Here is a 57,671-nt window from a genome sequence, read left to right as displayed (position 1 = left end):
GTCGTGCCCGCCGACGCGCTGGTCGACGCCATCTGGGGCGCGGAACCGCCCGACACGGCGCGGGCACTGGTGCAGTCGTACGTCTCGGCGCTGCGGCGCGCCCTGCCCGAGGGCGCCGGAGAGGCGATCGAGACCAGGGCGCCCGGGTACGTGCTGCGGCCAGGGGCCGGCCGGGTCGATCTCGTACGGTTCGAGGAACTGACCGCCGAGGGACGGCGGGCCGCCGCCGGGGGTGACCACCGCGCGGCCGCCCGCGCGCTGCGTGAGGCGCTGGCCCTGTGGCGCGGCCCGGCGCTCGGTGGCGTCGGGGGCGCGCTGCGCGGCGAGGCCGTACGCCTTGAGGAGGCCCGGCAGACGGCGCTGGAGGAGCGGATCGCGGCGGAGCTGGAGATCGCGGGGCAGGAGGCCGACCTCGCGACCGAGCTCACCGCGCTGGTCGCGGCCCACCCCACGCGGGAGCGGCTGCGCGGCCAGCTCATGCTCGCGCTCTACCGGCTGGGGCGCCAGGCCGACGCCCTCGCGGTGTACGGCGAGGGGCGCGCCGTGCTCGCCGACGAACTGGGCATCGACCCCGGGCCGGAGCTGAACCGGATGCACCAGGCCGTGCTGCGGGCCGACCCCGGGCTGCTGCCCGGCAGACGGACCCCGGCCGGCGCCCCGCCCGCCCGCACGGGCGCCGCGCCGCCACGGACCGTGTCGCTGCTGCCGCCCGCCCTCAGTGACTTCACCGGGCGGGAGACGGAATCGGCGGAGGTCGCCGCGTGGCTGACCGGGCCGCGCGCGGCGACACCCGTGGTGGTGGTGTCGGGGCCCGCGGGGGTCGGGAAGTCCACCCTCGCCGTGCAGGCGGCCCACCGGGTGGCGGACCGGTACCCCGACGGCCAGCTCTACGCCGAACTGCACGGCTTCAGTGAGCCCGTGCCGCCGGGGGAGATCCTCGGGCGGCTGCTGCGGGCGCTGGGCGCGGACCCGCCCGAGGACCCGGCCGAGCGCGGCGACCTCTTCCGCAGCCTCGTCGCGGGGCGCCGCATCCTGCTGGTCCTCGATGACGCGGGCAGCGAGTCGCAGGTGCGTCCGCTGCTGCCGGGCAGCGCGGCCTGCGGGGTGCTGGTGACCTCACGGACGCGGCTCGGCGGGCTGGTCGGCGCCCGGCGGACCGACCTCGACGTCCTGGACGGCGTACGCGGCCTTCAGCTGCTGACCCGTGTCATAGGCGCCTCGTGGGGGGACCCACGCGAGGAGGCCGCCGCGCGGCGGATCGTCGAGCTGTGCGGCGGGCTGCCGCTGGCCCTGCGGATCGCCGGGGCGCGGCTGGCGACCCGCAGGCACTGGACGCCCAGCATGCTCGCCGACCGCCTCGCCGACGAGCACCGCCGCCTCGACGAGCTGTCCGTGGGCGACCTGGAGGTACGGGCCGGCCTCGGCCTGAGCTACCGGGCGCTGGACCCGAGCGCCCGCCTCGTGCTGCGCCGCCTCGCGACGCTGGGCTCGGCCGACGTGGCCGCCTGGACGGTGGCCGCCCTCGCCGACGTACCGGAGGACGAGGCGGAGGAGGCGCTGGAACGGCTCGTGGACGCCCAGCTGCTGGACTGCCCCGGCACGGACCAGGTCGGCCAGCCCCGCTACCGGCTCCACGACCTGGTCCGCGTCTACGCCGCCGAACGCGCCGAGACCGAGGACCCCGTCGCCGACCGCACCGCCGCCGTGGGCCGCGCCCTGACCGCCGGCCTGTGGCTGATGGACCGCGTCACAGAGGCGGCACCCCCGGGAGCGGTGATACTGCGCCAGCGCCGCGCGGCCACCGGGACCCCGGGCGACACCTCCGGGGCACCGGAGGACGGCACCGGCGGCACCGGGAACGATCCGCGGCCGCCCGCCTCCTCCGGCCCGTACACCGCCGTCAGCGCCCGCACCACCCGGCGAGCCCTCGCCGATCCGTTCACCTGGTTCGACGCCGAGGCCGGCGCCCTGACCACGGCCGTCGAACGGGCCGCCGCGCTGGGGCTGCACACACCGGCCTGCGAGGCCGCGGCGGCGTTGTGCTCCTCGTCGTTCGCCATCAGCAACCGCTTCGACGCCTGGTGGCGCAGCCACGACGCCGCCCTCGCCGCCGCCCGGCGCGCCGAGGACCTCTCCGGCGAGGCCCTGCTGCTCATAGGCCTGGGCCAGCTCCGCTACGAACAGGACCGCTGTGCCGAGGCACTGGACTACTTCCAGCAGGCGGAGCGGATCTGCGCGGACCTCGGTGACGTACACGGCCGCTCCGCCGCCCTCTCCGGCGTCGGCAGCGCCTTCCGCGAACTGGGCGAACTACGCGCCGCCGAACGGGCTCTGGCCGACGCGGTCGACGGCTTCCGGAGGCTCGGCGACGACACCGGCGTGGGTGTCGCCTGCCGGTACGCCGGTTCCGTACGGCTGGAACTCGGCGACCACGACACGGCGCTCGTCCTCCTCGACGAGTCGCTGGCGGCGTACCGGCGGCAGGGCAGCCGCCGTGGGGAGGCCATGGCGCTGCGCACGCTCAGCCTCATCCACCGGTCGCTCGGCGAGTACGAGGCGGCGGCGCGCGTGGCCGGGCAGGCGCGGGAGATCCTGAGTGCCCTCGGGGATCCGTTGATGGCCGCGTACAGCGGGCGGGCGCTGGCCAAGGCGTGGCTGCGGATGGGCCGTACACGGGAGGCCGAGTCCGAGCTGCACCGGGCGCTCGGGGTCTGCCGGGCCCACCAGGACCGCTTCGGCGAGGCGATGACCGTGCGCACCCTCGGCGAGTGCGCGCTCGCCGACGGCCGCTTCGCCGAGGCGGCCCGGCTGCTGACCGCGTCGGTCGCCGGCTGGGAGGAGATGGGCCTGCGCCTCCCGCGCGCCCGCGCCCTGCGGGACCTGGCCACGGCGCGCGAGGCACTGGGCGACGGGACGGGGGCGGCGGCGCTGCGCGCCGAGGCGATGGCCGTGTTCACGGCGTGCGAGGCCCGCGAACGGAACGAGCCCTGGCCGGGGCGGTCGTAGGCCGGCCGTGCCCGTAACGCCTTGCCGTGGACTTGCAGAGAACTTGCAGCGCCCTGCGCCAAGCTCGTGGGTGTCGGGGGACAAATGGTCGGCCGGGCGATCCTCACCGCTCGGCCGGCCAAGTGAAGGGCACCATCAGCCAGGGGAAGCCAGGCACATGCCGGGGGAGTTCCGGGGCAGGGGCGTCGGGTACGACCGCCCCTGTCCCGGGGCGTCGCCGCACGACCGTACATCGCCTCGACCCGCCAGCATCGCCGTACGCCCGTACGCCCGAACCGCCGCGAGAGACGACGCATGCCCCCGATCATCCTCATGAACGACCCCTCGGTCGCAGGTGTCCCCGTCCAGGACTGTGGTGAGCCCCTGGTCGATCTGCGGGAGCTGGCCTTCGTGGTCGTGGACTCCCGGCAGGCCGACCCGGAGGGTTCCTACGCGCTGATCCGCGAGGGCGTCGCCTGGCGGCTGGCCCGCGCGGCACGGCTGCTCCCCGACGGCCTGCGGCTGCTGGTCACCGAGGGGTACCGCCCGCTCACTCTCCAGATCAGCTACTTCGAGGCGTACGCGGCCGAGCTGCGCCGTGCCAACCCGGACTGGTCCGAGGAGTACCTGCGTACCCAGACCAGCCGGTCCCTGTCCCCGCCGGAGATCGGTCCGCACGTCGCCGGCGCCGCGGTGGACCTCACCCTGTGCACCGCCTCGGGCGAGGAGCTCGATCTCGGTACCCCGGTCGACGCGAGCCCCGAGGAGAGCGCGGGCGCCTGCTACACCGACGCCCCGAACATCTCCGACGAGGCCCGCCGCAACCGCCGTTTCCTCTCCGCCGCGCTCACCACGGCCGGCCTGGTCAACTACCCCACGGAGTGGTGGCACTGGTCGTACGGCGACCGCTACTGGGCCCTCATGACCGGGGCCGCGGCGGCCTGTTACGGCCCGGTGGACGGCGCCCGGGATATTCAGCCGAGGCCAGGCACCCCCAGCCCGTCCGGCGTTTGAGGACGAGGCCGTTCAGGCCGGCAAGCGGGGGTCTGGGGGGCGGCAGCCCCCAGGTGACGGCGAGAACCCGCGAACCGCTCAACCGCCGGAGGCCCCCGCACAGTCGGCGCACGTGCCGAAGATCTCCACCGTGTGCGCCACGTTCACGAAACCGTGCTCCGCCGCGATCGCGTCCGCCCACTTCTCCACCGCGGGCCCCTCGACCTCGACGGCCTTGCCGCAGATCCGGCAGACGAGATGGTGGTGGTGCTCGCCCGTGGAGCACCGGCGGTACACCGACTCGCCGTCGGAGGTGCGCAGCACGTCCACCTCGCCCGCGTCGGCGAGGGACTGCAACGTGCGGTACACGGTGGTCAGCCCGACCGAGTCGCCCTTGTGCTTGAGCATGTCGTGGAGTTCCTGCGCGCTGCGGAACTCGTCGACCTCGTCGAGCGCCGCCGCCACGGCCGCACGCTGCCGAGTGGACCGACCCTTTACGGGTCCAGCGGTCGTCACCGTTGCCTCCTCACGTCTGCGCCTTGCCGGGCCATTGTGCCAGCCCGGACGGAAGGGAGTCAGGTGCCGACCCCCTCCGCCCCGCCCGTGGAACCGCGGCCGGCCGGGACCGTCGCCCGCCCCAACTCCTCGTCCGCGGCGGGGATCACACACTCCGCGGGGTCGCCCCCGGCATGCTCCCGTACCCGCGCCCGCCGCCGTGCCAGCGGCGCCGCCAGTGCCGTGAGCAGCAGGAACGCGGCGATGGTCAGCAGCACGATCGTCGCCCCCGGCGGCACGTCCTGGTAGTACGAGGTCACCGTGCCGCTGATGGTCACCGTGACCCCGATGGCCACCGCGATGGCGAACGTCGCCGCGAAGCTCCGGCTGAGCTGCTGGGCCGCCGCCACGGGCACCACCATCAACGCCGAGACCAGCAGCAGTCCGACGACCCGCATCGCCACGGTCACCGTCACGGCCGCCGTGACCGCCGTGAGCAGGTTCAGCGCCCGTACCGGCAGGCCCGTGACCCGGGCGAACTCCTCGTCCTGGCTGACGGCGAACAGCTGGCGGCGCAGGCCGATCGTCACCAGCACCACGAACGCCGCCAGCAGGCAGATCGCCGTCACGTCCGACGGCGACACCGTCGACAGCGAGCCGAAGAGGTACGACGTCAGGTTGGCGTTGGAGCCCGTGGGCGCGAGGTTGATGAACATCACGCCGCCCGCCATGCCTCCGTAGAAGAGCATCGCCAGCGCGATGTCGCCGCGCGTCCTGCCGTACCAGCGGATGAGTTCCATCAGCACCGAGCCCACGACGGACACGAGCGTCGCCATCCACACCGGGGACCACGACAGCAGGAAGCCGAGGCCGACGCCCGTCATCGCCACGTGGCCGATGCCGTCGCCCATCAGGGCCTGGCGGCGCTGGACGAGGTAGATGCCGATGGCGGGCGCGGTGACGCCGACGAGGACGGCGGCGAGCAGGGCCCGTTGCATGAAGGCGTAGTTCAGGAGATCCATGATGCGGTGCCTTCTCAGCTCAGCAGGCCCGTACGGACCGGTTCCGCACCGGGGGCCGCGTGCGGGTGGACGTGGTCGTGGCCGGGCAGGGCATGCTGGCCGACCGCCTTCGGGGGCGGGCCGTCGTGGAGGACGCAGCCGTCGCGGAGGACGACCGCGCGGTCGATCAGGGGCTCCAGGGGGCCGAGTTCGTGCAGGACGAGGAGGACGGTCGTGCCCTCGCCCACCTGCTTGCGCAGGGTGTCCGCGAGCACCTCCTGGCTGGCGAGGTCGACGCCCGCCATCGGCTCGTCCATGATCAGCAGCTCGGGTTCACCGGCGAGGGCGCGGGCTATCAGGACGCGCTGGTGCTGGCCCCCGGACAGGGCGTTCACGGAGTCCTTCGCCCGGTCCGTCAGGCCGACCAGCGCGAGAGCCCTGTGCACGGCCTCGTGGTCGGCCTTGCGGAGGATGCCGAAGCGGGCGCGGGAGAGGCGGCCGGAGGCGACGACCTCGGTCACCGTGGCCGGGACGCCGCCCGCGGCCGTGGTGCGCTGGGGCACGTACCCGACCCGCTTCCAGTCGGAGAAGCGTGCCCCTGGCGTGCCGAAGAGTTCGATCGTGCCCTTGCTGACCGGCACCTGGCCGATGACGCTGCGTACGGCCGTGGACTTGCCGGAGCCGTTGGCGCCGAGCAGCGCGACGACCTCACCGCGGTGCACGGTGAGGTCGATGCCGCGCAGGACGGTGCGCGAGCCCAACTCCGCGCGGACACCGCGCAGGGATATGACGGGCTCGGCGGGTTCGGTGACGGGTGCGTCGCTCATGCCGCGTCCTCCACAGGGGTCACCGGGCGCCCAGTGCGGTCTGCAGCGCCTTGAGGTTGGCTTCCATGACCTGGATGTAGTCGTCGCCCCGGGACCTGGACGTGATGCCCTCGATGGGATCGAGCACGTCCGTCTTCAGGTTCGAGTCCTTCGCGAGGGTCTTCGCGGTCTTGTCGCTGACAAGGGTCTCGTAGAAGACGGTGGAGACGCCGTCGGCCTTCGCCATCTTCTCAAGATCCTTCACACGGGCGGCGCTGGGCTCCGACTCCGGGTCGAGGCCGGCGATGGCCTCCTCGGTCAGGCCGTAGCGCTCGGCGAGATAGCCGAAGGCGGCGTGGGTGGTGATGAAGACCCTGGTCCTGGTGTTCTTCAGGCCGCTCTCGAACTGCGAGTCCAGGGCGCCGAGCTTCTCGACCAGGGCCTCGGTGTTCGTCTTGTAGGTGTCCGCGTGGTCCGGGTCGGCCTTCGCGAAGGCGGCACCGACGCCCTTGGCGACCTCGGCGTATCTCACCGGGTCGAGCCAGATGTGGGGGTCCTTGCCGTCCGCCTCCTCGCCGTGCTCGTGGTCGTGTTCGGCCGCGTGGCCGCCGACCTCGTTGCCGTGCTTCTCCAGGGAGGTCAGCGTGGCGGCGTCGATCTTGGTCTTGACCGGGGACTGGGCGACGGCGTCGTCGACGGAGGGCTGGAGGCCCTTGAGGTAGAGGACGGCGTCCGACTCCTGGAGCTGCGCGGTCTGCCGGGCGCTGATCTCCAGGTCGTGCGGCTCCTGGCCGGGTTCGGTGAGGGTGGTGACGTGTACGTGCTTCCCGCCGATCTGCTCGGCGAGGTAGGCCATGGGGTAGAACGACGTCACGACGTCGAACTTGTCCGTGTTGCCCGAGGTGGCGGACGTGTCCGAGCATGCGGTGAGGGTGCCGAGGCCGAGGGCGGTGGCCGCCGCGACCGCGGCCCCGGATATGAGGGGTCGCCGGTGTCGCCGGTGTCGCCGATGCGGCCGCTGTCGGCGGTGTGGTCGTACTACGTTCATGACAGTCATTTTCAGCAAAGTTGGAAATGATTGTCAACAAGCCCTGGGTGGGGCGTGCGGTGAGACCCCGGTGAGGGTGGGTGACCGTTTTGTGCTGTCTCCTGACCGAACCGATTTGATTGGAGGGGAGCCCCCGCCGGTAACCTGAAGCATTCGCTCTGAGGCGCATCGCTTCCCTCCAGGAGCGCATCCGCTTCGTCGCCCGTCGTCGTAATGAAGAGAGCACCGTGGCCGCCGACAAGATCGACACCATCGTCAGCCTGAGCAAGCGCCGTGGCTTCGTATTCCCGTGCAGCGAGATCTACGGTGGTCAGCGCGCCGCCTGGGACTACGGACCGCTGGGTGTCGAGCTCAAGGAGAACATCAAGCGCCAGTGGTGGCGCTACATGGTCACGTCGCGCGAGGACGTCGTCGGTATCGACTCGTCCGTGATCCTGGCCACCGAGGTCTGGGTGGCCTCCGGCCACGTCGCCACCTTCACCGACCCCCTCACCGAGTGCACCTCCTGCCACAAGCGGTTCCGCGCGGACCACCTGGAGGAGGCGTACGAGGCGAAGCACGGCCGCATGCCCGAGAGCCTCGCCGAGGTCAACTGCCCGAACTGCGGCAACAAGGGTCAGTTCACCGAGCCCAAGCAGTTCTCCGGTCTGCTCTCCACGCACCTCGGCCCGACGCAGGACAGCGGCTCCGTCGCCTATCTGCGCCCCGAGACCGCCCAGGGCATCTTCACCAACTTCGCCCAGGTGCAGACCTCCTCGCGCCGCAAGCCGCCGTTCGGCATCGCGCAGATGGGCAAGTCGTTCCGCAACGAGATCACGCCGGGCAACTTCATCTTCCGTACCCGTGAGTTCGAGCAGATGGAGATGGAGTTCTTCGTCAAGCCGGGCGAGGACGAGAAGTGGCAGGAGTACTGGATGCAGGAGCGGTGGAACTGGTACACCGGCCTGGGTCTGCGCGAAGAGAACATGCGCTGGTACGAGCACCCGCAGGAGAAGCTCTCCCACTACTCCAAGCGCACCGCCGACATCGAGTACCGCTTCCGCTTCGGCGGCAGCGAGTGGGGCGAGCTGGAGGGTGTCGCCAACCGCACCGACTACGACCTCTCCGCCCACTCCAAGGCCTCCGGCCAGGACCTCTCCTACTTCGACCAGGAGGCGGGTGAGCGCTGGACCCCGTACGTGATCGAGCCGGCGGCGGGTGTCGGGCGCACGATGCTGGCCTTCCTGCTGGACGCCTACGTCGAGGACGAGGCCCCCAACGCCAAGGGCAAGATGGAGAAGCGCACGGTGCTGCGCCTCGACCCGCGCCTGTCCCCGGTCAAGGTCGCCGTCCTGCCGCTCTCCCGTAACCCGGAGCTGTCCCCGAAGGCGAAGGGACTCGCCCAGGCGCTGCGCCAGCACTGGAACATCGAGTTCGACGACGCGGGCGCGATCGGGCGCCGCTACCGCCGCCAGGACGAGATCGGTACGCCGTTCTGTGTGACGGTCGACTTCGACACGCTGGACGACAACGCGGTGACGGTGCGTGAGCGTGACTCGATGAAGCAGGAGCGCGTGTCGCTGGACCAGATCGAGGCGTACCTGGCCGGGCGCCTGATCGGTTGCTAGCGGGCCACGCCATGTCACAGCCCCGCGCCCCCTTCCGGGGGTGCGGGGCTGTGTCGTTCGGTGAGGCGTTCCATGGGCAAGGTGACTGACGCATGACAGATGACAGATATTGAAATCTGTCAGCTGTCATGTCAGGGTGGGTACACGGCACCGTGTGCGCGCCCGCGCGCACGACCCCTCACGACATCCCAAGGAGTCCTCATGGAAACCCGCCCCCTCGGCACCACCGGCCCCCAGGTGTCCGCCCTCGGCCTCGGCTGCATGGGCATGTCCGCCCTGTACGGCACCGCGGACCGGGCCGAGTCCATCGCGACCATCCACGCCGCGCTCGAAGCGGGCGTGACCCTGCTCGACACCGGCGACTTCTACGGCATGGGCCACAACGAGATGTTGATCGGCGAGGCCCTGCGGTCCGCTCCGGCGGCGCGACGCGAACAGGCCCTCACCAGCGTCAAGTTCGGGGCGCTGCGGGGCCCGGACGGTGAGTGGGGTGGTGTCGACGGACGACCCGCCGCGGTGAAGAACTTCGCCGCCTACTCGCTCCAGCGCCTCGGCGTGGACCACATCGACGTCTACCGGATCGCCCGGGTCGACCCCGGCGTGCCGATCGAGGAGACGGTCGGCGCCATCGCGGAGCTGGTGGAGAAGGGATACGTGCGGCACATCGGGCTGAGCGAGGCCGGCGCCGATACCATCCGGCGGGCCGCCGCCACCGCTCCCGTCGTGGACCTCCAGATCGAGTACTCGCTCATCTCGCGGAGCCTGGAGCAGAGCATCCTTCCCACCACCCGTGAACTGGGCATCTCCATCACGGCGTACGGCGTGCTGTCCCGCGGCCTGATCTCCGGGCACTACACCCGCGACCGCCGGCTGGCCGCGAACGACTTCCGCTCCCACTCCCCCCGGTTCCAGGGCGAGAACCTCGACCACAACCTCGCCCTCGTCGACTCCCTGCGGAAGATCGCCGAGCAGAAGGGCGTCAGCGTCGCGCAGATCGCCATCGCCTGGGTGCTCTCACGAGGCGAGGACATCGTGCCGCTGATCGGCGCCCGCACCCGGGAGCGGCTGACCGAGTCGCTGGGCGCGCTCGACGTCACGCTGGACGACGCGGACCTGACGGCCATCGAAGCCGCGGTACCGGCCGACGCGGCGGCGGGCGAGCGCTACGCGCCCGCGCAGATGGCGACGCTCGACAGCGAGCGCTGACCGGCCCTCCCGGTACGGTCTCCCTCATGACACCGACCCCGCAGACCCTGACCGCCGAGCGCATCCTCGAAGCGACCGAGGAGGTGCTGCGCCGCCACGGCCCCGCCAAGGCGACCGTGGTGGACGTGGCCCGTGCGCTCGGAGTCAGCCACGGCAGTGTCTACCGGCACTTCCGTACGAAGGCGGCGCTGCGGGAGGCGGTGACGAAGCGCTGGCTGGACCGTACGTCCGACTCCCTCTCCGGCATCGTCGCCGAGGACCGCGACCCGGAGGCCCGGCTGCGCGCCTGGTTCTCCGCTCTGTTCGCGGCCAAGCGCCGCAAGGCCGGTGACGACCCCGAGCTCTTCGCCACGTACATGGTCCTCACCGAGGAGAACGGCGAGGCGGTGGGCGAGCACATCGCCGAACTGATCAGCCAGTTGAGGCGGATCGTCCGGGCGGGCGTCGACGCCGGCACCTTCACCGCCGACGACCCGTCCGCCACCGCCCGCGCCCTCTTCCACGCCTCGCGCCGCTTCCACGACCCGCGCTATGCCGTGGAGTGGGAACAGCCCGGCACCGAGGCCGACTTCGACGCCGTGGTGGATCTGCTGCTGCGGGGCCTGAGGGCCTGACCCCCGCGGAAGGACCGACTCCCGCGCTTGCGCGTCCGCCACGGCGGTCGGCGCCCGCCCGTCACGCCACGCAGAACTCGTTGCCCTCGGGGTCCCGCATCAGCCACCAGTGGCCCGCGGGGCCCTTGTTCACCTCGCGGACACGGGTCGCGCCCAGGGATTCCAGGCGGGAGACCAGCTCGTCGCGGCCACCGGCTTCCGCGTGGACGTCGATGTGCAGGCGGTTCTTCACCGTCTTCGGCTCGGGGACGTCCTGGAACAGCAGCCGACGGCCCTTGCCGATGCCGGTGAACGGGTCGTACGGGTCCTCGGGATGGCGTACGGCCGCGTATCCCCGGAAGGCGCGCCGGCCGTGGTGCTCGGCGACCGCCGCCTCGGGCAGGCCACCCGTCGACAGGAGGTGGTCGACGAGCGCGGTCGCGTCCTCCACCTCGTACTCCAGTGCCGCGGCCCAGAAGTCCGCCATGGTCCGGGCGTCGTGGGTGTCGATGACCAGCTTCCAGTGCAGAGCGTTTCTCATGTAACTGGTTATATTGGTTACAAGGGCTTGTCGTCCACAGGTCGTCCACACGTCGGGGGAGTCGCTTGTGTCCGGGATGGTGCTGCGGTCCCCCTCCGGGGCCTCGTATCGGTTCGACCCCGGCGCACTCTGCCTCGAACTGCTCACCACCGGAGGGCCGGGTGCCTTCCGCAGGTACGAGGTGCTCCACGCGCCCGCCGATCTGGTCGCCTGGGCCGAGCGGTCCCGGCTCACCCCCACGCCCGCACTGGAGGTCACGGAGCAGGACGTGGCGTACGCGCGGCAGGTCCGGGACGCACTGTTCCGTGTCGTCGTGGCGCGGATCTGCGGCGGGCTGCCCGAGTTCGGTGTGGCGGGCGGGGGCCGTGAGGATCTCGATGTCCTCAACGAGGCGGCCGCTCATCCGCCGCTGGTCCCCGCGATCGGGGGCGACGGCGACCGGCGCGTATGGGCGGGAGCGGCAGCCGGGGCCCAGCTCGTCTCCAGCGTCGCCCGCGACGCCGTCGAGCTGCTGACCGGCCCGTACGCCGAGCGCGTCCGCATGTGCGCCGGCGAGCGCTGCTACCTCGTCTACGTCGACACCTCGCGGCCCGGACGGCGCCGCTGGTGCTCCATGGAACACTGCGGCAACCGCCACAAGGTGCGGGCCCTGCGCGCCCGCCGCGCCGAGGAAGAACGGTGAGCGACAGGGCCTACGCCGTCTTGGGGTCCACCGTCGCCTGGTGTTCCTCGGCCAGGTGTTCCTCCGCCTTCAGCCACGGCAGGAACTGGGCGCCCTTCCGCCAGCCGCACGTGTCGCATTCGATCGTGCGCTGCACGCCCGCGCGTTCGACCCGGACGGTGTGTGGGCGCCCGTGCTGGTCCCAGCGGGTCACCTTGCTCGTGTTGATCTCCAGCATCACGTCTCCACGTCTCCACGTCTCCACGCCTCCTGGCGAGGCTCGGCATTCCAGGGGGTCGTTGAGTCTTCTGCTTCCCCGTGCGACGAGTTCGAACGCTTTCCCTAGCGGATCGTTCGCGGCAGCCGCAGGCTCAGCGCCACCGTCAGGGCGATTCCCGCCAGTTGGACCAGGAGTGTCGTCACCAGGGCGTCGCCCATGCCCATCCCCGGGACCAGTGAGAGGAAGAGGGAGCCCAGGGTGGCCACGCCCAGGGCGAGGGCCGACTGCTGGGTGGTGACCATGACGCCGCTGCCGACGCCGGCCCGGACGGGCGGGACCTCGGAGAGGACGAGCCGGAGCAGGATGGGGAGTTGGAGCGCCTGACCGGCACCCGCGATCGCCGCGCCGGGCAGGAATGTCAGCCAGGTCAGGTCCGGCCAGCTCCGCCACACGGTGAGGGCCATCAGGGCCACGCCCACCGCCTGGACCATCCCGCCCGCGGTCACCACGCGGGTGCCGTACCGGGCGACCAGCCGCGGACCCGCCAGCGCCACGAGGAAGAACGCCACCGCCATCGGGGACAGCGCGAGACCGGCCTGGACCGGACCGAGCCGCGCGCCCTGCTGCAACGCCACCGCGATCACGAACATGAATCCGCTGAAGCCGATCGAGAACGGCACGATCATGACCAGTCCCCGGCGGAGTGAGGTGAGCGCGAAGAGGCTGGGCGGTACGAGGGGCGTACGGCCCAGGCGGTCCTGCCGGCGCTCGACCAGGAAGAAGGCGAGTGCCGCGAACGGGAACGCGGCCAGCGCCAGCCACGTCCACAGCGGCCAGCCCGCCGCCCGCCCCTCGGTGAGCGGCACGAGGAGGGTCAGCAGGGACACGGCCAGCAGGACGGTGCCGGGACCGTCCACGGGCTCCGGGTGCGACGAGCGGGTCTCGGGCACGGCACGCGCGGCCAGGACCAGTCCGACCGCGACGACCGGCACGTTGACAAGGAACACGGCTCGCCAGTCGGTGCCCGCGATGTCGACCGCCACCAGGACGCCGCCGAGGATCTGCCCGGCCACCATGGAGAGCCCGGCCGTCGCGCCGTACAGGCTCATCGCCCGGGCGCGGTGCGTGCCGGAGGTCGTCGCCTGGATGGTGGCGAGCACCTGCGGGAGCATCGCGGCCGCCGCCGCGCCCTGCGCGACCCGCGCCGCCACCAGCGTCCAGGCGTCCGGGGCGAGCCCGCACGCCAGCGAGGTCACCCCGAAGGCGGCCATGCCCCACAGGAAGAACCGGCGCCGGCCGAAGAGGTCGCCGAGCCGCCCGCCGAGGACGAGCAGGACGGCGTACGCGAGTCCGTACCCGGCGACGACGAGTTCGAGGACCGTCTCGCTCGCGGCGAGGTCGCGGCCGATCGTCGGCAGGGCCACGTTCACGATGAAGAAGTCGATGAGCGGGAGCGCCGCGCCGAGCAGGACCGTGAAGAGCCCGAGGCCGCCGAGTCCGGACGGCGGCGCGGTGGGGGCGCGGACGGGGGTGGTGGTGAGGGAATCCGTAGAGGTCACACCAAGCAGGTTCCTGCCTGGCTCAGCCTGGTACCAGAGTCTCCTTATCCTGGTAGAAGCGCTACCTGGACAACGGGTGCAACAGGTCCCGCGGGGCCCCAGGCTGGAGGCATGACGACCATGGCGGTACGGGCGACCGAGGCACAACGACGCCAGGCACCACCACCCGAGGCACGCCCATCTGAGGCACGCCCACCCGAGCCGATGACGGCACGGCCGCGTGCGGCGCAGGAGTCGGTGGTGCGCCGGCACGAGCTCGCCGCGTTCCTGCGCCACCGCCGCGAGCACATCACGCCGGAGCAGGTCGGCCTGCCCCGCGGCCGGCGCCGGCGTACGCCCGGACTGCGCCGAGAGGAGGTCGCACAGCTCTCCGCGGTCGGTGTCACCTGGTACACCTGGCTCGAACAGGCCCGGGACATCCAGGTCTCCGTGCAGGTCCTGGACGCCCTCGCCCGCACCCTGCTCCTCGACTCCAGCGAGCGCGAGCACCTGTTCAACCTGGCCGGGGCCGTCGATCCCTCGCCCGGCAAGAACTGCTCGTCGGTGACCCGGGCGCAGCGGGCCATCCTGGAACAGATGGAGCCGTTCCCGGCCTGCCTGCAGAACAGCCGGTACGACATCCTCGCCTACAACCGCACGTACGGCCTGCTGCTCTGCGACCTCACCTCGGTGCCGCCGGAGGACCTGAACTGCATGGTCCTCGCCTACACCCACGAGGAGTGGCGCTCGTCGATCGTGCACCTGGAGGAGACCACCCGGCTCATGGCCGCCAAGCTGCGCGCCGCGATGGCCGGTCATCTCGCCGACCCCGCCTGGAAGGCGCTGCTGAACCGGCTGCGCACGGAGTCCGCGGAGTTCCGCGAGGCGTGGGACCGCCACGAGGTCGTCGGTTCCCGCAGCAAGCGCAAGGAGTTCGTCAACGCCCATGTCGGCCCGCTCACCCTCGACCACACCGACCTCTGGCTCGGTCCGAGCAGTGGACCGCGGATGGTGACGTACGCCCCGGTCGACGAGGAGTCGCGCGAGCGGCTGGAGAAGCTGCACGCCCTCGCGCTGGAGCGGGAGGCGGCCGCCCGCTCGTCCGGTGTGGCGGTCGGGCGCGTCTGAGCGAACGTTGCCTGTTGGGGTACTCGGGCGTGTTTCGAAAGTCCCGTCGTCCGCCCGAAGGGGGGCAGGCGGGACTTTCGAAGCACGCCCTAGGTCCGGTCGGCCTTCGCCCCGGCCACCACTCCCGCCGCGTCCCGGACCTCGGCCGCCTCCAGGCGTTCGGCCGTGCGCTCGGCCGTCCGGCGGCCCCACCGCCCCGTCGTGAGCGCACCCAGGGCCAGTACCGCGAGGCCGCAGCCGACGATGATCCACCAGCCGGGCCGGGCGGCGGCCACGAACGTGTCCCGGTACGCCGACGAGCTCACGCCCGCCGCCAGCACCGCACCGATCACCGCGACGCCCAGCGTCTGGCCGATCTGGCGGCTGGTGGAGGCGACGGCGGCGGCGACCCCGGCCTGGGCGCGGGGCATGCCGGAGACGGCGGTGTTGGTGATGGGGGAGTTGACGAAGCCGAAGCCCACACCGAACAGGACGAACCCGAGGAAGAGCATGGTGTTCGACGTCTCGGCGTGGAAGACGGCGAAGAGCACACCGCTCGCGGTCATCGCGCACCCGGCCAGCAGCAGCGGCAGCCGTGGCCCCCGGCTGCCGACCAGCCGGCCGGACAGCGGCGCACAGGCGAAGGTCGGCACCGCCATCGGCAGCATCCACAGGCCCGCGTGCAGGGCGTCCAGACCGCGCACGTTCTGCAGGTACAGCGTCGACAGGAAGAGGAAGCCCCCGAGCGCCGCGAACGCGCCGATCGCGATCAGGGTCGCCCCGCTGAACGGTGCGGACCGGAAGAACCGCAGCTCGATGAGGGGTTCGGCGCGGCGCGGCTCGTACCAGAGGATGCCGAGCAGGGCGACGAGCGCGAGGACCGCGAAGGGCAGGACGTGGGCGATCCCGGAGTTCGGCGCCTCGATGATCGCGTACGTCAGGGAGCCGAACAGGGCGATCACCAGGACCTGCCCCACCGGGTCCGGACGGCGCGCCTTCGGGGCGCGGGACTCGGGGACGTAGCGCAGGGTGAGCAGGAGCGCGGCCAGCCCGACGGGCAGATTGATCCAGAAGATCGAGCGCCAGCCCACCGACTCCACGAGCAGCCCGCCGACCAGCGGACCGGCGGCCATCGATATGCCGACGACGGCGCCCCACGCACCGATCGCGCGGGCACGCTCACGCGGGTCGGTGAAGGTGTTGGTGATGATCGACATCGCGACCGGGTTCAGCATCGAACCGCCCACCGCCTGCACCATCCGGAAGACGACGAGCGCCTCCAGGTTCGGGGCGAGGGAGCACAGCGCCGAGCCGATGGTGAAGACGACCAGACCGGCCATGAAGACGCGCTTGCGGCCGATGCGGTCCGCGGTCGCTCCCGAGAACATCAGCAGCGAGGCGAGCACGAGCGTGTACGCGTCGATCGTCCACTGGAGCCCTGACACGCTCGCGTTCAGTTCCCGCTGCATCGACGGCAGGGCGACGTTCAGGACCGTGTTGTCGAGGCTCACGATCAGCAGGCTCATACAGCAGATCGCGAGCACCAGCAGACGCCGGCGGTGGCTGAGCTCGGGCATGCGTGCCATCGTACGCCAAAATCAATAGTGCGCCTAACTAATGACTGAGGGTGGTGGCCGGAGTACGCGACAACCGGAGTACGTGACAATGGGGGAATGTCCACGTCCACCGTTGCCCCTACGGGTCCCCTCCGGATCGGCCCGCACACCGTCCAGCCGCCCGTCGTGCTCGCCCCCATGGCCGGCATCACGAACGCGCCCTTCCGCACGCTGTGCCGGGAATTCGCCGAAGGCGACGGCTGGGGGCTCGGGGGTTGTCCCCCGAAGGATGCAGCCAGTGAGGGTAAGGGGCTGTACGTCAGCGAGATGATCACGACCCGGGCCCTGGTCGAGCGCAATGACAAGACCATGCAGCTGATCAGGTTCGACGCGTCGGAGACCCCGCGCTCGATCCAGCTGTACGGCGTGGACCCGGTGACCGTCGGCAAGGCCGTCCGCATGATCGCGGAGGAGGACCTCGCCGACCACATCGACCTCAACTTCGGCTGCCCCGTCCCGAAGGTGACCCGCAAGGGCGGCGGCTCGGCCCTCCCGTACAAGCGCAACCTCCTCCGCGCGATCCTCCGCGAGGCCGTGACCGGGGCCGGTGACCTTCCCGTCACGATGAAGATGCGCAAGGGCATCGACGACGACCACATCACCTACCTCGACGCCGGCCGCATCGCCGTCGAGGAGGGGGTGACGTCCATCGCCCTCCACGGCCGCACGGCCGCCCAGCACTACGGCGGCACGGCCGACTGGGACGCCATCGCCCGCCTCAAGGAGCACGTGCCCGAGATCCCCGTCCTCGGCAACGGCGACATCTGGTCGGCCGGGGACGCGCTGCGGATGGTGCGGGAGACGGGCTGCGACGGGGTGGTGGTCGGGCGCGGCTGCCTGGGGCGCCCATGGCTGTTCGCGGACCTGGTGGCGGCGTTCGAAGGCCGTACGACGTTCGCCCGCCCGACGCTCCGCGAGGTGGCCGACGTCATGGTCCGCCACGCCACCCTCCTCGGCGAGTGGATCGGCGACGAGTCCCGCGGCGTCATCGACTTCCGCAAGCACGTGGCCTGGTACCTCAAGGGCTTCGCGGTCGGCTCCGAGATGCGTAAACGCCTCGCGATCACGTCCTCGCTGGACGAACTCCGGGCCGGCCTCGACGAACTGGACCTCGACCAGCCCTGGCCGGCGGGCGCGGACGGCCCCCGCGGCCGCACCTCCGGCAACAACCGCGTGGTCCTCCCGGACGGCTGGCTCAAGGACCCGTACGACTGCACGGGAGTGACGGAGGAAGCAGAACTGGACACGTCAGGGGGGTAAGACGAGCAGGGGCGCGGGGAACTGCGCGACCAGCCACACACAGCCCGCAGCCGCAAACCGACAGTCAGTCCCGAGCTCTGATCCGCCAACCCAGCGGAGCGCTCACGCACCCCCAACAGCCGTGAGCAACGCAAGCGGCGCCGCAGCCGCCCGAGCCTCCCGCACACACGCATGCGGGTACGGCACGGGCTCCGGGTGGGTGTCCCGCCCGTACCCGGCCAGGACTTCGGGCAACCGGTGCCCGGTTGCCGTCGCCGCGTCCACCAGCCCGTGCGCGACCGTCCGCGCCTCGTCGTGCAGCCCGTACCGCGCGAGCCCCAGCGCGATGAGCGCGTTGTCGTGCGGCCACACGGAACCCAGGTGGTAGGACAGCGGGTGATACGCGGGCTGCCCGGCCGCGACCGTCCGTACGCCCCACCCCGAGAAGAAGTCGGGCTCCAGCAACCGCCGCCCCACCTGCTCGCCGTACTCCTTGTCCAGCAGTCCCGACCACAGCAGATGCCCCGCGTCCGAAGCCAGCGCATCGACCTGGTTGCCCTCACCGTCAAGAGCCAGCGCGGCGAACCCGTGGTCGGCCATCCAGAAGTCCCGCTGGAAGCGGTCGCGCAGATCGGCCGCCGCCTGCTCCAGCAGCGCCCCGTAGACCTCGTCCTCCCACACCGTGCGGGCGAGGTGGGCCGTGCGGCGCAGCGCGTCGTACGCGTAGCCCTGCGCGCCGGCCGCCATCACCGGCCCGGAGGGGCGGCTGCCGTCGGCCGAGCAGATCGCGCCCGGGGAGTCCTTCCAGTTCTGGTTCGCGAGGCCGCCCTGGTCCGCGCGGTACACCAGGTAGCCGCGGGAGGTGAGGCCGCCGTGGTCGAGCATCCAGCCGATCGCGGCACGGGCGTGGGGCTCCAGACGGCGGGCCAGGCTCACGTCGCCGGTCTGCTCGACGTACGCGCCGAGGAGGACGAGGAACAGCGGGGTCGCGTCCACCGAGCCGTAGTACCGCCCGAACGGCACCTGTCCGAAGTGGGCCAGCTCGCCGTGCCGTACCTCGTGCACGATCTTGCCCGGCTGGGCCACCGCGTCGAGGCCGACCTCGGTGGCCTGGACGGCGGCCAGCGCGGGGAGGGTGGCGGCCGCGAGCTCCGGGCGGTAGGGGAGGGCGAAGAGCGAGGTGAGGAGCGCGTCGCGGCCCAACAGGGTGAGGAACCAGGGGACTCCGGCCGCCGGGACACGCAGTTCCTCCCCGTCCGGGCCCGTCGCGGGGACCTGGAGCACGGCGAGGTCACTGAGCCCGCGCGCACAGGCCGCCGCCAGCTCCGGCCAGCCCGTCGGGAAGGGCACGCCCTCCGCGAACTCGCCCTCCAGCACGAGGAGTTGTTCGGTGGCGACGGCGGGGGAGGACGGAACCTCGGGTGCGCGGGGTGCGCCGTGCGGGCGTGCGGCCACCTGGAGGGTCAGCTCCGCCGAGCCGTGGGGCTCCAGGTCGAGGGCCCAGACGAGGCGGCGGGCGCCCGTGCCCGTCTCCTCCACGGCGTCGGGCGCCGGCTCGGACGTCACCCTCGTACAGGAGCGCCACTCGCCGCGCCGGTAGCCGAACTCCACGCCGTCGTCGAGGACCGTGCGGGAGCGCACGGCGCCGATCTTGGTGTACGTGCGGTGGTCGGAGCGCAGTTCGAACTGGTCGGTGAAGTCGGCGTCCGCGGTGACCTCGACATGGACCGTCGTCGGCACCGGGCGGTTGCTGGTGACGCGCAGCGACTCCACTAAAGCGCCGTCGGTGACGGCCTGTTCGCGGAAGAGCGTGTACGCCGGAGGCTCCTGGCGGCCGCCGCGCGGCACGAGGACGCAGCGGGCGGTGTCGCCGTCGGCGACCGGAGTGAGCGTCTCGGGTACGGCGCCGTCGACGGTGAGCTGCCAGCGGCTGAGGTGGCGGGCGTCCCGCACGAACAGCCCGTCCGGGGCGTTGCCGCCGCGCACCCCGCTGATGTCGCCGCCGTCGCCCACGGCCGCGAACGTCCCGCCGCGTACGAGCAGATGCTGCCGCTCCGTCATCCCCGGTCCCCTCGCTTGTCCCTCATGTCCCTCGTGTCCCTCTTGCCGTCCATGCCGCCCACGTCGTCCATGCCCTCCACATCGCGCATGTCGAACGGGCCGGTGCCCTCGGGGGTCACGCCGTGCCCCGGGGCCTGGTGGAGCAGGTCGAGTGTCAGTGCGGCGGTCCAGCTGAAGTCGCCCGCCCCGCAGGCCTCGCCGGTGTACGGGTCGACGTACTCCGCGAACCCGGATGTGGCCGCGGTGCTCAGGAAGGCTTCCCGCAGCGCGTCGGCCCGCTCCCGCTCACCGTGCAGCCGCAGCCCGCGCTCGATCAGCCAGGCCGTGTTGAACCAGGCCGGCCCGCGCCAGTACCGGTGCGGGGCGAAGGCCTCACCGGTGAGGTCGTAACTCGGTACGAGACGGGCGGCGCCGCCGAGCCCGAAGTGCGGTCCGCCCGCCGTGCGGAGCAGGGCGTCGGTGAGGTCACGCGGCAGGGTCGGCAGCAGCAGCGGGATCAGCCCGGAGACACCGCGCTCGGGGATCAGCCCGCCGCCGCGCACGTCCCGGCAGAAGAACATGCCCTCCGCCGGGTCCCACAGCCGGTCCACCAGGGCGGCCGTCAGCCGCTCCGCGCGCGCGTGGCGGGCCGTGCCCGTGGCGCCGAGTTCCTTCGCGATCCGGGCGAGCGCGTGCTCGGAGGCGATCAGCAGCGCGTTGAACGCCGGGTCCTCGACGGCGAAGTCACCGTAGCCGTCCGCGTAGTCCCTGTCCCGGTAGTCCGTCGCCAGGCGTACGTACCGCCCGTAGTCGAGGTCCGTCGGCCGGTCCTCGGGTGCGCCGTGGTCGAGGTCGGCGCGGCGGAAGGAGCGGGCCGGGGCCGGGGTGACGCGGGCGAGCGGGGCGTCCCAGCAGGGGGAGTTGTCCATGCCCTGCTCCCAGGGGTGGACGACCGAGGCCAGTCCGCCGCCGCCGAGGTCACGGCGGTGCAGCAGATAGCGGTGCCAGGCGGCCAGGCGCGGGTACAGCCGGGGCAGGAAGTCGCGTGCCCGGGACAGCCCGGGGTCGGCCCGGTGGACCAGCCACGCGGCGAGCGCGTGCACCGGTGGCTGCACGATGCCCGAGGTCTGTACGGTGCGCGGGGCGCCCGCGGCGCGCCCCGCGGTCGAGGAGCGCCAGAAGTCGGGGCTCGGGAAGTACGCGTCGAGCGGCACGGAGGGGTTGAAGACGATGTGCGGGACCCGGCCGTCGCCCCACTGGGCGTCGAGCAGCGTCTCCAGCTCCGTCTGGGCCCGGAGCGGCGACAGGTGCCGCAGACCGATCGCGATGAACGCCGAGTCCCACGACCACTGGTGCGGATACAGCCCCCGCGACGGCACGGTGGACGTCCCCGTCCAGTTGTCCTCCAGGACTCGGGCGGCCCGGCCGTGCAGGGAACCAGCCATCGCCGCAGGATCGTATACATCGGCCACAACGGCTCCGACGTGCGTGAATCCGTCCCGACCGGACCTGATTTCGCCTCGCTCCGCCACCGGAGGCGAGCCCGGGGCGCGGGGCGGGCCCGTGCGGCCGCGATGGTGGGCATGGCGGGCGGTGAGCTGGGTTGTGCGGTCCACGCAGGGCCCCCGAGGACGTCGAGCCGACCGGTTCGGCAGTGGCTACCGTAGAGTTACGTCTATTTAACACGCAAAACTCAATATGTAATGCAGGGTTGGTGAACGCAAGGGGGTGCGCATGAACGGAAGGGTCCTGAGGGCGGGCGGTCATGCCGGTGCCGGAGATCTGCTCGCACTGGTCCGCAGCGGGCGGGCCACCACCCGCGGCGCGCTCCAGCAGGCCACGGGCCTGTCCCGGGCCACGGTGGGCCAGCGCCTGGACCGGCTGTTCCGGGCGGGCTGGCTCCGCGAGGGAGCCGGTGGTCCGGTGGACTCCCCGCTCGGCGGGCGCCCCTCCATCACCCTGGAGTTCGACGACTCCCATGCCGTCGTGCTCGCCGCCGACCTCGACACCCGTCACGCCCGCGCCGCGGTGCTCTCGCTCACCGGCGAGATCCAGGCCGAGCACACGGGCACCCTGGTGATCGAGGACGGCCCCGAGGCCGTACTGGACGAACTCGGCCGCTGGTTCGCCGAGTTGCTGCAGAAGGCGGGGCAGCCGGCGGACGCGGTGTGCGGCATCGGGCTGGCGGTCCCCGGGCCGGTCGACAGCGACACCGGCCGCGTCGTCCAGCCGCCGATCATGCCGGGCTGGGACGGCCACGACATCAGAGGCCGCCTGGCCCGTGCCTTCGCCGAGCACGCGGGCGGCGGAGCGGACACGGTCGTCCTCGTCGACAACGACGCCAACCTCATGGCGTACGGCGAACAGCGCGCCGGGTACCCGGACTGCACGGCCTTCGCCCTCGTCAAGGTGTCCACGGGCATCGGCGCGGGGGTGGTCGTCCGGGGGGAGATCTACCGGGGGATCGACGGCGGCGCCGGGGACATAGGGCACATACGGGTTCCGGAGGGTGCGGACGCGCTGTGCAGGTGCGGTGCGTACGGCTGTCTGGCGGCCCTGGCGAGTGGTGGAGCCGTGGCCCGGAAGCTGGCCGAGGCGGGTGTTCCGGCGGCCTCGGGTTCGGACGTGCGGGATCTGCTGGTCTCGGGTCACCCCGAGGCGATGGCGCTGGCACGGGAGGCCGGGCGCCGCGTCGGAGACGTGCTGGCGACGGTGGTGACGCTGCTGAACCCCGGCGTCCTGATGATCGCCGGGGATCTGGCCGGAACCCCCTTCCTCACCGGGGTGCGTGAACTGCTGTACCAGCGGGCGCTGCCCCGCTCCACCGCCCACCTCGACGTGGTGACCTCGCGGCTGGGGGAGCGGGCGGGGCTGGTGGGGGCGGGCGCGCTGGTCGTGGAGCACCTGTACGCGCCGGAGCGCGTGGAGGAGCGGCTGGCTGCGCTGGGCGTGTGACGGGCGAGTTTCCGGGCTGTGTCCGGGGCTGTCCGCCGGTCCGCATGCTGATATCCGCGTTCCCCGAACGGCGTGATTCTCGCCACCCCTGATAGGGGTCGCGCTCAGATGAGCGAATCATGGGCGAATTCTGCCTCTTCAAAGGGTGGCACTGAGTGCCACCCTTTGATCGTTCATCGGGTAAACTCAGACGTATGGATAGCCGCTCATCTGAGCGAAAAGTGGGAGGGTGGAAGCGTCGCCCGTTCAAGAACTGAACACATGGCGTCGCCTTTCCTTGCCAAGCCTTGACTTTCGATCCAGTGGCGGACGGGTGGTTACGGGCTCATGACGCGCAAGTGGACGTACCCAGGTACCTTCGATCTGGGTATGTTCCTCGCCGTCAGGGCAGCCACCGCGTCCTCGGAGGAGTTGGGACCCGTGTCGGAAAACAAAGATCCCCACGCAGGCCTCGCCGCTCAGAGCGTTGAGGGCGTGAATGGAGTGAAGTTCGTCTACGACTTCACCGAGGGCAACAAGGACCTCAAGGACCTCCTCGGTGGCAAGGGTGCGAACCTCGCCGAGATGACCAACCTCGGCCTCCCCGTTCCTCCCGGATTCACCATCACCACCGAGGCCTGCAAGGTCTACCTCGACAGCGGCGAGGAGCCGGTGGCACTGCGTGACGAGGTCAGTGCGCACCTCGCGGCCCTCGAAAAGACGATGGACAAGAAGCTCGGCCAGCCCGACAACCCCCTCCTCGTGTCGGTCCGTTCCGGGGCGAAGTTCTCCATGCCCGGCATGATGGACACCGTCCTCAACATCGGCCTCTCCGACAAGTCCGTCCAGGGCCTGGCCAAACAGGCAGGCGACGAGCGCTTCGCGTGGGACTCCTACCGCCGCCTCATCCAGATGTTCGGCAAGACGGTCCTCGGCGTCGACGGCGACCTCTTCGAGGACGCGCTGGAGGAGGCCAAGAAGGCCAAGAAGGTCGCGGTCGACACCGAGTTGGAGGCCGCGGACCTGAAGAAGCTGGTCACGAAGTTCAAGAAGATCGTCAAGGCCGAGGCCGGCCGGGACTTCCCGCAGGACCCGCGCGAGCAGATGGACCTCGCCATCAAGGCGGTCTTCGACTCGTGGAACGGCGAACGTGCCAAGCTCTACCGCCGCCAGGAACGCATCCCGCACGACCTCGGCACGGCCGTCAACGTCTGCTCCATGGTCTTCGGCAACCTGGGCCCGGACTCGGGCACGGGCGTGGCGTTCACCCGCGACCCCGCGAGCGGCCACCAGGGCGTGTACGGCGACTACCTGCAGAACGCGCAGGGCGAGGACGTGGTCGCGGGCATCCGCAACACCGTCGCGCTGGGCGAGCTGGAACAGATCGACAAGAAGTCGTACGACCAGCTCATGCAGATCATGGAGACCCTGGAGAACCACTACAAGGATCTCTGCGACATCGAGTTCACCATCGAACGCGGCCAGCTCTGGATGCTCCAGACACGCGTCGGCAAGCGCACCGCGGGTGCCGCCTTCCGGATCGCGACCCAACTGGTCGACCAGGGCCTGATCGACGAGGCGGAGGCACTCCAGCGCGTCAACGGCGCCCAGCTCGCGCAGTTGATGTTCCCGCGCTTCGACGAGCAGGCCAAGGTCGAGCAGGTCGGCCGCGGGATCGCCGCCTCTCCGGGCGCGGCGGTCGGCAAGGCGGTCTTCGACTCGTACACCGCCGTGAAGTGGTCCCGCTCCGGTGAGAAGGTCATCCTGATCCGCCGCGAGACGAACCCCGACGACCTGGACGGCATGATCGCGGCCGAGGGCATCCTCACCAGCCGCGGCGGCAAGACCTCCCACGCCGCCGTCGTGGCCCGCGGCATGGGCAAGACGTGCGTGTGCGGCGCCGAGGAGCTGGAGGTCGACACCAAGCGCCGCCGGATGACGGTGCCGGGCGGCCATGTCGTCGAGGAAGGCGACCTGGTCTCCATCGACGGTTCGTCCGGCAAGGTGTACCTGGGCGAGGTACCGGTCGTCCCGTCCCCCGTCGTCGAGTACTTCGAGGGCCGGATGCACGCGGGCGCCGACGACGCCGACGAACTGGTGGAGGCCGTCCACCGCATCATGGCCTTCGCCGACCGCAAGCGGCGCCTGCGCGTCCGTGCCAACGCGGACAACGCCGAGGACGCGCTGCGGGCCCGCCGCTTCGGCGCCCAGGGCATCGGTCTGTGCCGTACCGAGCACATGTTCCTCGGCGACCGCCGCGAACTCGTCGAACGCCTGATCCTGGCGGACACCGACGTGGAGCGCGAGGAGTCCCTGAAGCAGCTGCTCCCGCTCCAGAAGCAGGACTTCGTGGAACTCTTCGAGGCGATGGACGGCCTGCCGGTCACGGTCCGTCTCCTGGACCCGCCGCTGCACGAGTTCCTGCCCGACATCACGGAGCTGTCGGTACGGGTGGCGCTGGCGGAGTCGCGCAAGGAACCGCACGAGAACGAACTGCGCCTGCTCCAGGCCGTGCACCGCCTGCACGAGCAGAACCCGATGCTGGGCCTGCGCGGGGTGCGACTCGGCCTGGTCATCCCCGGCCTGTTCACCATGCAGGTACGGGCGATCGCCGAGGCGGCGGCCGAGCGCCGGGCGGCCAAGGGCGATCCGCGCGCCGAGATCATGATCCCGCTGGTGGGCACCGTCCAGGAGCTGGAGATCGTCCGCGACGAGGCCGACCACGTCGTCGCGGAGGTCGAGGCGGCGACCGGCACGGAACTGAAGCTCGCCATCGGCACGATGATCGAGCTGCCACGGGCCGCCCTGACAGCGGGCCAGATCGCGGAGGCGGCGGAGTTCTTCAGCTTCGGCACCAACGACCTGACGCAGACGGTGTGGGGCTTCAGCCGCGACGACGTCGAGGCCTCGTTCTTCACGGCGTACCTGGAGAAGGGCATCTTCGGGGTCTCGCCGTTCGAGACCATCGACAAGGACGGCGTGGGCTCCCTGGTGAAGGCCGCCGCCCAGGCCGGCCGCGAGACCCGTCCCGACCTCAAGCTCGGCGTCTGCGGCGAACACGGCGGCGACCCCGAGTCGGTCCACTTCTTCCACGAGGCGGGACTGGACTACGTCTCCTGCTCGCCGTTCCGCATCCCGGTGGCGCGGCTGGAGGCGGGCCGGGCGGCTTCACAGTCGGCGGGCAGCGACCACCGGTGACGCGGCGCGGCGACCACCGCTGAGGCGGGCACGGCGACAGTCCCGCCCACCTCCCCCGACCCCGGAGCCGCCGTCGGTCCCCGACCCTCACCGATCGCGGCGGCTCCGGTTCACCAGAAGAGGGCGGCATCCTGTGCGGGGGTGCCGCCCTCTCGTGCCGCCAGGGAGTGCCCAGTGCGCCGACCGCCCGTAGGCTGGGTGCCCACCCGTACGCGGAGGGAGCCCGAGCCATGGCCGGCTGGAGCGCGACCGACATCCCGGGCCAGACGGGCCGTACGGCCGTCGTCACCGGGGCGAACAGTGGGATCGGCTACGTCACCGCACGCGAACTGGCCCGGCGGGGTGCGCGGGTCGTGCTGGCCTGCCGGAGTGAGGCGCGGGGCACGGCGGCCGTCGAGCGGCTGGTGGGCGAAGTGCCGGGCACCGAAGTGGAGTTCGTGCGGCTCGACCTCGGGGACCTGGCGTCCGTACGGCAGTTCGCGGCCACGTACGAGCAAGCGCACCGGCAGCTGGACCTGCTGATCAACAACGCGGGTGTGATGGCGCTGCCGCGGGGACGAACCGTGGACGGCTTCGAGACGCAGTTCGGGGTCAACCACCTCGGGCACTTCGCGCTCACCGGGCTGTTGCTGCCGAGACTGCTCGGCACGGCCGGCGCACGTGTGGTGACCGTGTCCAGCGGGATGCACGCGGTGTCCAACATCGACATCACGGATCTCAACAGCGAGCGCCGGTACGGACGTTGGACCGCGTACGCCCGCTCCAAGACCGCCAACCTCCTCTTCACCCACGAACTGGCGCGCCGGCTCGCCACCATCGGCTCCGATGTCGTGGCGGCGGCCGCGCACCCCGGCTACGCCGCCACCAACCTCCAGACCGCGGGCGCGAAAGCGGAGGGCCGCCGGGCCGCCGAGAGCTTCATGCGCGTCGGCAACCGGGTCTTCGCCCAGTCCGCGGACGCCGGCGCGCTCCCCACGCTGTACGCGGCCACGGCCCCCGACGTCCGCCCCGACTCCTTCACGGGTCCGGCGCTCCTCGGCTGGCGCGGCTCGCCCGCGACGTCGTGGCGTGCCCGCTGGGCCCTCGACGACAGGGCGGCGGAACGGCTCTGGGAGGAGTCGGAGCGGTTGACGGGAGTCGTGTACGAGGGACTGAAGCGTTGAGCCCAGGGCGCGGAAGGCGCGAGTCCGGGGGCGGCGGGGCGACGGTGCGGCTCCTCGGCAGCCCCACTCCCACGTCATCGCACGGCAATGACATGTCCACCCCATGCCTCTAGTGTCCGTGATCGCGCGACCCCGCCGCCGACCGGTGGCGGGGCGGTCACGACACACCCCAGGAGCAGAAGTGGAACGTCGTACCCTGCTGCGTGCCGCCGCACTCGGCGGATCGTCCGCCGTCTTCGGCGGAACCCTCTGGCGCGGTGCCGCGTACGCCGCCCCCGCCCAGCCGGGCACCGGCCCGTACGGTGCGCTCGGCGGCGCCGACGCCAACGGCATCAGACTCCCCAGCGGCTTCACCAGCCGGGTGATCGCCCGCTCCGGCCAGACGGTCAGCGGCACCTCGTACACCTGGCACAACGCCCCCGACGGTGGCGCCTGTTACGCCGACGGCAGCGGATGGATCTACGTCTCCAACTCCGAGATCAACCCGTCCGGCGGCGCGAGCGCCGTCAAGTTCTCGTCGAGCGGCGCCATCACCGGCGCGTACCGCATCCTCTCCGGCACCCGCCAGAACTGCGCGGGCGGCACGACCCCGTGGAACACCTGGCTGTCCTGCGAGGAGGTGGACCGGGGCTACGTCTACGAGACGGACCCGTGGGGCACCAAGGCGGCCGTGCAGCGGGCGGCGATGGGCCGCTTCAAGCACGAGGCGGCGGCCGCCGACCCGGTCCGCCAGGTCGTCTACATGACCGAGGACGTCACCGACGGCTGCTTCTACCGCTTCAAGCCGACGACGTGGGGCGACCTGTCCTCCGGCACCCTGGAGGTGCTCGTCGCGGGCACGGGGACGAGCGGCCCGGTGACCTGGGCCAGGGTCCCCGACCCCACGGGCGCCACCGCCACCCGCAACCAGGTCTCCGGCGCCAAGCGCTTCAACGGCGGCGAGGGCTGCTACTACGCCGACGACACCTGCTGGTTCACCACGAAGGGCGACAACCGCGTCTGGCAGTACAACGCGGCCGCTCAGACCATCGAACTCGCCTACGACGACTCCCTGGTGACGGGTGGCACGGCGCCACTCACGGGCGTCGACAACGTCACGGGCGCCGCCTCCGGCGACCTGTTCGTGGCGGAGGACGGGGGCAACATGGAGATCTGCGTCATCACCCCGGACGACGTGATCGCCCCGTTCCTGCGGATCGACGGCCAGTCGGCGTCGGAGATCACCGGCCCCGCGTTCTCGCCCGACGGCACCCGGCTGTACTTCTCCAGCCAGCGCGGGACGAGCGGGAGCTCGTCGGGCGGCATCACGTACGAGGTGAGCGGGCCGTTCCGGGCGTAGAAGAGCAGAAGTGCGCCCTCGGCGCCGCCGTTACGGCGGCTCTGTCACGGGAACCCGGGCGGTGCGAAGAGGGTGGCACCCACGAGGAGGTGAGTCACGTGCCTGGACGACAGGACCTGCCGTCGACCCTGCAACGCTCCTCCGACGAGGCCCAGCGCACCTGGGCCAAGGCGCACGACTCCGCCGTCGAAGAGTACGGCGAGGGCGAGCGGGCGCACCGGGTCGCCTACGGCGCGCTCAAGCACACCCACGAGAAGGTCGGCGACCACTGGGAGCGCAAGGAGAAGGGCCGCAAGGACCCCTCGGACCCGCGGTCGGCCCGGCCCCGGCAGCAGGGCGGACGCAGCGGCGAGGGCGTCGACGAGCAAGCCAGCAAGGGACATCTGTACGATCTGGCCCGGCGACTGGACATCGGCGGACGGTCCCGGATGTCGAAGTCCGAGCTGCTCGACGCGGTCCGTAAGGCCAACCGCTCCCGCACACGCGCATCCCGTTCACGCTGACTCCGGTATGCCGTATGCCCTGTGCCGGTACGTGGGGAAGGCCCTCGGTGATCTTCACCGAGGGCCTTCCCCATAACCGCACAGGCTCCGCTCAGCGGGGCGCGTAGCCCTGCGCGTACTCCTGGGCGTACCGCTCCGCGTACTCCTCCGGCATCGGGCGGGTGTCCAGGTAGAACCACTCGGCGGTCGGGCTCGGCGACGGGGCCTCGGCCGGACGGTCCGGGCGGGGGCCGGCCCAGGCCTCGGCGGGCTGCTCCTGGGGGGTCGCCGCCTTCTCGGCGCCGGCCGCGTGCTTCGCCGGGCCCGGCATCAGGAGTTCCACGCGCAGGCCCTTGCCGCGCTGCTGGGCCGTGAACTCCTCGACCTGGCTGCGGCAGGCGTGGTCCAGATGGGTCACACCGGTGAGGTCGAGGCGGATACGCGGTTTGCCGGCCTCGGCGGCGGCCTCCAGGGCCTCGATGACCTCCGGGAGACGGAGGAACGTCGCGTTGCCCGCCATCACCACCTTCGCCGTGTCGTCCTCGATGTGCTGCTTGATGACCGTCTGCGACATACGCACGGCGGCCAGCACGATGCCGGCGGCCAGACCGATGAGGACGCCCTCCAGCAGGGCCGTCGCCACGATGACCAGCGTGGTGACCGTCATGACCGCGAACTCGCCCCGGTCCTGGCGCCACATCTTCGGGAACTCGTACGGCGCGAACAGCTTCCAGCCGCTGTGGATGAGGACACCCGCGAGGACCGAGATCGGGATCAGGGCCAGCACCTGGGGCAGCAGGATCGCGAACGCCAGCAGCCACAGGCCGTGCAGCGTGCGGGACATACGGGTCTTGGCGCCCGCCTGGACGTTCGCCGAACTACGGGCCACCACCGCGGTGATGGGCAGCGCGCCGAGCAGGCCCGCCACCGTGTTGCCGGCGCCCTGGGCGATGAGCTCGGGGTTGTAGCGGGTGCGCGGCCCGTCGTGCATACGGTCCACCGCGGCGGCGGTGAACAGGGACTCCGCCGAGGCGATCACCGTGAAGGTGAGGATCGCGGTGATGATGCCCGGGTCGGCGAGACCCGCGAACTGCTCCGCGCCGGGGACCTGGACGGAGGCCAGCAGGTTGCCGACCTGGAGCGTCTTCACCTCGACACCGGGGAGCGCGGCGACCGCGATACCGATGCCCACGGCGACCAGCGCCGCCGGGACCTTCTTGATCGGCCCCGGCACGTTCTTCCACATGAAGCTGAGGACGACGGTGACGATGGCGAGACCGGCCGCGATCAGCGTCTGCGGGTTCGACACGGTGTCGGCGATCAGGCCCGGGATACCGGCCATGTTCTCGATCGGGGTGCCGGGGGCCTTGGCGTCGGCCGCCGGGTACGCCTGACTGAACATCAGCGGCAGACCGATGCCCGCCAGCATGCCCTGGACGACCGCCAGCGAGATCGCCTGGAAGAACCGGCCGAGCTTCACCAGACCGAGGACGATCTGCAGGATGCCCGAGAAGAGGACGATCACGCCGAGCATCGCCACGCCGAACTCCATCACCGTCTCGGCGACGAGGGCGGCGAGGCCCGCGGCCGGGCCGCTGACCTGGAGCGTGCTGCCCCGGGCCACACCGACCACCAGGCCGCCGATGACACCGGAGATGATGCCCAGCTCGGCCGGGACACCCGACGCCACGGCGACGCCGATGCACAGGGGGAGGGCCACGAGGAAGACGACGAGCGACGCCGTGATCTCGGTGGCCAGGTCGGCCTTGGGAGCGCCCGAGGACCGCGGGGACTTGCCGTTCTTCGAGAACATCCCGGTCATGGACGCCCCGGAATCCGTACGGGACCTGGGGCCCCGGGACCCCTCGGCGGGTGCGTGGCCCGGCCGGGGCGGCCGGGACGGGGGCGGCGGGGTCGCCCACGCGTCGTGGCGCCGGGGTGGCCCCCAGCCGTCCTGGTGGGCCGAGTCCGCCCAGCCGTCCTGGGGCGCGGGGGACGAGGGAGCCCTCGGGGGCCCCCACTCCTCCGGCACCCCGGCCCACGGGTCCTCCGGCGCGGAGGCCGCCTGCTGCTGTCCCCCCGGGTCCAGCCACACCGTGTGGCCGTCCGCTCCCGAGGGGCGGGCTTTGGCGTGCCTTCCGTGTCCGTGGGGGCCGCTCATCCGGCGTGCACCCGGAACAGACCGTCCTCGTCCAACTCGTGCACCTGGCCGGTGTCCACCTCGTAGTACCAGCCGTGCAGGCGCAGCTGCCCCGAGTCGATCCGCTGCCGCGCCGCCGGATAACTCCGCAGCGTGGCCAGCTGGTTGACGATGTTCAGCTGCACCACGTCGGACAGCGCCGGGTCGTTCAGGGCGCCGTCGAGCAGCGGCGCGAGGCCCGGGCGGGCGATCCGCAGCCAGGCGTCCACGCCGGGCAGCCCGGACAGGTCGTCACCGGACTTGAGGGCGCCCATCGCGCCACAGTAGGAGTGGCCGCACACGACGATGTCCTGAACGCCGAGCACCTCCAGTGCGTACTCGATGGTGGCGGCCTCGCCCGATGCGCCGGGCTGCCCATGGGGCGGAACGATATTGCCGGCGTTCCGTAGCTCGAATATTTCACCGGGCCGTGCGCCCGTGATCAGGGCGGGTATCACACGTGAGTCCGAGCAGGTAATGAACAGCGCCTCCGGATATTGGCCTTCGGCCAGTTTCCGGTATTCGCCGCTTTCGAAGTCGACCCGTCGCTTGAACGAGCGGGCGCGGTCCAGCAATGCCTTCACGATGCCTCCCAGCAGGGGTCTCGCACCGCGCCAGGCATGGCGTCCGAGGATGTCCTCAACCATGCCTGACGCGGTATTTGACCAGGTCAGGGGTGTGTCAGGGGAGTTGTTCGACCAGGTCCCCATCACCGTAGAACAGTCGTTGCCAGGGGAAGGTTAGAGGAACGCTAAAGGGTAGCCATGAATAGTCCAGACTTTGTCCGGCCGCCCAGGAGGACCCGCAGGGATGGGCGTCAAAAGCCGTCGTTCAGGCATTATTTGAGCGGCCGGTCACATTGTCCGGGACCCGTGCGGCACAGCATTGGCGGATCTTGTAGCGTGTAAACTCCGCGGCACGGAATTCGCGCTGTCCGGACGCGTGGTTGATGTTGACGGTTCACCGAGAGGCGGGAACGCATGGGCGCACGAGTGCTGCTCATCGAGGATGACCAGACGATCGCCGAACCGCTCACCGAGGGTCTGGGCCACTTCGGGCTGGCGGTCCATCATGTCGGCACCGGCGGTGAGGGGTTGAGGGGCCCGTACGGCGATGTCGTGCTGCTCGACCTCGGCCTGCCGGACATGGACGGCATCGACGTCTGCCGTGGCATCCGGCAGACCTCCGACGTCCCCATCATCATCCTCAGCGCGCGGGGCGAGGAGGCCGACCGCGTGCTGGGCCTGGAACTGGGGGCGGACGACTACCTGGCGAAACCGTTCAGCATACGTGAGCTGGTGGCCCGTGTACGTGCGGTGACCCGGCGGACGCAACGCGCCGGGGCCGGACAGGCAGGGCCGGCCGAACAGGCAGGGCACGCAGGGCAGTTCGCGGGCGCGGACGCCTACGGTGCAGGTACGAGCGGGGCGTCGAGCTCGCGGGGGGCCGAGTCCTGGTCGCGGGGCGGGGATTCGTTCGGCGGAGACTCCTTCCGCGGTGACTCCTTCGGAGGCGAGTCGCACCGGAGTGAGTCGCCCCGGAGTGAGTCGTACGGTGGTGAGCCGCTCCGGAGCGGCTCGTACGGCGGCGACTCGTACGGCGGCGAGTCGTCGTACGGTGGCGAGTCGTTCGCCTCGTACGAACCCACCGAGGCCACCCGGCAGTTCGAGTCCTCGCGGGGCTTCGAAACGGGCCCTGAGCCGAGGGCGTCCCGGCCCGCGAGGCATGCCCGCGACGCGAACGGCTCGTTCGGCTCGACCGCTTCCCACGGCACGACCCGCTCCCCCGACCCCGCCTTCGACCCCGCACCGCCACCCGAAGCCGCACCCGAGGGGCCCTCCGGGCCGCTCGTCGTCGACCGCAGGACGCGGCAGGTGTGGGTGGGGAACTCGCCCGTGGCCCTGACGCCCAAGGAGTTCGAGCTGCTGGCGCTGCTCACCGAGGACCCGGGCGCGGTGTACTCGCGGCAGCAGATCCTCGACCGGGTGTGGGACCCGCACTACGAGGGCCCGACCAAGACGCTGGACGTGCACGTGGCCACGCTGCGGCGGAAGCTCGGGAACTCGGCGTGGATCCAGACACTGCGCGGGGTCGGGTTCCGGCTGGCGGTGCACGCACGGCCGCCGGCCGCGTACCAGGCGCAGGCGTCAGGACCACAGGCGGCGTATCGATGACCCGGCGCCTGCTGCTCAGCTATCTCGGTCTCACCCTCCTGGTCCTGCTCTGCCTGGAGATCCCGCTGGGCTTCGTCTACGCACAGTTCGAACAGGAGCGGGTGGTCAACGCGGCGAAGGACGAGGCGGAGGCGGTGTCGGCGTACGCCTCGCTGTCGATCGACGCGGGCCGTGCCGCGGAGGATCTGCAGCCCCAGGCGGTCAAGTGCGCTCAGCGCCTCGGCGGCCATGTGCTGATCGTGGACCAGTCCGGCGCGGTCATGGCCACCTCGCACCAGGTGTCCCCCGACGAGTCCGGGAACCTCGCCGCCCAGCCCGGCATCGCCGCAGCGCTCAAAGCCAACTCCGCGTCGGACGTACGCACCTCCGTCATCGGCGGTGTCGAGTACATCGCGGTCTCGGCGCCGGTCACCCACGGAGTGGAGAAGCTCGGTGCCGTACGGCTCACGGTGCCGACCCAGACGGTGGTGAACCGCGTCCAGCACTTCTGGCTGCTGCTCCTGGTCGGCGGACTGGCGGTTCTCACCGCCTTCGCCGTCGTCGCCTTCGCCATCGCCCGCTGGACCGGCCGCCCCATCCGTGAACTGGAGCTCGCCACCTACGAGTTGGCCGACGGCGGCACGGCGCGGCCGGTGGCGATCACCAAGGGTCCCCCGGAGGTGCGCAGCCTCGCGGCCACCTTCAACCGCACCGCCGCCCGCCTCGAACACCTCCTGGCCTCCCAGCGTGCCTTCGCCGGCGAGGCCTCCCACCAGCTCAAGACCCCGCTCGCGGCGCTGCGGCTGCGCCTGGAGAACCTGGAGTCCGACATCGCCCTGAACGCCCGGGGCAGCCTCACCGCCGCGATGACCGAGACCGACCGGCTGGCCCGCATGGTCGAGGGGCTGCTCGCGATGGCCCGGCTCGACGAGAGCGCCGGGGAACGCGAGCGGGTGGACGTGGACCGGGTGTGCGCGGAGCGGCACCGCGCCTGGACCCCGCTGTACGAGCAGCACGGTGTGCGGCTGGCGCTGGCGGGCGACTACGCGGGCCCGGTGCTGGCGGTGCCCGGCGCGGTGGAGCAGATCCTGGACAACCTGCTCTCCAACGCGCTGCGCGTGTCACCGCCGGGGTCCACCGTCCTGATCGACCTGCGCCGCCCCGCACCCCACGAACGCCGTTTCGCCCACGCCTTCCCGCACCCCCGCATGGCGGGCCAGGGCCGGGTCGAGCTGCACGTCATGGACGAGGGGCCCGGGATGACGGAGGAGCAGCGCCGCCGGGCCTTCGACCGCTTCTGGCGCGCCCCGGACGCCCCCAAGGGCGGTACGGGCCTGGGGCTCGCCCTGGTCCAGCGCCTCGCCCACGCCGGCGGCGGCGAGGCCGTCCTGCGCCCGGCACCCACCGGCGGTCTCGACGCGGTGGTCCACCTCCCGTGCGTCCCGAACCCGAACCGGGTCGGCACCCCGTTCTCCGAGCACCGGCCCCCGAGACCACTGGAGGCCACCCGCTGAGCCTGGTGCTGTGACCGGAAAGGTTCACCGGCTCGCGACGCCCGGCACGGCACCTCGCCGCGTTGTCGCATCACCCGAGTACATCCAGTACGCGGGCGATGCTCCGCCTTGCGATGCACCGCACCGGACGCCGCGAGCTACCCGGCAAACCTTCCCGGCCACAGCACCAGCCCGGCCCGGCGATCAGGCAACGGGCTCCGTCATCGCGCTCGCGACGGGCTCCGTCACCGCGCCCGCACCTCGTACGTCGCCACCCGCACCGCCTCGTCGTCCAGGCACTGTCCCGTCTCCAGGTCGAAGCGCTGCTTCAGGAGCGGGGAGGCGACGAAGGGGCGGCCCTGGTGGGTGCCGGTGAGGCCGCGGGAGAGGACCGCGGCGCCGCCGAACGGGTCGCGGTTGTCGATGGCGTACAGCTCGCCGTTGCGGTCGCGGAACAGGGCCGCCTGGCGGCCGTCGGGGAGCAGAGCCGCCACGCCTCGGCCGGGGGTCAGCTGGGTCAGGTCGCAGACCGTGAGCCAGTCGTCGCCGAGCTGGAGTTGGATTCGCAGATCGGTGGTCTCGGGTGCCAGGGTCATCGCTGGGCGCTTCCTTCCAGGACGTCGGCGGGTCGCATGCCGATGGACAGCAGGGGCAGGTCGGGCTTGATCTGGTCGCGCTCGGGGACGAAGCCCACGACCGGGTCGGGTGTGTCCGGCGCGTTCACGAAGGAGACGAACCGGGCCAGCTTCTCGGGGTCGTTGATGGTCGTGGCCCACTCGTCGCGGTAGTGCGCCACGTGGTCCGCCATCAGGGACTCCAGCTCCTCACAGATGCCCAGCGAGTCGTGCACGACCACGTCGCGGACGTGGTCCAGGCCGCCGGGAATCCTCTCCAGCCACACCGACGTACGCTCCAGACGGTCCGCCGTGCGGATGTAGAACATCAGGAACCGGTCGATCAGACGGACGAGTTCGGCGTCGGAGAGGTCCTGGGCCAGCAGGTCCGCGTGGCGCGGGGTCGCGCCGCCGTTGCCGCCGACGTACAGGTTCCAGCCGTTCGCGGTGGCGATGACACCGAAGTCCTTCGACTGGGCCTCCGCGCACTCGCGCTGGCAGCCGGACACCGCGGACTTCAGCTTGTGCGGGGACCTCAGACCCCGGTAGCGCAGCTCCAGGTCGATCGCCATGCGCACCGAGTCCTGGACGCCGTAGCGGCACCAGGTCTGACCGACGCAGGACTTCACCGTACGCAACGACTTGCCGTAGGCGTGGCCGGACTCGAAGCCCGCGTCCACCAGCCGCGTCCAGATCAACGGGAGCTGCTCGACGCGGGCGCCGAACATGTCGATGCGCTGGCCACCCGTGATCTTCGTGTAGAGCCCGAAGTCGCGGGCGATCTCACCGATGACGATCAGGCCCTCCGGGGTGATCTCACCGCCGGGGATGCGCGGGACGACCGAGTACGAGCCGTTCTTCTGGAGGTTGGCGAGGAAGTGGTCGTTGCTGTCCTGGAGGGCCGCCTGCTCGCCGTCCAGGACGTAGCCGCTCGCGCCGATCGTCGGGGCGAGGGAGGCGATGATGGAGCCGACCGTGGGCTTGCAGATCTCGCAGCCGTCGCCGCCGCGGGCGCCCTCACGGCCGTAGCGGTCCAGGAGCTGCTGGTGGGTGGTGACGCGCAGGGCGAGGACGATCTCGTACAGCTCCTCGCGGGTCTGGGAGAAGCAGCCGCACAGGCCCTTGTCGACCTCGACGCCGCTGGCCTCCAGCTCGGCGTTGACCAGCTGGCCGAGGACCTTGACGCAGGAGCCGCAGCCCGTGCCGGCCTTGGTGCACTTCTTGACCTCGGGCACGGTGGTGCACTGGTGGTCGGTGACCGCGCCACGGATCGTGCCCTTGGTGACGTTGTGGCAGGAGCAGATGACCGCCTCGTCCGGCAGCGCGGACGGGCCGAGCTGGGCGCCGCCGCCCGAACCCGCCGGGAGCACGAGCTGCTCGGGAGAGACGGGCGGTACGGAACCGGTGAGGGCGCGCAGCGTGCCGTACGCGTCCGCGTCGCCGACCAGGATGCCGCCGAGCAGCGTGCCGTCCCGGCCGATGACCAGCTTCTTGTAGAGGCCCGAACGGGAGTCGGAGTAGACGACGTCGAGGCAGTCGGCCGTCGCGCCGTGCGCGTCACCGAAGGACGCCACGTCGACGCCGAGCAGCTTCAGCTTGGTGGACAGGTCGGCGCCGGTGAACGTCAATTCCTCGGTCTCGTCCTCGGCGATGGTCGCCGCGGCCGTCTCTGCCTGCTCGTAACCGGGCGCGACCAGTCCGTACACCCGGCCGTCGGAGGCCAGCGCGCACTCGCCGATCGCGAACACGTGGGGGTCGGACACCGTACGGCACTGCTCGTCGACCGTGATGCCGCCGCGTTCGCCGACGGTCAGGCCGCAGTCACGGGCGAGCTGGTCGCGGGGCCGGACACCGGCGGAGAACACCACCAGGTCGGTGGCCAGTTCGGAGCCGTCGGACAGCTTCATGCCGGTCACGGCGCCCGAGGCGTCCGTGACGATCTCCTGCGTGCCCACGCCCGTGTGGACGGTCAGGCCCATGTCCTCGATGGTGCGCAGCAGCGCCGCCCCGCCGCCGTCGTCCACCTGCACCGGCATCAGACGCGGCGCGAACTCCACGATGTGCGCGGCCAGTCCGAGCCCCTTGAGCGCTCCGGCCGCCTCCAGGCCGAGCAGACCGCCGCCGACCACGGCACCGGTCGTCGCCCTGCTCTTCGCGTACTCCTCGATCGCGAGCAGGTCCTCGATGGTGCGGTAGACGAAGCAGCCCTCGGCGTCCTTGTTCGGGACCGGCGGTACGAAGGGGTACGAGCCGGTGGCCAGTACGAGGACGTCGTAGCCGACGACCAGACCGGACCGGGCCGTCACCGTGCGCGCCTCACGGTCGACCGACTCCGCCGGGTCGCCCACGTGCAGCTCGATGCCGTGGTCCTTGATGAACTCCATGTCCGTCATGGACAGTTCCTCGGGTGTCCGGCCCGAGAAGTACGAGGTGAGCTGGACACGGTCGTACGCGGGACGCGGCTCCTCGCACAGCACGACCACGCGGTGCGTGGCGGTCAGGCCGCGCTCGGCGAGCGCTTCGAGGAAGCGCTGGCCGACCATGCCGTGGCCGACGAGCACGATCGTGGGGGTGGCCCCCAGGGTGGCGGTCATTCAGGAGCCTCCATCGTTGGTGAGCAGGTGGAGAAGAGGAGCGCCGTCTCGTGGGAGCGGCTCTGCTCCCTCCCAGGCGCGGGCGAGCGCGCCGACAGTGCCGAGTTCGCCGACGAGCACCCCGCCCACCAGGCGGTCGTCGCGGACGACGACCTTGCGGTAGGTGCCCCGGGTGGCGTCGGCGAGCTGGACGACGTCGTCGCCGGGGCGGGGCTCGGGGTCACCGAACGCGGCGAGGTCGAAGAAGTCCCCTCCGGCCAGGGTGAGCCGGGTGAGTGCGCGGGTGCCGGTGTAGCGGGCGGACGCGTCACCGCCCACCTCGCCCCTGGCCTCGGCCGCGATCAGCTCGGCGAGCACGTCGGCCTGTTCGAGGGCCGGGGTGGCGAGGCCGTAGACCTGGCCGTCGTGCTGGGCGCAGTCGCCGATGGCCCGGATGTGCGGGTCGGAGGTGCGCAGCTCGTCGTCGACGAGGACGCCCTTGTGGACGGCGAGTCCCGCCCGCACGGCGAGAGAGACGCGTGGGCGGACCCCGCAGGCGAGGACGACGATGTCGGCGTCCAGCGCGTAACCGTCGGCCATCTCCACGGACCGTACGGCCCCGCCGACGCAGCGCACGCCACGGACGCGTGACTCGGTGTGCACCTCGACCCCGAGGTCCGTCAGATGCCGCCGCACCAGCTTCGAGGCCGACGGGTCGAGCTGCCGCTCCATCAGCCGCTCGGCCTGCTGCGCCAGCACCACCTGGGCGTCGCGCCGGGCGAGGGCACGGGCGGCGGAGACCCCGAGGAGCCCGCCGCCGATCACCACGGCCTTCGCGCCCGGCCGTACCGCCTTCGACAGCCCCAGGCAGTCGTCCATCGTGCGGAACGCGTGGACGCCGTCGGGGAGTTCGTGCCGCTGGGGGTCGGACTGGGGGTCGAACAGACCGCGCAGGGCGGGGAGGACGGGGTTCGAGCCGGTCGCGAGGACGAGCGTGTCGTATGCGATCACGGAACCGTCCGCGCACGTCACCTCGCGGGCCGCGCGGTCGATGCCGGTGACCCGGCCGCGGGTGATCTCCGCGGGCGCCGGGAGGGCGATCACCTCGGGCGTGTACCGGCCGGCCAGGACATCGGCGAGCAGCACACGGTTGTACGGAGGGTGGTCCTCCTCGCCCACGAGGACGGCGGGCACGCCCAGCTCACCGAGCCGCCGGGCGAGACGTACGCCCGCGAGGCCGGCGCCGATCACCACCACACGCGTATTCGAGGTCATGCCCCTGAGCGTGCGGTGCCGGTGTTACCCGACCGCATCACGTCTGTTTCCCACGGGGAACGCTGCCCTCTTCACCGGGGCGGACGGGATGTGAGGGGTTTCCGGCGGGGCTCTGCCGGTCCCCGCCGGGCGCCCCCGGGGGGCCTCAGCAGCAGCTCAACAGCTGCTCAATTCCATGGACCGCACATCTATCCCGTCCGTAGGGTTCCGATCATGCCCGACATATCGCTGACCATGGTCGTCCTGCTGTGCCTCGCCGCGCTCGCGGCCGGCTGGATCGACGCCGTGGTGGGCGGCGGCGGACTGCTGCTGCTTCCGGTCATGCTGCTCGGGCTGCCGAACTCGTCGTCCGCCGCCCAGTACGCGCTCGGCACCAACAAGGCGGTGGCCATCGTCGGTACGACGGGCGCGGCCGTGACGTACGCGCGCAAGACACCCGTGGACGTCGGGGTCGCCGTACGGATCGGGCTGGGCGCGCTCGCCGGGTCCACGGCCGGGGCGTTCGTGGCGGCCCTGATGAGCACGGACGTGCTGAAGCCCGTCGTCATGGTCGTCCTGCTCGCGGTGGGCACCTTCGTGATCCTGCGGCCCGCCTTCGGCACGGCTCCCTCCACCGGACCCGTCCCGGCCCGGCGCGTCCTGGCCGCGGTCGGTCTCGCGGGCGTCGGCATCGGCTTCTACGACGGGCTGGTGGGCCCCGGCACCGGCACGTTCCTCGTCCTGGCGCTGACCGCCCTCCTCCACCTCGACCTGGTGACCGCCTCCGCCACCGCCAAGATCGTCAACTGCTGCACCAACGCGGGCGCCCTCGCGACGTTCGCCTGGAAGGGCACGGTGTACTGGCAGCTGGCCGCGCTGATGGCCGTGTTCAACCTGGTCGGCGGCACGGTGGGCGCGCGCACCGCGCTGAAGAAGGGCAGCTCCTTCGTGCGGGTCGTGCTGCTGGTGGTGGTGTTCGCGCTGGTGGCGAACCTGGCGTACCAGCAGTGGCTGGCGTGAGTGCGGGGGCGTGCGTGTCAGGGGTCCGGATCAGGGCCTGCGTGCCGGGGCGTGCGTGTCAGGGTCTGTGTGCCGGGGAGTGCGTGTCAGGGCGTGACGGTCACCGTGCGGCACCGGACGGCCGTTCCCGTACGCCCGTGAGGTGCGCGAACACGACCACGTTGCCCCGGTAGCCGGTCCGCTTGGAGTAGCCGCCGCCGCAGGTGATCAACCGCAGCTCCGGGCGGTCGGCGGCGCCGTACACCTTCTCGTCCGGGAAGGCGTGGGCGTCGTACACCTCCACCGCGTCGACGGAGAACACGGCGACGGTGCCGTCCCGCCGCTCGACCTCGACGCGGGCGCCCTTCGTGAGCGCGCCCAGGCGGTAGAAGACGGCGGGCCCGTCCGCCGTGTCGACGTGCCCCGCGACGATCGCGGTGCCCGTCTCACCAGGCGTGGCGCCCGCCTCGTACCAGCCGACGAGGTTCTCCTTGGTCGCCGGGGGGACGCCGAGGCCGCCGGTGGGGGTGAGGCCGAGGACCGTGAAGGGGGCGTTCACACGGATCGAGGGGATGCGGACGCGCTCGGGCGGTGACGGCGGCAGGGCGGGCACCCCGGCCGGCACCTCGGGCCCGGAGCGGGTGTGGGCCTGCGCCGCCGACGGCTGCGGTGGCGCGTCATGCTCGGTGCCGCTGCGGAGCAGCCACGCGCCGCAGCCGAGGGCGACCATGGTGGCGCACGCTATGGCGGTGTCGGTGAACCCGCGCACGTGACCTGCTCCTTTCCCAGCCCTGTGGTGCTCCCCTCTCGCCCCCATGCCCTCTCGTCCCCCCCCCCATGCCCTCTCGTCCCTCATGTCCTCTCGTACCTCCCCTCCGGGCCGAGGGGCGGGGGCCCGGAGGGGAGGGGTCGGCGGTACCGGCGGACGGGCAGCGGAGGGTGCCCGTCAGATCGCTTCGCCTCTCACGCGGCGATGCAGCAGCCAGGTACCGCCCGCGGCGGCGACGGCCAGCGCCGCCACGCCCGCCGCGGTCTTCACGGGGTCGGGGCCGAGCGCGCCTCCGACCCCCGTCTTCACACTTCCCCTCGGGTGCGTCGGCTCGCCGGCGCCGGTGAGCCTGACCACCACGTCACCGGCCACCTCCGCCCCGTCCCGCGAGCACCGCGCGACGATCTCGTACGTGCCCGGCTGGGCGCTCGGCGGCACCCTGAACCGTCCCGTCGTGTTCCCCGGCGGGGTGCCGGGCGCGAGGGCGAACGCGTCGGCGCCGACCGAGCTGGCGTCACCCTCCGCCGTGCCGTCCGCACCGCAGGCCACCGTGCCGACGGTGACCTCGGCACCCGGGACGACGTTCGTGGGGTACACCTCCAGCCGTCCCGCTCGCGTGTCCTCCCTCTCCGCCGTCTCCGCGCCGTACGCGGGCCCGACGGTGAGACCCACGGTGAGACCCGCGGTGACGACGGCGAGCGCGGCACCGGCCGACAGCCGGGAGGCGACAGGGCGCGGGGTATGTCGCATGGTGGTTGCTCCTCCGAGAGGGCGCGGCCCGCGGCACCCCCATGTGCCGCTGAGTCGGTCGAGCCCTTGCACTGTCGAGGTAAAGGGCACGCGGCCTCTCGCGCTTCCTGATGGCCTGTCAGAAATAATGTGAATGGGCGTCAGGAGGGCAGGCGACCGACCCGGCGACGCCCGGTATTCCAGCAGGTCATGGGCCCACTGGGAGGGTCTCTCGGCAAAAGACCCGTAAGGGGGAGGGCGGCGGGCCTGTGAACGGGTGACCGCTGGGCTCGGGAGGCGGGGTGAGGCCGACCTCTCAACGGCGATTTGACCTCAAGGAAGCTTGAGGTAAGAGGCTGGACCCCATGAAGACCACTGAATCCAACGAGCCCACTGAACCCATGGAACCCATGGAACCCACTGAGGTCGCTGATCAGCCGCCCGTCCGCGTGGCCCTCGTCATCGGCAGCAACCGCGAGGGCCGCTTCGGCTCCGTGGTGGCCGACTGGCTGCTCGGCCGCATCCGCTCCCACGGCGACTTCGAGGTGGACGTCGTGGACGTGGCCGAGGTCCCGCTGCCGACGACGCTCTCACCCTCGACCGAGGCGACCGAGGCGCTCGCGGCCGTCACCCCGAAGCTGGCAGCCGCGGACGCCTTCATCGTCGTCACCCCGGAGTACAACCACTCCTACCCCGCCGCCCTCAAGAACCTCATCGACTGGCACTTCCACGAGTGGCGGGCCAAGCCGGTGGCCCTCGTCTCCTACGGCGGCCTCTCGGGCGGCCTCCGCGCCGTGGAACACCTCCGCCAGGTGTTCGCGGAACTCCACGCGACCACGGTCCGCGACACGGTGTCCTTCCACAACGCGCACGGCTCCTTCGACGACTCGGGCCGCCTGAAGGACCCGTCCGCCCCCGACGCGGCGGCGAAGGTGATGCTGGACCAACTGGCCTGGTGGGGGAGGGCCCTGCGGGAGGCGAAGGAGGTACGGCCGTACGCGGGCTGAGGGGCCGCGTAAGGCATCCGGGTGGAGGGCGTCACGCCGGCGCGGGCCGGGCCACCGCCCGACTGACTACCGTTGCCTCGCATGACCCACACCGAGATCGAGATCACCGCGGAGCTGGTCCGTGATCTGCTGCACGACCAGCACCCCGATCTGGCTGATCGCCCAGTGAGGCTCGGCGCGCGTGGCTGGGACAACCAGCTGTGGCGGCTCGGCGACGACCTCGCCGTGCGGTTGCCCTGGGCGACGCAGTCCGCGGACGCGCTGCTGCGCAAGGAGCACGCATGGCTGCCCGCTCTCGCCCCGGGCCTCCCCCTTCAGGTCCCCGTCCCGCAGCGTCTCGGCGAGCCCTCGGAGCGGTTTCCGCGCCCCTGGATCGTCACCACCTGGGTGCCGGGCACGCCCGCCGACCAGGCCCCCGCCACACGCGCTGCGGAGGCGGCCGACACCTTGGCCGGCTTCCTGACCGCCCTTCACCAGCCGGCCCCCGACGGGGCGCCGACCGGCCGCTACCGTGGGGGTCCGCTGCGTGATCACGCCGAGGGGTTCGCCCGGCAACTGGCCTCGGCCACCGAGTTGGGGCTGATCCCCGACCCGGACGCCGTCCGGGCCGTCTGGGAAGACGCCGCCGCCGCGCCCGACTGGACGGGGCCGGCGCTGTGGCTCCACGGTGACCTGCATCCGGCCAACATCCTCACCAGGGACGGTACCTTCTGCGGCGTGATCGACTTCGGCGACCTCTGCGCGGGTGATCCCGCCTGTGACCTCGCCGCCGCCTGGCTGCTGCTGCCGGACGGCGCCGCCGAACGCTTCCACGGCGCCTACCGGCCCGTCCCGGACCCCGCGACCCTGCGCCGCGCCCGCGGCTGGGCGGTGGGGCGTGCCCTCGCCGGCATCCTCATCGGAGATGCCGGCGTCCACGGCCGCCCCGGAGGCAAGCCCAGCTGGGGCCCGCCGGGACACACCGCGCTGAGACGCCTCATCGCAACGGCCCACCACTGATCGAACTGGCGTACCGAGGGAACAGAACCGGAGCGCGAAGGCTTTGAGGTACTGAGCGATGCCGTACTGAGCGATGCCGTGCCGACCCATGCCGTGCCGACGATGGAGGAGCCCCCATGCCGCTGCCCTCACAACCGCTGCGGAAGCTGGGCTTCCTGACCATCGGACTGTTCGACGAGGCTGATCCGCGCCGGGGCCACGAGTCGACCCTGGAGATCATCGAACTCGGCGAGCGCCTCGGCTTCGACAGCGCGTGGCTGCGGCACCGCCACCTCCAGTACGGCATCTCGTCCCCGGTGGCGGTCCTCGCGGCGGCCTCCCAGCGCACGCACCGCATCGAGCTCGGCACCGCGGTCACCCCGCTGGGCTGGGAGAACCCGCTGCGCCTCGCCGAGGACCTGTCGACGGTGGACATACTCTCCGGGGGCCGCCTCAACCCGGGCGTGAGCGTGGGCCCCCCGATGCACTACGACCAGGTGAAACAGGCCCTCTACCCGGACACGGCGGCCTCCGAGGACTTCGGCTACGACCGGGTGGAGCGCCTCCTGGACTTCGTCCGCGGCAAACCGGCCACGGACTTCAGCGGGGTCGAGGGCTTCGAGGCCTTCTCGGACAGGGTGCAACCGCAGTCTCCCGGCCTGGGCGGCCGCATGTGGTACGGCGGCGGCAGCCTGCGCTCGGCCCGGTGGGCGGGCGAGCACGGCATGAACCTGCTGACCAGCAGCGTGGTGAAGGCGGAGGAGTCCGAGGACTTCGCGGAGATCCAGCTGTCGCACATCCGCACGTTCCGCGCCCACCACCCCGACGGCGACGCCGCCCGCGTCTCCCAGGGCCTGGTGGTCATCCCCACGGACAGCGCGACACGGGAACAGCGCGCGAAGTACGAGGAGTACGCCGCGAAACGCACCCCTCGCACGACCACCCCCCAGGGCCCGGCCCGCATGATGTTCGCCCCGGACCTCGTCGGCACCTCGGAGGAGCTCGCGGAACGCCTCTACGCCCACGCCGCGTTCAGGGAGATCGACGAGGTGGCCTTCGCCCTCCCCTTCACCTTCGACCACGAGGACTACGTACAGATCCTGACGGACCTGGCGACGCGGCTGGGCCCGGCGCTGGGGTGGCGGCGGGCGGGCTGAGGTCTTACGCGAGGGGTGCCAAGTTGCCGTCTCGCAGCGCGGTTTCGAAGGCGGTCCAGGTGGTGGGTCGGATGCGGAGAGAGGGGCCGCCGGGGTTCTTGGAGTCCCGTATGGCGACGGTGGTGGGGATGTTGGTGGCTATTTCGACGCACTCGTATCCACCGTTGCCGTAGCTCGACTTGCGGTACAGGAAGAGGTCTGACACGGCTCAGAGTTCCTTTTCGAGACCGAGAGTGATTGAGCCGAAGGGGAGCACGTTGATGGTGACGTTCGGCTTGTGGGCTACTGCCAGGAGATGTTCCAGTCGGGCGCGCATCGTAACTGGAACGAACGCTGGTTGCCATGACTTCACGGCCGTCGCGACGGACTCCAGCGTGACGTGCTCCTGCATCTTGCCGAGCGTCGCCCTCGCCCACCACCGCGCCCACCGCCTGCTCACCGAATGGGGGCACCGCTGGACACCAACCGCCCCCACAGTGAGCCAGGTGAGCAATTGGCAGAATTCGGCCACAGGTGACTCGGGTAGTGCCTGGTGACCGCCTCCAGGACTGGCTCAAACCTTCCAATTGCCTATCTGGTCGTGGTCAGGAAGCGTTCTTGGCAGGGGGGTGTGCCGGCCTCAGGGGGCCAGCCACCGGCGGGTTCAGGCGGGCGAAGCCTTCCTGGCGTTGGTAGGGGAAGTACGGGTAGGGCGCCGTCTTGCTGCTCGCCGCATCGAGTTTCGCCATCTGGTCGGGTGTGAGCGTCCAGCCGATGGCTCCGAGGTTCTGACGGAGTTGCTCCTCGTTGCGGGCGCCGATGATGACGGAGGAGACGGTCGGCCGCTGCAGCAGCCAGTTGATGGCGATCTGCGGAATGGCCTTGCCGGTCTCCTGCGCGATCTCGTCGAGGGCATCGACGACGTCGTAGAGGTGTTCGTCCTCGACCGGCGGGCCGTAGTCGGCGGTGTGGTGCAGTCGGCTGCCGACGGGTAGCGGCTGGTGGCGGTGGACCTTGCCGGTGAGCCGTCCCCAGCCGAGCGGGCTCCAGACGAGTGCCCCGAGGCCCTGATCGAGCCCGAGGGGCATCAGTTCCCATTCGTAGTCGCGGCCGATGAGGGAGTAGTAGACCTGATGGGCGACGTAGCGCGGGTGACCATACCTCTCCGCGATGGCGAGGGACTTCATCGCCTGCCAGCCTGAGAAGTTGGAGACTCCCAGATAGCGGACCTTTCCCGCTCGTACCAGATCGTCGAGTGTGGACAGGGTTTCCTCGATGGGGGTGCCGGCGTCGAAGGCGTGCAGCTGGAACAGGTCGATGTAGTCGGTGCCGAGCCGACGCAGCGCGTCCTCGCACGCGGTGATCAGGCGCGAGCGGGAGGAGCCCGCATCGCCTGGGCCTTCCCCCATCGGCAGGCTGGTCTTGGTGGACACGATCACCCGGCCCCTGCGGCCTTTGATCGCTTCGCCCAGCACTTCCTCGGACGCGCCGCCGGAGTACACGTCAGCGGTGTCGAACATCGTGATCCCGGCGTCCAGGCAGACGTCCACGAGACGGCGCGCTTCTCGCGCGTCGGTGTTGCCCCAGGCGCCGAACAGCGGTCCTTGGCCGCCGAAGGTGCCGGCGCCGAAGCTCAGTGCGGGGACCTTGAGTCCGGATGTGCCCAGTCGCCGGTATTCCATGACTGATCCTCTCTCCTTCAGCCGCTAACTAACGGGACTGTGGTTCCATTAGCCTTGCCGGTAAGGTAGCAGACGCCAAGTGATTAACGAAACTGGAGTACCGTTATGGGGGCTGAAGTCGCGGAACCGGGGACCGTTCGCCCGGGAGGCCGCACGGCGCGGGTACGGACGGCGGTGCTGCAGGCGGCCGGGGACACCTTGGCGGAACGGGGCTTCGCCCACCTGGACCTCGCCGACATCGCGCGCCGCGCCGAGGTGGGCAAGACGACCGTCTACCGCCGCTGGGGAACGGTGACCGGTTTGGTGGCCGACCTGCTGACGGACATGGCCGAGCAGTCACTGCCGCGCACCGAGAGCGGCTCGCTGCTCGGCGATCTCAAGGCCAACGCCCGGCTCGTGCGGCGCACCTTGGCAGACCCGAGGCAGGGGGCGCTGTTCAAAGCGGTGATCGCGGCTGCCGCCTGCGAGGAGAAGACGGCCGAGGCCCTGCACCGCTTCTACGAGATCCGCGTCAAGGAGTGGGCACCCTGCGTCCAGCAGGCCATCGACCGAGGCGAGGTACCAAAGGCAACCGACACCCACGAGGTGATCCGTGCCGTCTCCGCCCCCCTCTACTACCGCCTGCTGACCAGCCGCGATCCTCTGGACGAAGCCGCTGCGGACCGGGCCGCCGAGGCCGCCGCCGCCGCGGCGCGGGCGGGAGTCTACGTGCGCAGCGAAGCAGGTCTCGGGTGACCGGCTCGCGTCGCCGAGTGCGGGTCACACGGGAACAGCGCGCGGACTACGTCCAGATCCTGACGGACCTGGCGTCGCGGCTGGGACCGCCGCTGGGGTGGCGGCCGGCTGACTGATGTCTCACACGAGGGGCGACAAATTGCCCACCGCTAGCGGCGCCTCTCCGGCGAGGCGCCGGCGGTCGGCAAGTCCGCCTGGTGCGAACTGGACCTCGTACACCAGCCACCGGCGGCCTGTACGGTGAGCCAGGCCAGTAATCCCCGCTGCCGGCGAGGGTGGCCAGCGAGGACGAGTCGGCCAGCGCGTCCATCAGGGCCTCGTCACCAGGAGCTCAAGGGGTGCGTCCAGGAGTCGTTCGGTGCTGATCCCGGCCGGGACCTGGCCTGCCGGCAGGGCACGGAAGGATACCGCAGCTCGTCAGCAGCAGCCTGGAACGGCCACGAACGTCCGCAGCGCTTCAACATCCACGCTCGCACCTTACTTTCACAACCATTGGTTGTGTCTGGTGTGGTGCAGGGTTGTTTGATCGAGTGTTCTGCGCGGTGGTGGGATCAGCGCATGTCTACCCGCACAGAGCAGGTCATGTATGTCCAGACGCCTGAGTTCGCGCGTCATGTGGAGCGGATCGTGGAGGTGACCGATGCGACGTCTCGACTGAATGTGCTTCCGTTCAGCGACAGCGAAGGTCGCGCGGAACTACTTTCTCTTGTGTTCGGTGGCCCGCTGCCGGACTCGGTGATGATCTACCCGCCGTTCTTTACCGAGTACGGGCTGAACACGACGTTCGGGGAGAACGTCTTCGTCAACCAGGGATGCACCTTCATGGACAAGGGAGGCATCCGTATCGGGAACGGCGTCATGATCGCCCCGAAGGTCAGCCTCATCACCGGAGGCCATCCACTGCCCCTGGCCGAGCGCCGCGAGTTCCTCTCATTCGCACCGATCGTCATCGAGGACGACGTCTGGATCGGAACGGCTGCCGTGATCACGCAGGGGGTGACCATCGGTGCCGGTGCGGTGGTCGCTGCCGGTGCGGTGGTCACTCGTGATGTTCCTGCCAGCTCCGTGGTCGCGGGAGTGCCCGCCCGGGTGATCAAGACGATCGACTGAGCCCGGCCGGGTTGCTGGCCCGGGTGCTCAGCACTCTGCGGTCTGATCCTGATGCCTCGTCACGCCCGGCTGATCGACCGGCAGCGGGACCGCATCCGACCTCTGCTGCCCTCCAGTACCGGTCGTCGTGGCAGGCCATGGGGCGATCGGCAGCGGCGGTCTGTCCATCGCACCGCCTACCGCCGCGCTGTGTCCGCGGTGCCTGCATCCGTCCGCGGCGCCGCCCCGACCGTTCTGCCGGAGTCCGCGCGGCACGCGGTCAGCCGGCGGGCGCGCCAGGGGGCGGGCGTGCCTTGGGCGGGGATGCGAACACTATGAACGCAATGATCAACGGGTAGTCCCCACACGAGGTGCTTCCTAACATCCCGGATCGCAGCGCAATTTCGCGCAGCGCATCCACAGGAGCCGCTCTCTTGAACACACTGGACACGCCCGTACTGACTCATCGACGGCTCTCGGCCCGTCGCTGCCGTCCGGCAGTACTGGCCGCCGGGCTCGCCGCAACACTCCTCGGTACGCTCGGCAACGCCCCCGCGCCCCAGGCACAGACCATGCAGCCCGCGGCAGCCACCTGCCCGCCCAACCTGGCCGGGAAGGCGACGTGCTATACCGGCCAGGACACCAACGGGGCGTACTACACGATGGCCGTTCCGGCCCGCTGGAACGGATCCCTCGTCGTGCACGCGCACGGCGGACCCGATCTCGGCGACTCCTCGGACCCGTCACGCAGCATTGACGATCTGGAGCGCTGGGCGGTGATGGTCGACGAGGGATACGCCTGGGCTGCCTCCTCCTACCGCCGCGGTGGCTACGGGACTCGGATGGCCGCCGCCGACACCGAGAACGTGCGCCGCCTGTTCGTCTCGGAGTTCGGCAAGCCGAAGCGGACCTATGTGCACGGCCAGTCCTGGGGCGGCAACGTCGCCGCCAAGGTGGCGGAGACTTACGGAACGCGCCCCGGCGCCTACGACGGCGCGCTGCTCACGAATGGCGTCCTCGGCGGCGGCTCACGCGGCTACGACTACCGTGTCGACCTACGGGTGGTCTACCAGTACTACTGCCGCAACCATCCCCGGCCCGCAGAGCCGCAGTACCCGCTGTGGCAGGGCCTGCGCGCGGACTCCACGTTGACGAGCGCCGGGCTCCGTGCCCGCCTGCAAGAGTGCACCGGGTACGCCTCCCACCCCGCGGACCGGACCGCGCTGCAACAGCGCAACCTCGACGACATCCTCGCCGTCACCCAAATCCCGGAGCGCTCGCTCGAGTCACATCTGCGGTTCTCGACCTTCACATTCCGGGACATCGTCTCCAGCCGGCTCGGCGGCCGCAATCCCTTCAGCAACCAGGGTGTGCGGTACACGGGTTCTCACGACGACAAGGCACTCAACGCGGGTGTCGAGCGGTTCTCGGCCGACCCCACTGCGCGCCGCGATCTCTCCTACGACAGCGACCTCACAGGCAAGGTCTCCATCCCGGTCCTCACCCTGCACGCGATCGACGACCCGACGGCCTTCGTCGAGCACGAGGCGGCCTACCGCGCCACTCTTCAGGGCGCCGGCAGGGACGGCAACCTCGTCCAGACCTTCACGAAGGAGACCGAGCACAGCGCGCTGAGCGACTCCGAGTACGCCAACTCCCTCGCGGCTCTGAACGCCTGGGTGCGCGACGGACACAAACCGACCCCACGCTCGGTCGCAGCCTCCTGCGAAGCCTTCGACCGAAGCTACGGCAGCGGATGCTTTTACGACCCGGCCTTCCATCCCGCGCCGTACGCCTCGCGAATCCTGCCCCGGCCGGGCGGGCTCGCCTGGCCCGCCATGACCGCGGCGCAGGAGCGGGCGTGGAGCCGGATCGACGGCGTGGGCATCGCTCCCTGACCGTTTCCGGCGGGCCCCGGCCGTCTGCGTCACGGTCCCGCGCTCCGAGGACCACCCGCTGAGCATGGAAGCGGACTTCCCGGAGCCTCTGCGAAGTGCCCGCCGTTGTCGCGCACGGCGCCGGCCTGGGCATTGACGTCGAGATCGTCGAACGCAACCCGCAGGACAAGGGGTTCGTGCCGCAGCCGAAGCGGTGGAGGGTCGAGCAGACCTACGGGATCCTGATACCGCACCGGCGCCTGGTCCGCGACTACGAGCACCGCCCCACCTCCTCCGTCTCCCGCGTCTACTGGGCGATGACCCACGTCATGCCCCGACGCCTCACCAGCGCGAACACCCCCACCTGGCGCGAAGAACGGGCGGAGGCAGCGTGAACATCCAGCCCCTGCTCGACGCCCTGGACCTCCAGACAGACGCCGCCCGGGCCCTGGCCGAGGACCTTCGCACGCAGATCGACGGCCTGCAGACCCGGTTGCGGGAGGCCGAGATGCACCTGAAGCACCTCGCGATCACCCGCAAGACCATCACCGGCCTCGCCGACCGGCTCCCGGCCCACACACCGGACCTGCCCGAGCACCCGGACTACCCCCGCATCCTCGCCATCTTCAACCGAGCGACCGGACCGCTACGGGCCAAGGACGTCAGCGGAGCCCTCGGCCACGAACTGCTGCCGAAGAACGTCGAAGGCACCCACGCCAAGCTGAAACGCCTGGTCAAACTCGGCATCCTCACCGAGGCCGACACCGGCAACTCACCAGGAAGCCATAGACGACGGAACCCCACCAGCGCCCCTGCTCCAACCTCGGCAAGAAACAGGCATCGCCCCACGAACCGCCCTCTAAGGCGTGGTCCTGTTGGGCAAGCACCTTTCAGAGGGCCAGGGGCTGGTGACAGCGCCCTCGACCGGTTGGAGGCCTACGCGCCCGGCGACCTCCGCAACCTTTACGAGCGGATGGACCGGGAGGTGACCCGCGGCCTTGGGTCGTTCGGAGCCGTCGATGCCCTCGATTTCCTGTGGTCCCGCAGGGACTGCTGCTGCGTCGCACTGCCGCGCAGGGTGCGCGGCCGGGGAGTGCGGTGCCGTGACACGACGGGATGAATCGGGCGGGCGGACCGTTTGACTGACGCCCTCACTGCCTATTGATGCCGTGCCGACATCGGCGTCGACGGGCAAGTACGTGGGAGGTCGTCATCAACAGTTACACGTTCCGGACGGGCAGGCGTATCGCCGTGGTCGGTGCGGTCCTGACGGCGACGGCCGTCATCGCCTCTCCGGCTGGTGCCGGCGCTGCCAGGGGGTGCTTCGACCGTGCGAAAGAGCCCTACACGTCGGTCGTCGACAGCCATCTGCACTTCCGGCCCTTCGGGGGGCGGGCGATTCCCTTCGAGGAACTTACGGGATATTTGCACAAGAGCGGCGTCCGCCATGCAAGCGTGTACGGCATCGGGCAAACTCTGCCCGCGGATTCCGGCTGCACGTACTACCTGGACTGCCCCGGCACTCCCGTCACGCCGAGCATGAAGAACGATTTCGTCAACGCGGCGAACTACGTGGAGGCCAAGCCGCAGGACCCGGCACTCACGCTCTCCATGACCTTCATGGATCTCAACCGGCCGGAGACCATCCCGCCCGGAATCGCCCTGTACGACAAGGAGTACCCGGGGAAGTTCCGATGGGCGGGAGAGGTCAACCTCGTCAAGCAGGCACTGTTCCCGAACCACCACACGCCGGCGACGAGCAACAACATCAAGAACTGGGCACCCTTCATGAAGGTGCTCCGGGAGCGCGGGATTCCGATCACCATCCACGCGGATCTGGGGAACGACCGGGAGCCGACGAAATACCTCCCCTTGATGGAGGAAACCCTCCGCCGTTACCCGCAGAACAAAATCGTATGGGCCCATATGGGGCTGTCGAAGGAACTGGCCACCATGGATCCCGACCGGCACATCCGGATCCTGGAAAGGCTCCTCGACACGTATCCCCACCTGGCCCTGGACCTCAGCTGGCGTGTGCTGGAGGACCAGTACTTCAGCAAGCCGGGGATCAGGAAAAAATACGCCGCGTTCCTCGACCGGAATCCGACCAGGGCGATCCCGGGCACAGACTTCGTGGCCTCCAGGAACAAGGACTACAAGGTCTACGAGGAAGAGCTTGAGGTCACCAGCCGCATCAACAAGGCGCTAGGCGACGAGGCGTTTCGCGGCATCGCCCTCGGCCAGAACTACTTCCGGCTGAACGGTGTGAAGGAGACAGCCCCGGAGGTGTGCAAGGCCGCTCGGTGACAGCAGGGGGTGATCGACCCGTCCGGCGAGGGCGCCACGCCTCCCGCTGCCGTCGTTGAGCGTGGTCGATCTCCTTCGCACGGGGCTCGCGCGTGGAGCGAGAATCGTTTCTGTGACCACCCGACTCCCCTTCTTCGTCTACGGCACCCTCCGCCCGGGCGAGCATAACCACGACCTCTTCCTGCGTGGCCGCACGGAGTCGGAGGAGCCCGCCCGGATGCGGGGGCTCGTCCTGTACGAAGGGCCCGGCTATCCGTATGCCGTGGAGGCGGCGGACGGTGTCGTCACCGGCGACGTGGTGACGGCGCACCCCGAGGCGTACGACGAACTCCTCCGCGCCCTCGACAGGTTGGAGGACTACACGCCCGGCGACCCCCGCAACCTCTATGAGCGGGTGGACCGGGAAGTGACCCGGGCGGACGGAACGGCCCTGCGGGCCTGGGTGTACGTGGCAGCCCCTGCCGTCGCGGCCCGGCTACGGGCCCACGGGGAGCTGATCGAGAGCGGGGACTGGCGAAGTCCGCGGTTCATTTGACGGTTTCGGCAGCGAGATGGTCAGTCCCGTACCGTCTCCAGCCGTACCGCGCACGCCTTGAACTCCGGCATGCAGGACGTCGGGTCGAGCGCCGGGTTGGTCAGCGTGTTGGCGCGGCCCTCGCCCGGCCAGTGGAACGGCATGAACACCGTGTCGGGGCGGATGGCGCGGGTGATGCGGGCCGGGGCGACCGCGCGTCCGCGCCGGGAGACCACGGCCACCGGGTCACCCTCGGCCGCCCCGAGCCGCTCGGCGAGGCGCGGGTGCAGCTCGACGAACGGGCCGGGCGCGGCGGCGTTCAGCTCGTCCACGCGTCGGGTCTGGGCGCCGGACTGGTACTGGGCGACCACGCGGCCGGTGGTGAGGAGGACGGGGTACTCGTCGTCCGGCTCCTCGGCGATCGCGCGGTGCGAGACGGGGACGAACCGGGCGCGGCCGTCCTCCGTGGCGAACCGGTCGAGGAAGAGGCGGGGGGTGCCGGGGTGGACATCGGGAAATGCGTAAGGCGGTGCGTCGGGTGAGGCGTCCTCGCGGTGGCCCGAGCCTCCGTCCCCGCCCGCCGGGCACGGCCAGAACACCCCGTTCTCCTCGGCCAGCCGTCGGTACGTGATGCCCGAGTAGTCGGCGGTCCCGCCCGCGCTGGCCCGGCGCAGTTCGTCGAAGACCTCCTCCGGGTCCGTCGGGAAGCCCTTCTCCAGACCCTCCTCCACATCCAGGCGGGCGGCCAGCTCGTGCAGGACGTGCAGGTCGCTGTGGACGCCGTCCGGAGGGGTGATCGCCTGGCGGCGCAGCAGCACACGGCCCTCCAGGTTCGTGGTCGTGCCCGTCTCCTCGGCCCATTGGGTCACGGGCAGCACCACGTCCGCGAGTGCCGCCGTCTCCGAGAGGACGACATCGCACACCGCCAGGAAGTCCAGCGAGCGGATACGGTCCTCGATGTGCGCCGCCCGGGGGGCCGACACCACCGGGTTCGAACCCATCAGGAGCAGTGCGCGGATGTCCGTACCCAGCGCGTCCAGCAGTTCGTACGCGCTTCGGCCCGGCCCCGGCAGCGAGTCCGGGTCCACGCCCCACACCTCCGCGACGTGCCGCCGCGCCTCAGGGTCGTCCAGCTTGCGGTAGCCGGGCAACTGGTCGGCCTTCTGGCCGTGTTCGCGTCCGCCCTGGCCGTTGCCCTGCCCGGTCAGGCACCCGTAGCCGGACAGCGGCCGGCCCGGACGGCCCGTCGCCAGGCACAGGTTGATCCAGGCGCCCACCGTGTCCGTGCCCTTCGACTGCTGCTCGGGCCCACGCGCGGTGAGCACCATCGCCGACTCCGGCTCGCAGAACATCCGTACGGCTTCACGGAGCTGGGGCACGGACACGCCCGTGATCCGCTCCACGTACTCCGGCCAGTGCGCCATGGCCGCGGCCCGTGCCTCCTCCCAGCCGCTGGTGCGCTCCTGGATGTACGCCTCGTCCGTGCGGCCCTCGGCGACGACCAGGTGCAACAGGCCCAGCGCCAGCGCGAGATCGGTACCGGGGCGGGGAGCCAGGTGGAGATCCGCCTGCTCGGCGGTGCGGGTGCGGCGCGGGTCGACGACGATCAGCGTGCCGCCGTTCTCGCGCAGCTCGTTGAAGTACCGCAGCGCGGGCGGCATCGTCTCCGCGAGGTTCGACCCGACGAGGATCACACAGCCCGTCCTGGGGATGTCCTCCAGCGGGAACGGCAGCCCCCGGTCCAGGCCGAACGCCTTCATGCCCGCGGCCGCCGCCGACGACATGCAGAAGCGCCCGTTGTAGTCGATCTGCGAGGTGCCGAGCACGATCCGCGCGAACTTGCCCAGCGTGTACGCCTTCTCGTTCGTCAGCCCGCCCCCGCCGAACACGCCGCACGCGTCCGGGCCATGCTCCGTCCGCGTGCGGCGCAGCCCCTCGGCGATCCGGTCGAGTGCCTCGTCCCAGGTGGCGGGCACGAGCGTGCCCTCGGAGCGCACCAACGGGGAGGTCAGCCGCACCCGGGACGAGAGCACCGCCGGGGCCGTACGGCCCTTGCCGCACAGCGCGCCACGGTTGACGGGGAAGTCCGCCCGCTCGGTCACCTCGACGCCCCCGCTCGGCAGGGGCGACAGATTCATCCCGCACTGCAGGGCGCAGTACGGGCAGTGGGTGGGCGTCGAGGTGGTCCGCATACGGTTCAGCGTGCTTCGGCCGTGTTACGCGCCGGGACGCCGCCCGTTACATGGCCGGGACGGGGACCTCCCGACGCGGCCGGGGCCGGCGTGAGGCCGGGACCAGCAGCGCCTCGGGCCACGTACAACCGGCTGCAACGGGCACAGAGCTACCCGCCAGTAGTCGTCGCCGGGCGGCACGGAAGTTGCCGCTGTGACAGAAAACACCACATGTGGCTGATTCCATAGCGTAAGTGGCCGAACGCACCTGGTTGAGAGTTGAAGGAGGGGGCCCCTACAGTCGTGGCCACGCGTGACCCGCATCCGGGTGAGCGACAGATGACCCCTGCCGACTCCTGCCCGCATGCGGCCGACTGAGCGGCTCTCCGGGAACGCGACGCACCCGCGCTTCCACCTGCACCCCCGCACCTCCCCCCGCACCTTTCCGAGCACCTCCCCTCGCACGCCCCGGGATCGCTCGGACCCGCACGGCATTCGACACACCGGAAACACCGCCGCGTCCAACGGCATGTCATCCGTCTGACGAAACTGCCAGGAGGTCACCCCCATGCCTCTGCGCCATCTCACCCCCAAAGACAGGGCCTTGTTCCACGAGTACGGCCGGGGTCCCGCCGTCCCCCTCCCCGACCCCCTCGTCCACCGCGCCGTCGAACGGTGGGCCGCCGCCACGCCCGGCGCCGTCGCCGCAGAACACCAGGGAGCGACGATCACGTACGGCGAACTCGACCGGTACGCCGGCGCCCTCGCCACCCGCCTGGTCCGCGAGGGCGTACGCCCCGGCGACCACGTCGGCCTCTTCGTACGCCGCTCGATCCCGATGCTCGTCGGCCTGCTCGGCGCCCTCAAGGCGGGCGCCGCCTACGTCCCCCAGGACATCGGCCTGACGCCCCCGGCCCAGCTCGACCACGTCATCCGCACCGCGGCGACCCGCGTGGTGCTCACCCAGCGGGAGTACGCGGACCGGGTGCCCCTGCCGCCTGGCCACCGCCTGATCGCGCTGGACGAGCCCCTGCCGTACCAGAGCCCGTACGAAAACGGCCCAGGGGCGGACGTACGGCCCGACGACGGCTGCTACGTCCTGTTCACCTCGGGCACCACCGGCCGGCCCAACGGCGTGAAGGTCACCCACCGCAACATCGCCAACATCCTCCTCACCGCACCCGGCGACCTGGGCATCCGCCCCGGCGACCGGGTGGCCCAGCTCCTCAACGTCGCCTTCGACATGGCCGCCTGGGAGATCCTCGGCTGCCTCACCCACGGCGGCACCCTCGCCATCCGCGGCAAGGACATCACGGCCACGGCCCGCACGGCGGACGTCATCGTCGCCACACCCACGGTGCTGTCCGGCATCGACCCGGCGAGCTGCCCGCGCGTACGGACCGTGGCGGTGGCGGGGGAGCCGTGCCCGCGCCCGCTGGCGGACCGGTGGGCGGCACGGGCCACGTTCTACAACTGCTGCGGCCCCACCGAGACCACGATCGTGAACACGATGCGCCGCCACGACCCGTCCGCCCCGCTGCTGACGATCGGCCGCCCCACACCCAACAACACGGTGTACGTCCTCGACGCCCACCGCCGCCCGGTCCCGATCGGCGAGACCGGCGAGATGTGGGCGGGCGGGGACTGCGTGTCCGCGGGCTACCTCGGCAATGACCGACTCACCGCGGAACGGTACGCCCCCGACCCGTTCCTCGGCGGCGGCCACCGCATGTTCCGCACCCGCGACCTGGGCCGGTGGACCGCGGACGGCGAACTCGAACACCTCGGCCGTACCGACGACCAGGTCAAGGTGCGCGGCTTCCGCGTCGAACTCGACTCCGTGTCCTCCGTGCTGGAACGCGTCCCCGGCTGCGTCCGAGCGGTGACCCTGAAGCGTGACGCCCGCACCCTGGTGTCGTTCGTCTGCCCGGCCGAGGTCGACCCGGCGGCCGCACGCGACGCCGTGGCCGCCGCTCTGCCGTACTACTGCGTGCCGTCGGACGTCCTTGCGCTCCCCGCCCTCCCCGAGACCGACCGAGGCAAGATCGACAAACGGGCGCTGCTGCGGCTGGCGGAGGAACGGACGCTTGAGGAGCGGTCGGTAGCGGCGCGGTCGGTTGAGGAGCGGACGGTTGAGGAGCGGACGGTGATGGCGCGATGACCTCCTCGCCTCCGCGTACGGCACCGGCTCAGGACCAGGACACCGCCGAACTGCCCCCGCTCATCCCACCCCTGCGACGCGCACTCAAGCACCCGCGCCTGATGCACTACAACCGCCTCGCGGCCCTCGTGCTCCTGGCCAACCTGGCCTGCTTATGGGCGAGTTGGCCCCTGCACACCCCAACCCTCGGCCACGCGGCCCTGGCGAACCTGGCGCTCGCGGTCCTCGTACGCCAGCAGTACGTCATCAACGCCCTCTTCCGGCTGGCCACCTGGGCGCCCACCACGTGGCCGCTCAAGGTGCGCTGGACGTTGGGGAAGGTGTACCACTTCGGCGGGCTGCACGTGGGCGGGGCGCTGGCGGGCAGCCTGTGGTTCGTCGCGCTGACCGTGCGACTGACGGCGGAGGGAACCGACGTCCCGCTGACGGCGGTGAGCTG

At 71.2% G+C, this 57,671-nt stretch carries 47 protein-coding genes and 3 pseudogenes (2 of these 50 only partly in view); 29 read left to right on the top strand and 21 right to left on the bottom strand.

Annotated features, from left to right (window positions below):
- Together IE262_RS08990 and IE262_RS08985 are read left to right on the top strand one after the other, a co-directional pair.
- Positions 1 to 3,006, top strand: the 3' portion of a protein-coding gene (locus tag IE262_RS08990; protein WP_189872580.1) for an AfsR/SARP family transcriptional regulator. Its footprint begins 120 nt before the window's first position; 3,006 of the gene's 3,126 nt are visible here — the last part of the coding sequence; its start codon lies beyond the left edge, outside the window; its stop codon occupies positions 3,004 to 3,006.
- 294 nt (positions 3,007 to 3,300) lie between these two features.
- A complete protein-coding gene (locus tag IE262_RS08985; RefSeq protein WP_189872579.1) occupies positions 3,301 to 3,999 on the top strand; it encodes a M15 family metallopeptidase in 699 nt (232 codons plus the stop codon).
- Positions 4,000 to 4,077: 78 nt separating this feature from the next.
- Here the strand turns inward: IE262_RS08985 and IE262_RS08980 are convergent, their stop codons facing one another.
- The 4 genes from IE262_RS08980 to IE262_RS08965 are packed head-to-tail and all read right to left on the bottom strand — an operon-like array spanning position 4,078 to position 7,328.
- On the bottom strand, positions 4,078 to 4,494 hold the full coding sequence (locus tag IE262_RS08980) for a Fur family transcriptional regulator (RefSeq protein ID WP_189872578.1): 417 nt from the start codon (positions 4,492 to 4,494) through the stop codon (positions 4,078 to 4,080).
- Between the two features lie 59 nt (positions 4,495 to 4,553).
- Positions 4,554 to 5,495 (bottom strand): metal ABC transporter permease, encoded by a 942-nt coding sequence (locus IE262_RS08975; RefSeq protein WP_189872577.1) that lies wholly within the window; start codon positions 5,493 to 5,495, stop codon positions 4,554 to 4,556.
- Between the two features lie 14 nt (positions 5,496 to 5,509).
- Complete coding sequence (locus IE262_RS08970; protein ID WP_189872576.1) at positions 5,510 to 6,301, bottom strand: metal ABC transporter ATP-binding protein; 792 nt, start codon at positions 6,299 to 6,301, stop codon at positions 5,510 to 5,512.
- 19 nt (positions 6,302 to 6,320) lie between these two features.
- Positions 6,321 to 7,328 carry a metal ABC transporter substrate-binding protein gene (locus IE262_RS08965; protein WP_189872575.1) on the bottom strand — a complete coding sequence of 336 codons (1,008 nt, stop codon included), beginning with the start codon at positions 7,326 to 7,328 and terminating at the stop codon, positions 6,321 to 6,323.
- Positions 7,329 to 7,555: 227 nt separating this feature from the next.
- On the opposite strand from IE262_RS08965, the gene IE262_RS08960 reads away from it, so the two are divergent.
- From IE262_RS08960 to IE262_RS08950, 3 genes are all read left to right on the top strand, one after another.
- A complete protein-coding gene (locus IE262_RS08960) occupies positions 7,556 to 8,935 on the top strand; it encodes a glycine--tRNA ligase (protein WP_134040407.1) in 1,380 nt (459 codons plus the stop codon).
- Positions 8,936 to 9,136: 201 nt separating this feature from the next.
- Complete coding sequence (locus IE262_RS08955) at positions 9,137 to 10,141, top strand: aldo/keto reductase (RefSeq protein WP_229877166.1); 1,005 nt, start codon at positions 9,137 to 9,139, stop codon at positions 10,139 to 10,141.
- A gap of 26 nt (positions 10,142 to 10,167) precedes the next feature.
- Complete coding sequence (locus tag IE262_RS08950; RefSeq protein WP_134040404.1) at positions 10,168 to 10,755, top strand: TetR/AcrR family transcriptional regulator; 588 nt, start codon at positions 10,168 to 10,170, stop codon at positions 10,753 to 10,755.
- A gap of 61 nt (positions 10,756 to 10,816) precedes the next feature.
- Here the strand turns inward: IE262_RS08950 and IE262_RS08945 are convergent, their stop codons facing one another.
- Positions 10,817 to 11,275, bottom strand: a complete 459-nt coding sequence (locus tag IE262_RS08945; RefSeq protein WP_134040402.1) for a VOC family protein — start codon at positions 11,273 to 11,275, stop codon at positions 10,817 to 10,819.
- 76 nt (positions 11,276 to 11,351) lie between these two features.
- Between IE262_RS08945 and IE262_RS08940 the strand changes: the two genes are divergently transcribed.
- On the top strand, positions 11,352 to 11,957 hold the full coding sequence (locus tag IE262_RS08940; protein ID WP_189872903.1) for a CGNR zinc finger domain-containing protein: 606 nt from the start codon (positions 11,352 to 11,354) through the stop codon (positions 11,955 to 11,957).
- A 10-nt stretch (positions 11,958 to 11,967) separates the two neighbouring features.
- On the opposite strand, the gene IE262_RS08935 is transcribed toward IE262_RS08940, so the two are convergent.
- Together IE262_RS08935 and IE262_RS08930 are read right to left on the bottom strand one after the other, a co-directional pair.
- Positions 11,968 to 12,174, bottom strand: coding sequence for a hypothetical protein (locus IE262_RS08935; protein WP_134040398.1), 207 nt, complete (start codon positions 12,172 to 12,174; stop codon positions 11,968 to 11,970).
- Positions 12,175 to 12,278: 104 nt separating this feature from the next.
- A complete protein-coding gene (locus IE262_RS08930) occupies positions 12,279 to 13,715 on the bottom strand; it encodes an MFS transporter (RefSeq protein WP_189872572.1) in 1,437 nt (478 codons plus the stop codon).
- A 204-nt stretch (positions 13,716 to 13,919) separates the two neighbouring features.
- On the opposite strand from IE262_RS08930, the gene IE262_RS08925 reads away from it, so the two are divergent.
- On the top strand, positions 13,920 to 14,822 hold the full coding sequence (locus IE262_RS08925; RefSeq protein WP_134040516.1) for a helix-turn-helix transcriptional regulator: 903 nt from the start codon (positions 13,920 to 13,922) through the stop codon (positions 14,820 to 14,822).
- Positions 14,823 to 14,911: 89 nt separating this feature from the next.
- Here the strand turns inward: IE262_RS08925 and IE262_RS08920 are convergent, their stop codons facing one another.
- On the bottom strand, positions 14,912 to 16,378 hold the full coding sequence (locus IE262_RS08920) for an MFS transporter (RefSeq protein WP_189872568.1): 1,467 nt from the start codon (positions 16,376 to 16,378) through the stop codon (positions 14,912 to 14,914).
- A 96-nt stretch (positions 16,379 to 16,474) separates the two neighbouring features.
- On the opposite strand from IE262_RS08920, the gene dusB reads away from it, so the two are divergent.
- Positions 16,475 to 17,677 (top strand): tRNA dihydrouridine synthase DusB, encoded by a 1,203-nt coding sequence (gene dusB, locus IE262_RS08915; RefSeq protein WP_189872566.1) that lies wholly within the window; start codon positions 16,475 to 16,477, stop codon positions 17,675 to 17,677.
- Positions 17,678 to 17,779: 102 nt separating this feature from the next.
- Here dusB and IE262_RS08910 read toward each other — a convergent pair whose 3' ends face one another.
- Entirely contained in the window at positions 17,780 to 19,717 is a 1,938-nt protein-coding gene (locus tag IE262_RS08910) for an amylo-alpha-1,6-glucosidase (RefSeq protein WP_189872564.1), read from the bottom strand.
- Positions 19,714 to 21,312, bottom strand: coding sequence for an MGH1-like glycoside hydrolase domain-containing protein (locus IE262_RS08905; protein ID WP_373304993.1), 1,599 nt, complete (start codon positions 21,310 to 21,312; stop codon positions 19,714 to 19,716). The genes IE262_RS08910 and IE262_RS08905 overlap by 4 nt, the downstream gene beginning before the upstream one ends.
- 118 nt (positions 21,313 to 21,430) lie before the next feature.
- Here IE262_RS08905 and IE262_RS08900 point away from each other — a divergent pair, with 118 nt between their 5' ends.
- From IE262_RS08900 to IE262_RS08880, 5 genes are all read left to right on the top strand, one after another.
- The gene (locus IE262_RS08900; RefSeq protein ID WP_189872562.1) at positions 21,431 to 22,651 is read left to right on the top strand and encodes an ROK family protein; all 1,221 of its coding nucleotides are present in this window, start codon (positions 21,431 to 21,433) and stop codon (positions 22,649 to 22,651) included.
- Positions 22,652 to 23,071: 420 nt separating this feature from the next.
- A complete protein-coding gene (ppdK, locus tag IE262_RS08895) occupies positions 23,072 to 25,828 on the top strand; it encodes a pyruvate, phosphate dikinase (protein ID WP_373304992.1) in 2,757 nt (918 codons plus the stop codon).
- Positions 25,829 to 26,058: 230 nt separating this feature from the next.
- Positions 26,059 to 26,991 (top strand): oxidoreductase, encoded by a 933-nt coding sequence (locus IE262_RS08890; RefSeq protein ID WP_189872560.1) that lies wholly within the window; start codon positions 26,059 to 26,061, stop codon positions 26,989 to 26,991.
- 181 nt (positions 26,992 to 27,172) lie between these two features.
- Positions 27,173 to 28,330, top strand: a complete 1,158-nt coding sequence (locus tag IE262_RS08885; RefSeq protein ID WP_134043168.1) for an alkaline phosphatase PhoX — start codon at positions 27,173 to 27,175, stop codon at positions 28,328 to 28,330.
- Positions 28,331 to 28,428: 98 nt separating this feature from the next.
- Entirely contained in the window at positions 28,429 to 28,833 is a 405-nt protein-coding gene (locus IE262_RS08880) for a ChaB family protein (protein ID WP_189872558.1), read from the top strand.
- A 91-nt stretch (positions 28,834 to 28,924) separates the two neighbouring features.
- On the opposite strand, the gene IE262_RS08875 is transcribed toward IE262_RS08880, so the two are convergent.
- Positions 28,925 to 30,634: a SulP family inorganic anion transporter gene (locus tag IE262_RS08875; RefSeq protein ID WP_189872899.1), complete on the bottom strand. Its 1,710-nt coding sequence runs from the start codon at positions 30,632 to 30,634 to the stop codon at positions 28,925 to 28,927.
- A gap of 335 nt (positions 30,635 to 30,969) precedes the next feature.
- Complete coding sequence (locus IE262_RS08870; protein WP_134043218.1) at positions 30,970 to 31,575, bottom strand: carbonic anhydrase; 606 nt, start codon at positions 31,573 to 31,575, stop codon at positions 30,970 to 30,972.
- A gap of 396 nt (positions 31,576 to 31,971) precedes the next feature.
- On the opposite strand from IE262_RS08870, the pseudogene IE262_RS39410 reads away from it, so the two are divergent.
- The 3 genes and pseudogenes from IE262_RS39410 to IE262_RS08860 all read left to right on the top strand — a co-directional run.
- A pseudogene (locus IE262_RS39410) lies at positions 31,972 to 32,349 on the top strand (response regulator transcription factor); the annotation flags it as partial.
- A 432-nt stretch (positions 32,350 to 32,781) separates the two neighbouring features.
- Positions 32,782 to 33,165, top strand: a pseudogene (locus tag IE262_RS39405) (winged helix-turn-helix domain-containing protein); the annotation flags it as partial.
- The gene (locus tag IE262_RS08860; protein ID WP_189872554.1) at positions 33,162 to 34,658 is read left to right on the top strand and encodes a sensor histidine kinase; all 1,497 of its coding nucleotides are present in this window, start codon (positions 33,162 to 33,164) and stop codon (positions 34,656 to 34,658) included. The pseudogene IE262_RS39405 and the gene IE262_RS08860, both read left to right, overlap by 4 nt.
- A gap of 224 nt (positions 34,659 to 34,882) precedes the next feature.
- Here the strand turns inward: IE262_RS08860 and nirD are convergent, their stop codons facing one another.
- Genes nirD through IE262_RS08845 form a run of 3 tightly spaced genes read right to left on the bottom strand, consistent with a single transcriptional unit; the run spans position 34,883 to position 39,099 of the window.
- Complete coding sequence (gene nirD, locus IE262_RS08855; RefSeq protein ID WP_189872552.1) at positions 34,883 to 35,233, bottom strand: nitrite reductase small subunit NirD; 351 nt, start codon at positions 35,231 to 35,233, stop codon at positions 34,883 to 34,885.
- Positions 35,230 to 37,845, bottom strand: a complete 2,616-nt coding sequence (gene nirB / locus IE262_RS08850; protein ID WP_134043178.1) for a nitrite reductase large subunit NirB — start codon at positions 37,843 to 37,845, stop codon at positions 35,230 to 35,232. Before nirB ends, nirD begins: the two co-directional genes overlap by 4 nt.
- Positions 37,846 to 39,099 carry an NAD(P)/FAD-dependent oxidoreductase gene (locus IE262_RS08845; RefSeq protein ID WP_189872550.1) on the bottom strand — a complete coding sequence of 418 codons (1,254 nt, stop codon included), beginning with the start codon at positions 39,097 to 39,099 and terminating at the stop codon, positions 37,846 to 37,848.
- Between the two features lie 213 nt (positions 39,100 to 39,312).
- Between IE262_RS08845 and IE262_RS08840 the strand changes: the two genes are divergently transcribed.
- The gene (locus tag IE262_RS08840; protein ID WP_189872548.1) at positions 39,313 to 40,098 is read left to right on the top strand and encodes a sulfite exporter TauE/SafE family protein; all 786 of its coding nucleotides are present in this window, start codon (positions 39,313 to 39,315) and stop codon (positions 40,096 to 40,098) included.
- Positions 40,099 to 40,198: 100 nt separating this feature from the next.
- Here IE262_RS08840 and IE262_RS08835 read toward each other — a convergent pair whose 3' ends face one another.
- Positions 40,199 to 40,807: a class F sortase gene (locus IE262_RS08835; protein WP_373305010.1), complete on the bottom strand. Its 609-nt coding sequence runs from the start codon at positions 40,805 to 40,807 to the stop codon at positions 40,199 to 40,201.
- 216 nt (positions 40,808 to 41,023) lie between these two features.
- Entirely contained in the window at positions 41,024 to 41,596 is a 573-nt protein-coding gene (locus IE262_RS08830) for a hypothetical protein (RefSeq protein ID WP_189872544.1), read from the bottom strand.
- A gap of 380 nt (positions 41,597 to 41,976) precedes the next feature.
- Between IE262_RS08830 and IE262_RS08825 the strand changes: the two genes are divergently transcribed.
- The 3 genes from IE262_RS08825 to IE262_RS08815 all read left to right on the top strand — a co-directional run bounded on the left by IE262_RS08825 (position 41,977) and on the right by IE262_RS08815 (position 44,717).
- Positions 41,977 to 42,582: an NADPH-dependent FMN reductase gene (locus IE262_RS08825; protein WP_189872897.1), complete on the top strand. Its 606-nt coding sequence runs from the start codon at positions 41,977 to 41,979 to the stop codon at positions 42,580 to 42,582.
- An 81-nt stretch (positions 42,583 to 42,663) separates the two neighbouring features.
- Positions 42,664 to 43,581 (top strand): aminoglycoside phosphotransferase family protein, encoded by a 918-nt coding sequence (locus tag IE262_RS08820; protein WP_189872542.1) that lies wholly within the window; start codon positions 42,664 to 42,666, stop codon positions 43,579 to 43,581.
- A 116-nt stretch (positions 43,582 to 43,697) separates the two neighbouring features.
- Positions 43,698 to 44,717 (top strand): LLM class flavin-dependent oxidoreductase, encoded by a 1,020-nt coding sequence (locus tag IE262_RS08815; RefSeq protein WP_189872540.1) that lies wholly within the window; start codon positions 43,698 to 43,700, stop codon positions 44,715 to 44,717.
- A gap of 4 nt (positions 44,718 to 44,721) precedes the next feature.
- Here IE262_RS08815 and IE262_RS08810 read toward each other — a convergent pair whose 3' ends face one another.
- The 3 genes from IE262_RS08810 to IE262_RS08800 form a co-directional block, all read right to left on the bottom strand.
- Positions 44,722 to 44,922 (bottom strand): DUF397 domain-containing protein, encoded by a 201-nt coding sequence (locus tag IE262_RS08810; RefSeq protein ID WP_189872538.1) that lies wholly within the window; start codon positions 44,920 to 44,922, stop codon positions 44,722 to 44,724.
- A gap of 3 nt (positions 44,923 to 44,925) precedes the next feature.
- The gene (locus tag IE262_RS08805) at positions 44,926 to 45,108 is read right to left on the bottom strand and encodes a hypothetical protein (RefSeq protein WP_189872536.1); all 183 of its coding nucleotides are present in this window, start codon (positions 45,106 to 45,108) and stop codon (positions 44,926 to 44,928) included.
- 193 nt (positions 45,109 to 45,301) lie between these two features.
- Positions 45,302 to 46,378, bottom strand: a complete 1,077-nt coding sequence (locus tag IE262_RS08800) for an aldo/keto reductase (protein ID WP_189872534.1) — start codon at positions 46,376 to 46,378, stop codon at positions 45,302 to 45,304.
- Between the two features lie 105 nt (positions 46,379 to 46,483).
- Between IE262_RS08800 and IE262_RS08795 the strand changes: the two genes are divergently transcribed.
- From IE262_RS08795 to IE262_RS08765, 7 genes and pseudogenes are all read left to right on the top strand, one after another.
- Positions 46,484 to 47,113: a TetR/AcrR family transcriptional regulator gene (locus tag IE262_RS08795; protein ID WP_189872532.1), complete on the top strand. Its 630-nt coding sequence runs from the start codon at positions 46,484 to 46,486 to the stop codon at positions 47,111 to 47,113.
- 582 nt (positions 47,114 to 47,695) lie between these two features.
- Entirely contained in the window at positions 47,696 to 48,223 is a 528-nt protein-coding gene (locus IE262_RS08790; RefSeq protein ID WP_134043220.1) for a DapH/DapD/GlmU-related protein, read from the top strand.
- A gap of 551 nt (positions 48,224 to 48,774) precedes the next feature.
- Positions 48,775 to 50,100 carry an alpha/beta hydrolase family protein gene (locus tag IE262_RS08785; RefSeq protein ID WP_373305009.1) on the top strand — a complete coding sequence of 442 codons (1,326 nt, stop codon included), beginning with the start codon at positions 48,775 to 48,777 and terminating at the stop codon, positions 50,098 to 50,100.
- A gap of 104 nt (positions 50,101 to 50,204) precedes the next feature.
- A pseudogene (locus tag IE262_RS08780) lies at positions 50,205 to 50,474 on the top strand (IS5/IS1182 family transposase); the annotation flags it as partial.
- The gene (locus IE262_RS39400) at positions 50,471 to 51,199 is read left to right on the top strand and encodes a hypothetical protein (protein ID WP_229877163.1); all 729 of its coding nucleotides are present in this window, start codon (positions 50,471 to 50,473) and stop codon (positions 51,197 to 51,199) included. The pseudogene IE262_RS08780 and the gene IE262_RS39400, both read left to right, overlap by 4 nt.
- Before the next feature lie 131 nt (positions 51,200 to 51,330).
- Positions 51,331 to 52,386, top strand: coding sequence for an amidohydrolase family protein (locus IE262_RS08770; RefSeq protein WP_229877162.1), 1,056 nt, complete (start codon positions 51,331 to 51,333; stop codon positions 52,384 to 52,386).
- A 112-nt stretch (positions 52,387 to 52,498) separates the two neighbouring features.
- Positions 52,499 to 52,921, top strand: coding sequence for a gamma-glutamylcyclotransferase family protein (locus IE262_RS08765; RefSeq protein ID WP_373304991.1), 423 nt, complete (start codon positions 52,499 to 52,501; stop codon positions 52,919 to 52,921).
- Positions 52,922 to 52,941: 20 nt separating this feature from the next.
- Here IE262_RS08765 and IE262_RS08760 read toward each other — a convergent pair whose 3' ends face one another.
- Positions 52,942 to 55,092: a molybdopterin oxidoreductase family protein gene (locus IE262_RS08760; RefSeq protein ID WP_189872530.1), complete on the bottom strand. Its 2,151-nt coding sequence runs from the start codon at positions 55,090 to 55,092 to the stop codon at positions 52,942 to 52,944.
- 547 nt (positions 55,093 to 55,639) lie between these two features.
- On the opposite strand from IE262_RS08760, the gene IE262_RS08755 reads away from it, so the two are divergent.
- Positions 55,640 to 57,232 (top strand): amino acid adenylation domain-containing protein, encoded by a 1,593-nt coding sequence (locus tag IE262_RS08755; RefSeq protein ID WP_189872528.1) that lies wholly within the window; start codon positions 55,640 to 55,642, stop codon positions 57,230 to 57,232.
- Positions 57,229 to 57,671, top strand: the 5' end (the start) of a protein-coding gene (locus IE262_RS08750) for an FNR domain-containing protein (protein ID WP_189872526.1). 835 nt of this gene lie beyond the right edge of the window; the window shows 443 of its 1,278 coding nt (coding positions 1-443); its start codon is at positions 57,229 to 57,231; its stop codon lies off the right edge, out of view. The genes IE262_RS08755 and IE262_RS08750 overlap by 4 nt, the downstream gene beginning before the upstream one ends.

This window comes from Streptomyces bluensis (assembly GCF_014650715.1).
Taxonomy (GTDB): domain Bacteria; phylum Actinomycetota; class Actinomycetes; order Streptomycetales; family Streptomycetaceae; genus Streptomyces; species Streptomyces bluensis.
This window is presented reverse-complemented; position numbering and strand designations above follow the sequence as displayed.

Bases quoted from the DNA above. Each gene is read 5' to 3' on its own strand.
- IE262_RS08830 (WP_189872544.1), bottom strand. From the start codon at position 41,596: ATGCGACATACCCCGCGCCCTGTCGCCTCCCGGCTGTCGGCCGGTGCC.
- IE262_RS08845 (WP_189872550.1), bottom strand. From the start codon at position 39,099: ATGACCTCGAATACGCGTGTGGTGGTGATCGGCGCCGGCCTCGCGGGC.
- IE262_RS08755 (WP_189872528.1), top strand. From the start codon at position 55,640: ATGCCTCTGCGCCATCTCACCCCCAAAGACAGGGCCTTGTTCCACGAG.
- IE262_RS08965 (WP_189872575.1), bottom strand. From the start codon at position 7,328: ATGAACGTAGTACGACCACACCGCCGACAGCGGCCGCATCGGCGACAC.
- IE262_RS08945 (WP_134040402.1), bottom strand. From the start codon at position 11,275: ATGAGAAACGCTCTGCACTGGAAGCTGGTCATCGACACCCACGACGCC.
- nirB (WP_134043178.1), bottom strand. From the start codon at position 37,845: ATGACCGCCACCCTGGGGGCCACCCCCACGATCGTGCTCGTCGGCCAC.
- IE262_RS08785 (WP_373305009.1), top strand. From the start codon at position 48,775: ATGCAGCCCGCGGCAGCCACCTGCCCGCCCAACCTGGCCGGGAAGGCG.
- IE262_RS08950 (WP_134040404.1), top strand. From the start codon at position 10,168: ATGACACCGACCCCGCAGACCCTGACCGCCGAGCGCATCCTCGAAGCG.
- IE262_RS08935 (WP_134040398.1), bottom strand. From the start codon at position 12,174: ATGCTGGAGATCAACACGAGCAAGGTGACCCGCTGGGACCAGCACGGG.
- IE262_RS08820 (WP_189872542.1), top strand. From the start codon at position 42,664: ATGACCCACACCGAGATCGAGATCACCGCGGAGCTGGTCCGTGATCTG.
- IE262_RS08840 (WP_189872548.1), top strand. From the start codon at position 39,313: ATGCCCGACATATCGCTGACCATGGTCGTCCTGCTGTGCCTCGCCGCG.
- IE262_RS08985 (WP_189872579.1), top strand. From the start codon at position 3,301: ATGCCCCCGATCATCCTCATGAACGACCCCTCGGTCGCAGGTGTCCCC.
- IE262_RS08890 (WP_189872560.1), top strand. From the start codon at position 26,059: ATGGCCGGCTGGAGCGCGACCGACATCCCGGGCCAGACGGGCCGTACG.
- IE262_RS08920 (WP_189872568.1), bottom strand. From the start codon at position 16,378: ATGCCCGAGCTCAGCCACCGCCGGCGTCTGCTGGTGCTCGCGATCTGC.
- IE262_RS08800 (WP_189872534.1), bottom strand. From the start codon at position 46,378: ATGGAATACCGGCGACTGGGCACATCCGGACTCAAGGTCCCCGCACTG.
- IE262_RS08910 (WP_189872564.1), bottom strand. From the start codon at position 19,717: ATGACGGAGCGGCAGCATCTGCTCGTACGCGGCGGGACGTTCGCGGCC.
- IE262_RS08975 (WP_189872577.1), bottom strand. From the start codon at position 5,495: ATGGATCTCCTGAACTACGCCTTCATGCAACGGGCCCTGCTCGCCGCC.
- IE262_RS08760 (WP_189872530.1), bottom strand. From the start codon at position 55,092: ATGCGGACCACCTCGACGCCCACCCACTGCCCGTACTGCGCCCTGCAG.
- IE262_RS08875 (WP_189872899.1), bottom strand. From the start codon at position 30,634: ATGACCGGGATGTTCTCGAAGAACGGCAAGTCCCCGCGGTCCTCGGGC.
- IE262_RS08825 (WP_189872897.1), top strand. From the start codon at position 41,977: ATGGAACCCATGGAACCCACTGAGGTCGCTGATCAGCCGCCCGTCCGC.
- IE262_RS08925 (WP_134040516.1), top strand. From the start codon at position 13,920: ATGACGGCACGGCCGCGTGCGGCGCAGGAGTCGGTGGTGCGCCGGCAC.
- IE262_RS08955 (WP_229877166.1), top strand. From the start codon at position 9,137: ATGGAAACCCGCCCCCTCGGCACCACCGGCCCCCAGGTGTCCGCCCTC.
- IE262_RS08815 (WP_189872540.1), top strand. From the start codon at position 43,698: ATGCCGCTGCCCTCACAACCGCTGCGGAAGCTGGGCTTCCTGACCATC.
- IE262_RS08900 (WP_189872562.1), top strand. From the start codon at position 21,431: ATGAACGGAAGGGTCCTGAGGGCGGGCGGTCATGCCGGTGCCGGAGAT.
- nirD (WP_189872552.1), bottom strand. From the start codon at position 35,233: ATGACCCTGGCACCCGAGACCACCGATCTGCGAATCCAACTCCAGCTC.
- IE262_RS08970 (WP_189872576.1), bottom strand. From the start codon at position 6,301: ATGAGCGACGCACCCGTCACCGAACCCGCCGAGCCCGTCATATCCCTG.
- IE262_RS08940 (WP_189872903.1), top strand. From the start codon at position 11,352: ATGGTGCTGCGGTCCCCCTCCGGGGCCTCGTATCGGTTCGACCCCGGC.
- IE262_RS08795 (WP_189872532.1), top strand. From the start codon at position 46,484: ATGGGGGCTGAAGTCGCGGAACCGGGGACCGTTCGCCCGGGAGGCCGC.
- IE262_RS08860 (WP_189872554.1), top strand. From the start codon at position 33,162: ATGACCCGGCGCCTGCTGCTCAGCTATCTCGGTCTCACCCTCCTGGTC.
- IE262_RS08805 (WP_189872536.1), bottom strand. From the start codon at position 45,108: ATGCAGGAGCACGTCACGCTGGAGTCCGTCGCGACGGCCGTGAAGTCA.
- IE262_RS08790 (WP_134043220.1), top strand. From the start codon at position 47,696: ATGTATGTCCAGACGCCTGAGTTCGCGCGTCATGTGGAGCGGATCGTG.
- dusB (WP_189872566.1), top strand. From the start codon at position 16,475: ATGTCCACGTCCACCGTTGCCCCTACGGGTCCCCTCCGGATCGGCCCG.
- IE262_RS08835 (WP_373305010.1), bottom strand. From the start codon at position 40,807: ATGGTCGCCCTCGGCTGCGGCGCGTGGCTGCTCCGCAGCGGCACCGAG.